This window comes from Mycobacterium sp. 852002-50816_SCH5313054-b, from assembly GCF_001667185.1.
GTDB lineage: Bacteria > Actinomycetota > Actinomycetes > Mycobacteriales > Mycobacteriaceae > Mycobacterium.
On record NZ_LZIC01000102.1, the window covers coordinates 1 to 57,671 of the forward strand.

Below are 57,671 nucleotides of genomic sequence, written 5' to 3' on the forward strand. Positions count from 1 at the left end.
TGTCGTCCCCAACTTTTCACGACTCGAAAGGACGTAAACATGACCATCAATTACCAGTTTGGCGACGTCGACGCCCATGGCGCGACGATTCGCGCGCAGGCGGCGTCGTTGGAGGCCGAGCACCAGGCCATCGTTCGCGATGTGCTGGCTGCTGGTGACTTCTGGGGTGGCGCCGGTTCGGTGGCCTGCCAGGAGTTCATCACCCAGTTGGGTCGCAACTTCCAGGTGATCTACGAGCAGGCCAACTCCCACGGCCAGAAGGTGCAAAGCGCCGGCAGCAACATGGCCAGCACCGACAGCGCCGTCGGGTCCAGCTGGGCCTAGCGGAAACCGGCTGACGGCGGCGCGCCGCCGTCACTGTTGAGTAGTGCAAAGCCGACCCCCGGGCACTAGGTGCCCGGGGGTCGGTTTGTCTTTAGGGATCAGAACCGGCCGCCGCCACCCATCAGGCCGCCGCCGGAGGAGCCCGACGAGCCGAACGACGTGGGGCTCCAGCCGCCGAACCCCCCGCGCATCGCTCCACTGAGCACGTTGCCGATGATGATCCCGCCGATCATGGCGCCGGTGTCGCCGCCGCCGCGGCCGGCGTAGGCGCGTTGCGCCTGCTGCACGTCGGCATTCGCCAGGGTCTGCGACTGGGCGGCCAGCGTCGACGCCGCGTTGGCGTGCGCGATCGCTTCGGTCACGTCGGTCGCCCTCTTGTCCTGCGCGGCCTGCAGATGACGTCCGGCTTCGGCGAGCCGGGTCCGGGCCTCGGCGCCGATGCTGCCCCGACGGGTGTCGATGTATTCGGAGACGCCGCGCACCCGCGCCTGGGCGGTAAACAGTGCCTGCTCCAAGGACCGGTTGAGCCGCTCGGTGTTCGCCTGCTCCTGGGCCACGGCGTCCAGGACCCGATCGAGGGCGGCGCCGGCCTTGGCGAGCCGGGCGAATGCGCCGAGGGGATCGGCGGAACCGCCGGTGCTGCGCGAATAGTCCAACGCCCCGGTCGCCGCGTCGCGGGCCGCGGTCAGCTCGGCGGTATGACCCGAAGTCGCGTTCGGCGCGTTCTGCAGCTGCTCGTCGACGCGTCGGACGGCCGCGTCGATGTCGTCGACGACCGACGGCAACGTCGCGATGGCGTGCCTGATGTCCGTGGCCGCGTTGTCGATCGCGTCCAGCAGCGCTCGGGCTTGCCCGAGCGCCGATTCTGCGGCGTGGTAGGCATCCACCAGTCCCGTCTGCTTCCCGATTTCGGCGTGGCCGGCCAGCTCACGGGCCGTGCTGATGTTGCGGTCGGCGAACGCCAGCCTCTCCTTGGCGCCCGCGACATTGCCGGACACCGAAGTCAATGCCGTACTGTCGAATTCGTTGCGCAACTCGGCCAGCCGCTGTTCCGCGGGGTCGACGCGGCTGGTGAGTTCGACGTATTGTTCGGTCAGCGCGCCCAGCCGCGACGGGGCGTTGAGCACCAGATCCCGCAGCTTTTCGAATGCCTCCGTCTGTGATTCGAGTTCGCGGTCGGCGCGCGCCGCCGAGACGATCACCCGGGTCAGCAGTTCGCGGCGTTGCTCCGGCGTCTCGGGCGTGCTGTCGTCAAGCTGGTGACGGACGGTAAAGGCCTGCGACAGAGCCGCTTTGGCGTTATTGACCGCCTCGGTAAACGGTTGGGTCCGCTCGTCGCCGAATTCATCGATCGCCAGGGCCAGCTCGTTGGCGCTGGTGCGTACCGCGTTGTCGACGTCGACCACCATCGAGCGCGACAGGTCGTCGAGGGCCTCCAACCCCAGGGCGGCCAGCGCGGTGGCGTCGGTGGGGTCGACGCGCCGCGCCGCGGTCAACGCGGCGGCGCGCCGCCGGCGCCGGCGATAGCGCATCACCACCAGCAAGGCCGCGACGGCAAGGGCGATGGCAAGCAATGCAACCAGCAGAAAGAGGCGGCCCGACGAAGGCGGCGAGGTGTTGAGCCCGTTGGCCGCCGCGATCGCGGCGCCGCTCCAGTCGCCGTTGTGCAGTGCGGGTTCAATCCTGGTGCGGCGCAACTGATCAACCTGGCCGGCCTTGACGCTCTTGATCGCGGACGGGACGAAGAACGCGTATGCCCGGCCCGTGGTGGCCACGGCCAGCAGCGCGTCGTAGTCGCCGAGCTCGCTGGCGTCCCTGGTGCGCCGTGCCCAGTCCTCCGCGTTCTGCCCGGAGAAGTTGTCGACGTAGACCACCCACAGCCGGATATGGCGGTCGGCGTACAGCTTGTCGGTCGCCGACGTCACCGCGGCGCGGCCGGAATCCGACAGCACCTTCGCGCTGTCGGTGACCTGATCCGGCAGCGGAAACGGCGGTTGCGCGCCGCCCGGCGGCGCCAGCAGCAGCGCCCCGCACAGACCCGCGAGGACGGCCAGCATCACGCCGATCGGTCGAGCAGTGCGCATAGGTCAATGTATCCCGCCGTCCCTGGCAGACTGTGCTTCGGTGATTAACAGGTGACCACGCAACAGCAGGACCCATACGACGACTTCGACCGCCAGCGGCGGGTGCGCGAAGCGCCGAAAACTGCGGGTCTGCCGGGCACGGAAGGCCAGCACCGCACCGACTTCGCCCGGGACCGGGCCCGCGTCCTGCACAGCGCCGCGCTGCGCCGGCTGGCGGACAAGACGCAGGTGGTCGGGCCGCGGGAAGGCGACACCCCGCGCACCCGGTTGACGCACTCCCTGGAGGTGGCGCAGATCGGGCGGGGAATGGCGGTGGGGCTGGGTTGCGACCTCGACCTCGTCGAGCTCGCCGGCCTGGCCCACGACATCGGGCATCCGCCCTACGGGCACAACGGCGAGCGCGCGCTCGACGAGTTCGCGGCCGCCCACGGCGGCTTCGAGGGCAACGCGCAGAATTTTCGGATCCTCACCAGCCTCGAGCCCAAAGTGCTTGACGAGCAAGGAAATAGCGCGGGGCTGAACCTCACTCGGGCGGCCCTGGACGCGGTCACCAAGTACCCGTGGACCCGCGACGAGGGCCGTGGCGACGGTAGGCGCAAGTTCGGCTTCTACGCCGAGGATCGCGAGCCGGCGGCGTGGGTTCGCACCGGCGCACCGGCGCACCGGACGTGCCTGGAAGCCCAGGTCATGGACTGGGCCGACGACGTCGCCTATTCCGTCCACGACGTCGAGGACGGCGTCGTTTCCCAACGCATCGACCTGCGCGTGCTCGCCGACGATGACGAGGCGGCCGCGCTGGCCAAGCTGGGGGAGAGCGAATTCTCCCGGGTCAGCGCCGAGGACTTCATGGCGGCGGCGCGACGGCTGTCGGGCCTGCCCGTGGTCGCCGCGGTCGGCAAATACGACGCCACCCTGGCGGCGTCGGTCGCGCTCAAGCGACTGACCAGTGAATTGGTCGGCAGGTTCGCTTCGGCCGCGATCGCGACCACGCGCGCCGTCGCCGGCCCCGGGCCGTTGGTGCGCTACCGCGCCGACCTGCAGGTGCCCGATCTGGTGCGCGCCGAGGTCGCGTTGCTGAAAATACTGGCGCTGCAGTTCATCATGTCCGACCCCCGGCACCTGGAAACCCAAGCCCGGCAGCGCGAACGCGTGCACCGGGTGGCGCACTGGCTGTACGCCGGGGCGCCCGGCACCCTTGACCCCGTCTACGCTGCGGCGTTCACCACCGCGGCCGACGACCGGGCCCGGCTGCGCGTCGTCGTCGACCAGATCGCCTCCTACACCGAGGGCCGACTGGAGCGCATCGATACCAGCCCGCCGAATGCGTAGCGTTAGGCTCCCGGCATGACCAAACTCGCCGCCGCCGCCGTCTGGCTGTCGCTTCCCGTCGTGGCCGTGACCGCCTGCAGCTCGCCCCAGCACGCGACCAGCCAGACCGGCACCACGCCCCCGGTCCAGAGCGCTTCCCCGGGGACTTCGGCGACGTCGAGTCCGGCGCCCGCCGCGGGATCGCTCACCGCGAACTTGAAGACGGCCGACGGGAAGGAAGTCGCCACGGCCACCTTCGATTTCAGCAACGGTTATGCCACCGTCACGGTCAAGACGGTCGCGGGCGGCGTGCTGGCGCCCGGCTTCCACGACATGCACATCCACTCGGTCGGCAAATGCGAGCCCAACTCGGTCGCTCCGAGCGGGGGTCCGCCCGGAAACTTCCTGTCCGCCGGCGGGCACTTCCAGGCGCCCGGGCACACCGGGATGCCCGAGAGCGGCGACCTGACGATGCTCGAAGTGCGCCAGGACGGCTCGGCGTATCTGGTGACCACCACCGACGCGTTCACCAGGGACCAGCTGCTCGCGGGCGACAAGACCGCCCTGATGATCCACGGCGCGCAGAACACCGACAACGCGATGGATCGGATCGCGTGTGGGGTCATCGGGACGAGCTGACGCAGCCGGCGTCCTAGACTGGGCCGATGGCCGGCCGGATCTCTGATCGCGATATCGCCGCCATCCGCGAACGGGCCCGCATCGAAGACGTCGTCGGCGATTACGTGCAGTTGCGCCGGGCCGGCGCCGATTCCCTGAAGGGCCTGTGCCCGTTCCACAACGAGAAGTCGCCGTCTTTCCACGTCCGGCCCAACCACGGCCACTTCCACTGCTTCGGCTGCGGCGAGGGCGGCGACGTGTACGCGTTCGTCCAGAAGATCGAGCACGTCACCTTTGTCGAGGCGGTCGAACTGCTCGCCGACCGGGTCGGCCACACCATCAGCTACACCGGTCCGGCCACCAGCGTGCAGCGCGACCGCGGCAGCCGCAGCCGGCTCGTCGCGGCCAACGCGGCGGCGGCCGAGTTCTACGCGGCGGCGCTGGAGTCCGACGAGGCGGCGCCGGGCCGCCGATACCTGGAAGAGCGGAACTTCGACGCCGCGGCGGCCCACCACTTCGGCTGCGGATTCGCCCCCTCCGGCTGGGACTCGCTGACAAAACACCTGCAGCGCAAGGGTTTCGAGTTCAAGGAGCTGGAGGCGGCCGGCCTGTCCCGGGAGGGGCGCCGCGGCCCGATGGACCGCTTCCACCGGCGACTGTTGTGGCCCATCCGCACGGCGGCGGGCGAGGTGATCGGGTTCGGGGCCCGCCGGCTGTTCGACGACGACCCGATGGAAGCCAAGTACATCAACACGCCCGAGACCGTGCTGTACAAGAAGTCGGCGGTGATGTTCGGCATCGACCTGGCCAAGCGCGACATCGCCAAGGGCCACCAGGCCGTCGTCGTCGAGGGCTACACCGACGTGATGGCGATGCACCTGGCCGGGGTCACCACCGCCGTCGCGTCCTGCGGCACCGCGTTCGGCGACGAGCACCTGGCCATGCTGCGCAGGCTGATGATGGACGACAGCTTCTTTCGCGGCGAGCTGATCTACGTCTTCGACGGCGACGCGGCCGGTCGGGCCGCCGCGATCAAGGCGTTCGGCGGCGAGCAGAACCTGGCCGGACAGTCCTTCGTCGCCGTCGCACCCGACGGCATGGACCCCTGCGACCTGCGCCTGAAGGCCGGTGACGCCGCCCTGCGCGACCTCGTCGCGCGGCGAACGCCGTTGTTCGAGTTCGCCATTCGCACCACACTCGGCGAAATTGACCTGGACAACGCCGAGGGCAGGGTCGACGCGCTGCGCCGGTGCGTGCCCATGGTGAGCCAGATCAAGGACCCCACGCTGCGCGACGAGTACGCCCGCCAGCTCGCCGGCTGGGTCGGCTGGGACGACGTCCCGCAGGTCATCGATCGGGTGCGCACCGAAGCCAAGAAGTCCAGGTCCCCGGCTCGGGGCGGGCCGGGATCCGAGCCGCCCCGCCGGGCCGAACGGCAGCCCGCCCCCACGACGCGGGCCGAGCCCGCCGCGGCCCGTCCCGACCCCCGCGACCCGATCCTGTGGGCCCAGCGGGAGGCGCTCAAGTCGGCGTTGCAATACCCGGCGCTGGCCGGCCCGGTGTTCGACACCCTGACCGTCGAGAGCTTCACCCACCCCGGATACACGGCCGTCCGCGCGGCCATCGAGGCCGCCGGCGGTACCTCGACCGGGGTCACCGGGGCGGAGTGGATCGACGCGGTGCGTCAGCGGACCACCTCGGCGCTGACGGCGGGGCTGATCAGCGAGCTGGGGGTCGAGGCCATCGCGGTCGACGACGAGAAGCTACCGCGCTACATCGCCGGGGTGCTGGCCCGCCTGCAGGAGGTCTGGATGGGCCGGCAGATCGCCGAGGTCAAGTCCAAGCTGCAGCGCATGTCGCCGATCGAGCAGGGCGACGAGTACCACGCGCTGTTCGGCGATCTGGTCGCCATGGAGGCCTACCGGCGCAGCCTGTTGGAGCAGGCTAGCGGGGACGATCTGACGGTGTGAGGGCCGGCTCGGCCGGCCGCTCGACGACGGCCGTCTGCTCGTCGATCTCGGCCAGCGTCACGAAGCCGGTGTCGGGGGAGATTCGGTTGGCGACCTTGCGGCGCCCCCCTTCGATCACCGACTTGGCCATGGGACTGCTGGTCAGCGCGCGATAGGTGCCGACAATCTGCTCGTATCGGCGACGTCCGGCCTTCGAGCCCAACACGTAACCCAGTCCCAGCACCACGACATACCGGATCAAAGCGTTCCTCCCGACGATCGATGGCTCCATCCTGCCTCACTCGGCCGGGTGCGTGCGCCGTCGATCCCCGTATCCTGCTAGTTGGGCGCGGTCAAACCAGTACGCTAGAGTCGTCCCGCGGTCGTGTTGATCCCCTGTAGCTCAATTGGCAGAGCGTTCGGCTGTTAACCGATAGGTTCCTGGTTCGAGTCCAGGCGGGGGAGCCAAGCCAGGCTGTTGTGTGACTTCTGGGCTTTGCGCATGTAGTCAGGGCGGGAAAATCGCCCGAATCCAGCCACCAGCTCACACTCGAAGTCCGGGATTCACATTCGAAGCCCGCACTGCCTCCGTCGCGACCGCTCGGCGTCCCCTGGCGCCCGGGACACCGTGAATTTACTGTGAGCACAACTCAATGGAGGGTTCATGGAATTCCTCGTCACCATGACCACGCAAGTGCCGGAGGGAACGCCGGCGGAGGTCGTCGACGACGTCCGGACCCGCGAGGCCGCCTGCTCCCGCGAGCTGGCTGCGCAGGGCTCCCTGTCGCGCCTGTGGCGACCGCCGCTGCAGCCCGGTGAGTGGCGCACTCTCGGCCTGTTCGCGGCCGACCACGAGGACCAACTCGAGGAGGTGCTGGCCTCGATGCCGCTGCGCATCTGGCGCACCGACCAGGTAACGGTGCTGACCGCTCACCCCAACGATCCGGCCGGGCGCGCGGAGCAAGGCCCGCGCGGGGCCGCGGAGTTCCTGACCACGATCACCATCGGCGTCCCGCGCGGCGTCCCGCCGGAAGTTGTCAGCGACGCCGTGTCCCGGGAGGCCGAGCGCGCCCGCGAGCTCGCCGACCATGGGCACCTGGAGCGGCTGTGGATGCTGCTGCCCGAGCCGGGGGAGCCCCGCGCGCTGGGGCTGTGGCGCGCGCCGGACGCCGAGGGAATGGAGGCGATCCTGGAATCGCTGCCGCTGCGCCCGTGGATGGGCGTGGAAACCACGCCGCTGACCGCGCATCCCAACGACCCGGCCGGCACCGGACGGGACTAGTCGTAGACGGGCCGCCACATGGTGTCGAGGACCGCCTGCCGGACGTCAGGATGCCTCCTGGCGGCCACTCCGTCGTCGACGGCGGCGTGATAGACCGCCTCGGCGACCGCGGCGGAAATGTCGCGCAGATTCTGCACATCGGGCAACAGCGAGTCTCCGGCGTTGGTTGGATTAGCTTGGCGCACAATGGCTCTCGCCGCCGCCTGCAGCATGCCCGGGGTGACCAGCCTGGCGCGGGCGACGATGATGCCCAGCCCGATCCCGGGGAACACCAGCACGTTGTTCGCCTGGCCGATGGTGTAGGTGGTGCCGTCGTATTCGACCGGGGCCACCGGAGTGCCGGTGGTGATCAGCGCCCTGCCCTCCGACCACCGCAGCACGTCGGCCGGCATGGCCTCCATGCGCGAGGTGGGGTTGGACAGCGGGAAGATCATCGGCCGTTCGCAGGAGGCGGTCATCGCCTCGATCACCTTCTGGTCGAACGCGCCGAACACGGTCGACGAGCCCAACAGGATGGTGGGTGAGGCCAGCTTGATCGCGTCCACCAGGCCGACCCGGTCCCCGGCGCCCACGCCCAGCCGTTGGCGGTTCTTGGCGTAGGGCACCTGAAAGCCGCGCAGGTCGTCCATGTCGTCGAAGAGCAGGCCCTGCTTGTCAATCGGCCAGATCTGAGACGCGGCCTGCTCGGCGGTGGCGCCGTCGGCAACCATCGCGTCACGGATCTGATCGGCCACCCCGATTCCCGCAGTCCCCGCGCCGAAGACGATCACCTTCTGGTCGTGCAGCGGGATCCCGGTGACATGGCACCCGCCGTACACCGCCGCCACGACCACCGCGCCGGTGCCCTGGACGTCGTCGTTGAACACGCAGTAGTGGTCGCCGTAGGTCTGCAGGATCCTGCGCGCGTTGAGCGGCCCGAAGTCCTCGAAATGCAGGATCGCGTGCGGGAACATCTGGTGCGCGGTCTCGATGTAGCGCCGGATGAATTCGTCGTACTCCTCGCCGCGGCGCCGGGCGTGGCGATTGCCGAGATAGAACGGGTCGGCCAGGAGCTGTTCGTTGTCGGTGCCGACATCGAGCGACACCGCAAGGCAGCGGCGGGGGTCGATGCCGCCGCCGGCGGTGTAGAGCGCCAGTTTGCCCACGGCGATTTGGATTCCGCCGACGCCCCAGTCGCCGATGCCCAAAATCGCTTCGGCGTCGGTGCATACGATCAGGTCGACATCCTCGGGGCCCAAACCGAAGGTGCGGAAGGCCTCGGCGATCTCTTCCGGCTCATCGATGCTCAGGAAAAGCCCGCGCTGCCCACGGTATTCGTCGGAGAAGCGTTGAATGGCCTCACCGACGGTGGGCGTGTAGACGACCGGCATCAGCTCAGTCAGGTGGTCCTCGAGCACCTTGTAGTACAGCAGCTCGTGCCGGTAGTGCAGCTGCTCGAGGAGCAGATTGCGACCCAGATCCGTTGCCAGGCTTTGTAATTGATGCCACACCCGGTCGGCTTGTTCATCGAGCGTGAGCACCGCCGACGGCAGCCTGCCGGTGAGCCCCAACCGTCGCCGCTGCTCGTGCGTGAAGCCCACCCCGCGATTCAGGCTCGGCGCCGCCAGCGCCGTCGGGATCCGCGGAGTGCAGGGATCGCTCATTACGCAACCGTAGCGCCGATCGCGGTTAACGCACCTTGAAGAACATCCGAAGGCCGGTGCAGTCAGATGGAGAAGTCCTCGCCGTGCCACACCCCGGCCTCGGGGGGCCGGATCACGCGGCCGTTCTGTGGTCCGTCGTTCTGCGCCTCCAGCTTGGCCACTCTGGTGAGCAGGGACTGCAGGCTGACGCCGACGAGGTCGGGCATCATCGAGTCGTCCGGGGCGCCCCGCCCGGCGCGGCTGATGACCTGCCCGGGGACCCCGACCACCACCGAGCCCGACGGCACCGGCTTGACCACCACGGCGTTGGCGCCGATCCGGCTGTCGTCGCCGATCTTGATCGCGCCGAGGACCTTGGCTCCGGCGCCGATGGTGACCCGGTCGCCGACGGTCGGGTGGCGTTTTCCGGTGTCGGCGCCGCTGCCGCCGAGGGTGACGCCGTGATACATGTGGACGTCCTCGCCCACCTCGGCGGTTTCCCCGATCACCACGCCGGTCGCATGGTCGATGAACAGGCCCGCGCCCAGGATGGCGCCGGGGTGGATGTCGACGCCGGTCAGGATGCGGGTGAGTTCGGCCAACGTCCGCGCGGACACCCGCGCGCCGCGCTGCCACAGCCAGTGGCTGATCCGGTGGGCCCAGACCGCGTGCACGCCCGGGTAGGCGAAAATGACCTCCAGCGACGTGGGCCTGGCGGGATCCCGTTCCCGGGCCGCCCGGATGTCCCGACGCACGGCTGCGAGCATGCTCAGTCCTTCACGTCGGCGAACAGCGGCGTGCTCAGGTACCGCTCACCGAAGTCGGGGAGGACGACGACGACGAGCTTGCCGGCGTTCTCGGGCCGGCGCGCCACCTGCAGGGCCGCCACCGCGGCCGCGCCCGAGGAGATGCCCACCAGCAGGCCCTCCTCCGCGGCCAGCCGCCGCGCCAGGTTGAGCGAGTCGTCGTTGCCGACGGTGATGACCTCGTCGACCAGGTCCATGTCGAGGATCGGCGGGACGAACCCGGCGCCGAGGCCCTGGATCGGGTGGGGCCCCTTCTGCCCGCCGGACAGCACCGGGGACGCGGCCGGTTCCACGGCGACGAACTGCGCCGACGGCTTGCGCTCCTTGATGACCTGGGCGACGCCAGTGATGGTGCCGCCGGTGCCGACGCCGGCCACGAAGATGTCGACCTTGCCGTCGGTGTCGCGCCAGACCTCCTCGGCCGTCGTCGCGCGGTGGATCGCCGGGTTGGCCTGGTTCTCGAACTGCTGGGGCACGAAATACCGTTGGTCAGTCTTGGCCAGTTCCTCGGCCTTGGCGATCGCGCCCGGCATCCCGTCCGCGCCAGGGGTCAGGATCAGTTCGGCGCCGTAGGCTCGCAGCAGCATCCGCCGCTCGATGCTCATGGTGTCCGGCATGATCAGCACGCAGCGATACCCGCGCGCCGCGCACACCATCGCCAGCGCGATGCCGGTGTTGCCGCTCGTCGGCTCCAGGATGATCGTGTCGGGCTTGATCAGGCCGGCCTGTTCGGCAGCGTCCAGCATGGCGACCCCGATGCGGTCCTTGACGCTGTTGGCAGGGTTGAAGAACTCCAGCTTGGCGACGACATCGGCGACGGCGCCTTCGGTGACCCGGTGCAGCCGGACCAGCGGCGTATTGCCGATCAGCTGGGTGACGTCCTCGGCGATGCTCATCAAAACTTCCTTAGGCGGTGTCGGTTCGGGTTGGTGCGGGGCTCGTCGGCTACCCGGAGATACGAATTCGATGGCCTTTTTCTTCCTGGGCAAACGCGCAGGGCCTGTTTCGGCGTCAGAAGCCGTCAGGAATCAACGACAACAACGACAACAAGAATCCACGGCGGGGCGGCGCGTAAGGACGAGGCGCGGCTGTGTGGCCTGTTGCATAGCCCCACTATAGGACATCCGCACGTCGCGCCCGGTCTGGCTCGTTGCCACTCAACGGCGCTCACGCTTTACGGTTTGACGTAGTCCTTCGCCGGGTCGGCGCTCGGGGCCCCATCCGTGGCCGCGGTTTCGCAGACGCAGACCTGGGTGTCGCCGTGTACCCACCGCCACAGCTGGCTGCCCTGCCTGCGCATCACGTGTTGGACGTAAACCTTGTCGCGCTGCGCCCTCGAGAACGCCATGTCGAGGTTGACGGGCAGCCCGGCCCAGGCGACCTGGCCGGCGCCCGACGCCCGGCCCTCGGGATGCAGCCGGCACCGCAGCGGGCAGACGCTTTTCATGACCCGATCGGGCCCATCGCATTCCCGAGCCACGCCCACGGTTCCTCCTCGACGCAACCAGTCGAGGCAATCGTGCGACGGGGATGTTTCGGCGGCGGGTGTGCGATGTTTCCGCCGTATTAAAGGGTCGCGGGTGGGCCTTTAGTAGACGTCGCGGTGGTAGCGCTTGTCGGTGCTCAGGGATTGGACGTAGGCCCTCGCCGCGTCCGGCTCGAGGTTGCCGTGCTCGGCGGCGATGTCGCAGAGCGCCCGGTCGACGTCCTTGGCCATCGGGTCGGCGTTGCCGCAGACGTACACCTGTGCGCCGTCCTGCAGCCAGCGCCACAGCTGGGCCCCGCGATTGCGCATCAGGTGCTGCACGTAGACCTTTTCGCGCTGGTCCCTCGAGAACGCCAGGTCCAGTTCGGTCAGCAACCCGTCGGCATGCATCTGCTCGATCTCGTCGCGGTAGTAGTAGTCCGTGGCGGCGTGCTGTTCGCCGAAGAACAGCCAATTGGGGCCGGTGTGCCCGAGGGCGCGGCGCTCCTGCAGGAAGCCGCGGAAGGGCGCGATCCCGGTGCCCGGACCGATCATGATCATCGGGGTGTCCGGGGCGCTGGGGGGCCGGAAGTTGCTCGACTGCTGCAGAAAGACGGCGACGCGATCACCCGGGGAGCGGGCGGCAAGGTAGGTCGAACACACCCCGCGGCGCGGGACGCCCTGGAAGTTGTAGCGCACCGGCGAGACCGTCAGGTGGACTTCGGCGGGGCACTCCTTGGGGCTCGACGAGATCGAATACAGGCGCGGCTGAAGGCGTTTGAGGACCCTCAGCCACTCGTGGGCCGATGCGTAGACCGGCAGCTGCGCCAGCAGGTCGATGGACTGGCGCCCCCATGCCCAATTGCTCAGGTCTGCCCTGTTTTCGGGCTTCAGCAGCTCGGCGAGTTTCGGGTCGCCGGTGCGCTCCTGCACGAACCGCACCAGGTCCCGGCTGATGTGGGCGATCTCGATGCGTTCGGTCAGCGCGGAGCGCAGCGACATCAAACCGTGCTCGCCGACCTCGACCGGGGTCTGCCCGTCCAGTCCGGTGACCGACAGCCATTCGTCGACCAGCCGGTCGCTGTTGCGCGGCCACACCCCGAGCGCGTCACCGGCCTCGTAGCTGATCGTGTCTTCGGGCACACGAAACACCAGCTGCCGCACATCCTTTGCCGATTGCGGCTGGCCCAGCTTGATGTTGCGGGCCATGTCGGTGATCAGGGGATGCTTCTTGGTGTATCCGACCGTTTCGGAGCCGTTGGCCGGCCGGGTCGGCGCCGGCGCGGCCGCCGTCGCGCCACCGTTGCGCCCCGCCGGCGCCGGGGTGCGGGCCAGCGCGCGCATGACCCCGCTCAGCCAGGTGGCCGCCGCGTCGTCGTAGTCGGGTTCGCAGTCGACCCGGTCGAGGATGCGGGTGGCACCCAGCTCGGCCAGGCGCTCGTCGAGCTTGCGTCCGTGGCCGCAGTAATCGTCGTAGTTCGAATCGCCCAGCGCGAGGACGGCGTACCGGGTGTCGGTGAATCGTGGCGCGCGGTCGGACGTCAGCGCCCGCCACAGGGCGGCGCCGTTGTCCGGCGGGTCGCCGTCACCGGTGGTGCTGGTGATCAGCAGCAGCTCCCGCGTCGCCGGGAGCTCGGCGGTGGGAACGTCGTCCATACCGTGCAACGCGGCGGGCACGCCGGCCTCGCCCAATCGCGCGGCGACGTCGGCGGCGAGCTCCTCCGCGTTCCCGGTCTGCGAGGCCCACAACACCACGACCGGCGCCCGCTTGGGGGTCGAATCCGCTTGGGGTGCAGAGCCGTTCGGCGCCGCGGTGGGGAGCTCCGGCATCGGGCCGGGCCCCTCGCTGCGGGCGAACATCCCGGCCAGCACACCGTCCACCCAGAACCGGGTCCGGCTGTCGAAGGGCGCGCTGACGGGCAGGGTGGGCACGCCGCCGGCCCGACGGCCGGCTTCGGAACGCAACCCGGCCAGCATGCCGGCGAGGTAGGAGCGGCCCCGCTCGTCGAAGGTCGGGGCGGGTTCGTCTGCTACGCCGAACAATTCGGCGAGGGCGTCGACGTGCGGCACGCTGGTTTCCTGTCCGGGTTCTCGTGCGTCGGCGGCTATCGCGGGTTCGGGTTCGGGCGCCAATTCGGGTTCGGCGGCGGCAACCTTGGTCAGGGTGACCGCGCAGGCCTTGAACTCCGGCTGGTGCGACAGGGGGTCGACCGCATCGTTGGTGACGGCGTTGATCGACAGGTACTCGCCGAAGGCGTCGTTCCAATGGAAGGGGGCGAAGCAGTTGCCCGGCCGCACCCGGTCGGTGACCACGGCGGGCAGCACGGCGCGACCGCGGCGCGACGAGACTTCGACCCGGTCGCTTTCCGCGATCTGCAATCGCGCGGCGTCGTCGGGGTGGATCTCGACGAACGGCCCCGGGTTGAGCTTGTTGAGTTTGGCGACCTTGCCGGTCTTGGTCATGGTGTGCCACTGGTGCGGCAGGCGTCCGGTGTTCAGCAGGAAGGGGTAGTCGCCGTCGGGCATCTCCTCGGGCAGCAGGTGGGGGCGGGCGAAGAACACCGCGCGACCGCTCGGCGTGGGGAAGGCCAAGGAAGGCGCACTGCCGTCCTCGCGGACCAATCGGGTCTGGCTGATTCCGTCATTGAGGTAGCGGATCGGGTTGCGGTCGGCGCTGCCCTCCGGTGGACACGGCCACTGCAGCGGTGTCCGCCGCAACCGGTCGTAGCTGGCGCCGCGCAGGTCGTAGCCCGTCGCGGGGTTCCAGAACCGCTTGATCTCCTCGAAGACCTCCTCGGCCGAGGCGTAGCTGAACGAATCCGAAAAGCCCATCTCGCAAGCGATCCGGGCGATGATCTGCCAGTCCGGCAGGGCCTGACCCGCCGCCTGGACGGCCGGCTGGAACAGGGTCAGGTTGCGCTCGGAATTGATCATCACGCCCTCGGACTCCGTCCACAGCGTGGCGGGCAGCACGATGTCGGCGTACTCGTTGGTCTCGGTCTCCAGGAACGCGTCCTGGGTGATCACCAGCTCGGCGCGCTCCAGGCCGGCCAGCACCGTTCTGCGATTGGCAACGCTGGCAACGGGATTGGTGCAGATGATCCAGCACGCCTTGATGTCGCCGTCGGCCATGCGGGAGAACATGTCGATGGTGCCGGTGCCGACCTCGGTGCGCAGCGAGCCGCGCGGAATGCTCCAGACGTCCTCGACGAACTCGCGATCGGCGGCGGACAGCACCGAGCGCTGGCCCGGCAGACCCGGCCCCATGTAACCCATTTCGCGGCCACCCATGGCGTTGGGCTGCCCGGTGAGCGAGAAGGGGCCGCTGCCCGGTTTGCAGATCGTCCCGGTGGCCAGGTGCAGGTTGCAGATCGCGTTGGTGTTCCAGGTGCCGTGGGTGCTCTGGTTGAGGCCCATCGTCCAGCAGCTCAGGAAGTTATCGGCGTCGCCGATCCAGCGCGCGGCGGTGCGGATGTCTTCGGTTGGGATGCCGGTGATTTCGCTGACCGTGTCGGGGGTGTACTGCTCGAGGAAGCTCGGCATCACCTCCCAGCCCTCGGTGAACTGGGCGATGAAGCCCGGGTCCGTCTGGCCGTTCTCGACGATCAGGTGCAGCAGCCCGTTGAGCAGCGCGAGGTCGGAGCCGGGAGCGATCTGAAGAAACAGGTCCGCCTTCTCCGCGGTCGCGGTGCGGCGCGGGTCCACCACGATCAGCTTCGCGCCGGCCTTGACGCGGTCCATCATGCGCAGGAACAGGATCGGGTGGCAGTCGGCCATATTGGAGCCGATGACCAAGAAGACGTCCGCGCGTTCGAAGTCCTGGTAGGAGCCCGGCGGCCCGTCCGCCCCGAGGGACAGTTTGTAGCCGGAACCCGCGCTGGCCATGCACAGTCGCGAATTCGACTCGATCTGGTTGGTGCGGATGAAGCCCTTGGTCAGCTTGTTCGCCAAGTACTGAGCCTCGATGGACATCTGGCCCGACACGTACATCGCGAAGGCGTCGGGGCCGTGCTGGTCGATGATCGCCCGCAGCCACTGCGCGCTCCGTGTGATCGCCTCATCGGTGTCGAGCGGTTCGAGGGTTTCGCCGCGGTCGGCACGCGCGTGTGCGGTGTCCAGCCGCCCCGGCGCGGCGAGCATGTCCGAGGTGGTCGCGCCCTTGGTGCACAACCGGCCGAAGTTGGCCGGGTGGCTGGCGCTTCCAACGGATTTCGTAACGTGACGACGGCCGCTCTCCGGATCCGTTGTGACCTGCAACACCATGCCGCAGCCGACGCCGCAGTAGGCACACATGCTGTTCACGGCGTCCGCGCGGGCGCCGCGAGGCTCGGTAGCCACGCCTACTTCCCTCCTCGAGCGCGCAAGGGCCTAATGCGCTAATGGTCCGGCAAGGATGTTTCGGCATCGGGCGCCCGATGTTTCCGCCGCTTTACGGCTTCCTCTCACCGGATCCGGGGCGATGTGTGAAGTGTCCGGAAAACCCGCCGCCGACGGGGTAATCGCAGGTCAACGCCGATCTGCTACGTCGCCCAGATTACCCACGGCCACCACGAATTGCGCCTCGGAATAGGGGTTCGGACGAAACAGATGGGACATTCACAGTTTTCGTTAAGCTCACAATGTGCGTCGCCAGTTTGTGATTCTGCTGCTTTTGTTGGCCACGGCTTGCGGCGGAAAACCCTCGGCACCGCCGGCGCCGCGCGCCGACACGTGCAAGGACTCCGACGGGCCGACGGCCGACACGGTGCGCCGGGCCATCGCGTCGGTTCCGGTCGAGGTTCCGGGCTCGAGCTGGGTCGAAATCGCAAGGGGGCACACCAAGAAGTGCGGCTTGTACTGGGTGCAGATCATCCCGACCATCGCCAGCGAGTCGACACCGCAGCAACTGTTGTTCTTCGACCACAACACCCCGCTGGGCCCGCCCACCCCGAACCCGAAGCCATACATCACCGTGCTGCCGCCGGCTGATGACACCGTCACCGTCCAATACCAATGGCAGGTAGGCAAAGATCAGCCCTGCTGTCCCACGGGGATCGGCACCGTGAAGTTTCACATCGGACCGGACGGCAAGCTGCAGGCGCTCGGCGCGATCCCGCACCAGTAAGGTTGGCGCACAAGCGCTTCCGGAGGTTCAGTCCGGCAGGTTCTCCGGGTGCAGCATCTCGGCGTAACGCAGCGGCTCCGGGATGCCGAACCCGTCGACCAGCGTCTCGGCGTACGGGCGCAGCTTGCGGCAGCGATCGTTGATGCCGCGGGTGACCGCCTTGGCCCGTCCCGTCGACAGGTACCCATGCTCGATGTACCAGGCCTTGTCGCCCTCGATCACCGACAGCGCATACAAGTCGCAGAGCATTTCGAGCAACTCGCGGGCCTTCTCGTCCTCGCACGCGTCGATCCCGGCGACGAACGCCTCCAACACGATTCGGTCGATGTGTGCGTTGGCCGCGTGCAGCACGTGATCTTGCACGGCATTGAACGCGTCGAATTCCGACATCTCCTTGGACTTGCCCTGTAGCCGGCGCGCGACCGACGACACCAGGTAGTCCTCGCGTTCCTCGAACATGTTCACCTGGGTGCCGCGGTTGAAGAGGCTGCCCTCCTCCTCGCTGTCCTGGCGGGCGTCGACGAGCGTCTGCATGATGGCTTCGGCCGCAGTGCGTTTCCGGACCCGCTCGCCGACGGTGTTGGCGGCGAAGCGCACCCATTCGACCGGGCTCATGCTGCGGATGTCATCGGCGTAGGCCGTCAGCAACTCCTTGGCCACCAATTGGGTCAGCACGTGGTTGTCACCCTCGAACGTGGTGAAGACGTCGGTGTCGCCGCGCAGCCCGATCAGCCGGTTCTCGGCCATGTAGCCCGCGCCGCCGCAGGCCTCGCGCGCCTCCTGAATGGCGCGGGACGCATGCCAGGTGTTGGCCGCCTTCAGCCCGGCGGCGCGCGCTTCGAGCTCGCGCTGCTCGTCGGCGTCGGGCGCGTCCGCGGTCTGCACGTCGTGGCATCGGCCGACCAACTCGTTCTGGGCGAACTGCAGCGCGTAGGACCTGGCGATCAACGGGAACAGGCGGCGCTGATGCACCAGGTAATCCATGATCAGCACCTCGTTCTCGTCGCCGGGAGCGCGGAATTGCCTGCGCTGCAACGCATACCGGGTGGCGATGTCCAGCGCGACGCGACCGGCGGCCCCCGCGCTGCCGCCCACCGTGATGCGGCCGCGCACCAGCGTGCCCAGCATGGTGAAGAAGCGGCGGTTGGGGTTGTCGATCGGCGAGTTGTATGTGCCGTCCGCGGCGACGTCGCCGTATTTGTTCAGCAGGTTCACCCGCGGGACGCGGACGTGGTCGAACACGATCCGGCCGTTGTCCACGCCGGGCAGGCCGCCCTTGTATTCGCAGTCGGACGTCGTCACCCCGGGCATGTCGTTGCCGTCGGCGTCGCGGATCGGGACCAACAGGCAGTGCACGCCGTGGTTGACCGGCTTGCCGTCCTCGCTGGTGATCAACTGCGCGAAAACCGCTGCCATGGTGGCGGTTTGGGCGGCGCCGCCGATGTAGTCCTTACGGGCGGTCGGGGTGGGGGAGTCGATGACGAACTCGTCGGTCTCGGGGTCGTACGTCGCGGTGGTCTCCAGCGACTGGACGTCGCTGCCATGCCCGGTCTCGGTCATCGCGAAGCAGCCACGCAACTCGAGGCTGATGATCTGCTTCACGTAGGCCTCGTGGTGGCGCTCGGTGCCCAGGTTCTCGACGGCGCCGCCGAACAGCCCCCACTGAACCCCGGCCTTCACCATCAGCGACAGGTCCGACATCGCCAGCATCTCGATCATCGTGATCGCCGCGCCGACGTCGCCGGTCCCTCCGTGCTCCTTGCGGAAATTGTCGGCCGCGGCACCGAACGCGGCCATGATCCTCATCTGCTCGGCCACCTTGGTGCGGGCGATCACCGTGTTCGGGGTGTAATGCGGCCGGAACAGGTCCTCGGTCATCGTGGCCCGCATCCGGTTCTTCACGTCGCGCCACCGCCCGTCGAGGGCGTTGCGCAGGTGCTCGGCAGTGCTTTTCGTGTCTGGCGCCATAAAGGCACGGTAACCCGCTGATGGGGCCCCGCAAACAAGCTCGGCGCAGCCATGTCGGTGCCATGATCAAGCGATGCCGCAATATCTGGCCGCCCTGGCGGTTGTGCTGCTGATCGGCACCGTCGTGGCGAGGGTCGTGCAGCTGCGCCGGACCGGCACCCGAGCCGTGCATTTCGGGAAGCTGGACAAGACGGACTATCTGATCCCGCCGGTTGCGCTGTTCTACTTCTATACGGTGTTCGCCGCCGCCTTCGGGTGGCCCCTGCCCAGCCACCAGCTGTTTTTCCACTCCGCGATCCTGGCGTGGCTGGGCGTGGCGCTCTGCGCGGCCGCGATCGGAATCCTGGTGCTGAGCCTGGTGTCGTTCGGCACCAGCTTCCGGGTCGGCATCGACGTCGACGAGCCCGGACGTCTGGTGACGAGGGGGATATTCGCGAGGAGCCGCAACCCGATCTACGTCGGCTTCTTCGTGTTCCTGGTCGGCCAGCTGCTGGTGTTTCCCCATTGGGTCCCGCTCATCTACCTGGTCGCCGCCACCGCGCTGTTCCACCGGCAGGTGTTGCGCGAGGAGGAGTTCATGCGGCAGCACTACGGCCACGTCTACGCCGACTACTGCCGCCACGTCAGGCGCTATGTCTAGTGCCGTGGGGGCCCGCGGTCTTGCGGGCAGCCTGTGCGTGTCCCTGTCGCTGGCCGGCTGCACCCCGGCGCCGGCGAGCCCGCCGACGCTGACCTACCTCGGCCAGGCGCAGGTCGCCTTCGGCGCCACTTTCGACGGCACGGTCATCGGCGGCCTGTCGGGGATCAGCTACGACGCGGGTCGCCAGCAGTACTACGTGATCAGCGACGACCGTTCCGAGAAGAACCCGGCCCGCTTTTACACCGTACGGCTGTCCTTGTCCGACAGAGGAATTGACGACGTCGCCTTCGCCGCCACCCACCCGCTGCTCGACGAGGCCGGCCGGCCGTTTGCGCCGCTGGCCGTGAACGTCACGCCGCCGGTGGTTCCTCCTGACCCGGAGGGCATCGCCTTCGACCCAGGGCGGCAGCGGCTGTATTGGTGCTCGGAGGGCGAGCGGCTCACCGAGGGGCCGGTATTGCTGGACCCGTGGGTGAGGACCGCCGGGCTGGACGGCGCCTACCAGGGTCAGTTCACCCTGCCGCCCAACCTGGCCATGTCCGCGCAGCGCACCGGGCCGCGGCGCAACAAGGCGCTGGAGGGCGTGGCGCTGACACCCGACGGCCAATGGCTGTTCGCCGCGATGGAAGACCCCGGCTATAACGACGGCCCGAAAAGCGACGGCGCCCGCCCCGTGCTGACCCGGATCACCGAGTTCGATGTCACCACCGGGGCGCCGACGGCGCAGTACGCCTACCCGATGGAACCGCGCGCGCCGCCCGCCGACCTCAACGGCGTCTCGGACCTCGTCGCCCTGTCCGACACAACGTTCCTGGTGCTGGAACGGTCGTCGGCGGTGCCCCCGACCATCCGGATCTACCGCGCCGACGTCGGTGCCGCGACGGACGTGCTGCCGCTGCCGTCGATGCAGGGCGCGGCGCTGACCCCGATGACCAAGACGCTGGCGGTCGATCTGTCGGCGACGCCGGGGTTGTCGCCCCTGGACAACGTCGAGGGCATCACGCTGGGGCCCAAGCTGCCCGACGGTCGCCAATCGGTGGTGCTGGTCAGCGACAACAACTTTTCACCCAGCCAGGTCACCCAGTTCCTGCTGTTCGCGATGTAGCGGGCGGGCCGCCCGCTACGGCGCCCGCAGCCGGTACAGGGCGAAGCCGGCGGCGCCCGCGCCGAACGCCATCACCATGGCCATGTCGAACACCCACCAGCCCGAATAGTGGGTCCACATTTGGGCGTTCGCGGCCAGCGCGTCAACCCTGCGCAGGTCGACCGTCGACGCCGACGCCGCGAAGCCCCACTGGGCCGGTACGAACCAGGAAACCTGCTGAAAGCCCCACTTGCCCACCAGCTGCACCAGGCTGCCGTTGAACAGCAGCGAGGCCAGGATCACCGGCACCAGCAGCGGCAGCACCTCGCGCATCCGGTTACCCGTCGCCGACAGCGCCAGCCCCACGACCGCTGAGACCACGGCGGTGACGGCCACGCTCACATAGAGCTCGACCGTGGCGTTACCCAGCAGCACGGCGCCGTGCACCGGGCCGCCCTTCACGACGATCACGATCGCGAAGAAGACGGCCGTCAGGATGAGCGCGGCCAGGCCGAAGACGACGAGCTTGGCGGCCAGGTAGGCCGGCGTCGACAGCCCGACGGCCTGCTCACGCCGGAAGACGCGGCGCTCCTCGACCACGGCGCGGATGGTCAGCGCGCTGCCCACAATCACCGCGGCGATGTTGAGCGCGGCCAGGATCTCGATGGCTTCGTGCGCGTTGGGACTGGTCGAGGCGGGCCGTTCCAACCCGGAATCGCCGGGGATCAGCAGCGTCAGCGCCGCCAACACGAAGGGCAGTACCGCCAAGAACAAGAAATAGACGTGGTCGGCCACGATCAGGCGGAGCTGGCGACGGGCCAGCAGCCGGATCTGCCGCTTCGCGGGGAGCCCGGCGGGCGGCGGCCAGGGCGCGGCGACCTCGGGCGGCGTGGTCGGGGCCGGCGCCGGTCGGCGGGCCCGGAACGCGCGGTCCGCGCCGTCGGGGTCGGCCGCGACCTGCTCGAGGACTTTCGTCCAGTCGGTGGTCCCCATCGCGGACTCGACCTGCAGCGGCGGCCCGACGAAAGCCATCGCGCCCCGGCCGGTGAGCACCAGCACCTGATCGCACATGCTGAGGCCGCTCAGCGACGACGCCGCCGAGATCGCCGCCAGCACGACGCAGCCGATGTCGGCCTGGCGGCGCAGGATCGCCATCACGTGGTCTTGTTGCGCCGCATCCAACCCGGCGCCGGGCTCGTCGACCACGAGCAGCGTCGGTCGGGTGATCAGCTCGACCGCCAGGGAGACGCACCGGCGCACCTCGGGTGGGAGCTTGCTGATCCGGGTCGCCCGGTGGGGCGTCAGCTCGAGTTCCTCCAGCACCTGGTCCACCACCCGGTCACGGTGTTCGCGGGTGGTGTCCGGCGGCAGGCGCAGCTCGGCCTCGTATCGCATGGCTTGTTCGACGCTGAGCCGCGGGTGCAGGCGCTCCTCGCGCTGCACGATGCCGATCCGGGTGCGCATGGACTCGGGCTCGGCGTGCACGTCGTGGCCGTCCACGGTGATGTGGCCGGAGCCGGGTTCCCGCAGGCCGGCCAGCAGTTCGAGCAGCGCCGAGTTGCGTGCCGCGGACGGCCCCGCGACGGCGGTCAGCGTGCCCAGCCCCGCCGTGAACGAAATGTCGCTGAGCACCTGGCGCCCGTCGACCGCGAGTCCCACCCGGTGCGCGAGGACCCCGCTGGTGCGCGCCCCGGCTTGCAGCGGCAACCGATACGTCGAATTGGGCTCTTGGGTGCGGAAGGAGGTGCCCGGGGCCCTCAGCTTTCGCGTGTTCATCTGCTCGATCAGCCCCCCGCCCTTGTCGCCCTCGTCGTGCACGACGGGCGGCGGCGTGGGTGGTGGTGGCGGTGCCGGCGGTTGCGGCGGACCGGGTGGTGACGCGGCTGGTGGCGCTGGCGGTTGCGGCGACGGGATCCGCATCCGCTGGGTGGGCCGCTCCGTCGGTGGTTGCAGGCTGGGATCGTTCGGGCGTGGCGGCGGGCCAGGCGGCGCAGCGGCGGGACCGATCTGGAAAACCAGCCGCGGGCCCCGCTGCGGGTCACCGATCGTGATCGCCTGACCGGAGTGCAGGTCGACCGTCGCGACCCGCGCCCCGTTGACGTACATGCCGTAGGGGCTGCTGTCGATGGCTACCCAGTGACTCCCGGTGAACCGCAGCACCACGTCGGGCTGCGGCGTCGGCGGGGCGGCGCTGCCGGAACGATCCAGCGGGATGTCGATGCCCCGGCCGCGGCCCACCAGCACGTCACGGCCGGGCGGGAAGACGTACCTCGTCGGTCCGACCCATACGGTCAACGGGGCGGCCGGAGTGGCGGACGCCTCCATGCGAATCACCGCCCCCTTCCGCCGCGGCCGGACCGAACAGACATCGATTCCAGTGTCTACCCGCTCTCACAGGGTATGGCGGCGCGGGACCGTCGCGGAGTGCTCGAGCAGCCGCCGCAGCACCCCGACCGCCTCGGTCAGCACCTCGCGGTCGGCGGGCTCGAGCAGGGCCAATTGCGGTTCGATGGCGGCGGCGCGGTCGGCCCGCACGGCGTTGAGGGTGCGGATCCCGTCGGCCGTGATGCGGATCCGCACCGCACGGGCATCCCCGGGATCGACGGTTCGCGTGACCAGGCCGGCGTCCTCGAGCCGGCGCACCTGAGTGGTCATCGTCGGTTGCGAACAGTGATCGACGGACGCCAGGTCGCCGATCCGGGCTTCGCCGTGGGCCTCGATGGTGGCCAGCAGCCTGGCCTGCGCCGCGGGCAGGGGCATCTGGATGCGCTGGGTGGCCAGCCGGTTGAGCCGGGCGACGACGGCGAGCAGGTCGGCCCCCAGGCCGGATTGGCTCTCGGTGTTTGCGGCGTCAACGACATCGCTGTGGTTGGCGGCGGATGCATTCATGCTTCCATGTTTGCATAGCTTTGCTAAGCGAGACGAGTGCCACACCCCGGGCGCGAAAGCCCGGGTGCGTGGTGTGGCGCGGCGAGTTGCTGCCGCGGCCTGGCAGAATCGGTGAAGTGACCGCCCCTCAACCCACCCCTTCGCGCCACCGGGGCGGACCGCTGCGGCCGGTCGAATTGGCGCAGGCCTCCGTCATGGGGGCGCTGTGCGCGGTGATCGCGATCATCTCCGTGGCGGTTCCGTTCGCGGCGGGGCTGGCCTTGCTGGGCACCGTGCCCACCGGGCTACTGGCCTACCGGTACCGGCTCCGCGTCCTGGTGGCCGCGACGGTCGCCGCCGGGGTGATCGCCTTCCTGATCGCCGGGCTGGGCGGTTTCATGACCGTCGTTCACTGCGTCTACATCGGCGGCCTGACCGGCATCATCAAGCGCCAGCGCAGGGGCATGCCGACGGTGATCGTCTCGTCGCTGATCGCGGGGCTGGCGTTCGGCGCCGCGAACGTCGGCGCGCTGATGGCGATGACCCGGCTGCGGCACCTGATCTTCGAGGTGATGACCGCGGACGTGAACGGTGTCGCCGCCTTCCTGACCCGCGTGCACATGCAGGGCACCGCCGACGACCTGAAGCGGTATTTCGGTGTCGCGGTGCACTACTGGCAGGTCCTGGTGCTGATCTATTACGGCGTCGGCATCATGTTCGTGTCCCTGATCGGCTGGTGGGCGTTGTCGCGGCTGCTGGAGCGGATGCGCGGCATCCCCGATGTGCACAAGTTGGACGCCTGGGAGGGGAGCAATAGCGAGCAGGGCGCCGTCGACCCGGTTCCGGTGCGTTTCGACAAGGTGCGTTTCCGTTACCCCGGTGCCCGCCAGGACGCGCTGCGCGAGGTCAGCCTGGACCTGCACGCGGGCGAGCACGTCGCGGTGACCGGGCCCAACGGCTCCGGGAAGACCACGCTGATGCTGATCTTGGCCGGCCGGGAACCGACGTCGGGCACCGTGCAGCGCCCCGGTGCCGTCGGACTGGGCAAGCTGGGCGGCACGGCCGTCGTCCTGCAGCACCCCGAAAGCCAGGTGCTGGGCACGCGGGTCGCCGACGACGTGGTCTGGGGTCTGCCACCCGGCACCAAGATCGACGTGGAACGGTTGCTGAGCGAGGTCGGCCTCGACGGGCTCGCCGAACGCGAAACCGGAAGCCTGTCCGGCGGTGAACTGCAGCGCCTGGCGCTCGCCGCGGCGATGGCCCGGGAACCGGCGTTGCTCATCGCCGACGAGGTGACCACCATGGTCGACCAGCAGGGCCGGGAAGCCTTGCTCGGCGTGCTGTCCGGCCTCACCAAACGGCACCGGACTGCCCTGGTGCACATCACGCACTACAACAACGAGGCCGAATCCGCCGAGCGCACAATCGATCTCAGCGATTCGCCGGACAACGCGGGCATGGTCGAGACCGCGGTCGCGCCCGCGAGAAACGGGACCGTCGGTCACGGTTCGCACGCGCCCGTCATCGAACTTGTCGGCGTCGGCCACGAATACGGCATCGGCACCCCGTGGGCCAAGACCGCGCTGCGCGACGTCAGCTTCGCCGTGGAGCAGGGCGACGGCGTACTGATCCACGGCGGCAACGGATCCGGCAAGTCGACCCTGGCGTGGATCATGGCGGGGCTGACCGTTCCGACGAGCGGCGCCTGTCTCATGGACGGCCAGCCCACGCACGAGCAGGTCGGCGCGGTCGCGTTGTCGTTCCAGGCGGCCAGGCTGCAGCTGATGCGGCCCCGCGTCGACCTGGAAGTGGCCTCGGCGGCGGGCTTTTCGCCCCGCGACCACGATCGCGTCGCCGCGGCGCTGGGCGTCGTGGGCCTGGATCCCACTCTGGTCAAGCGGCGGATCGACCAACTCAGCGGCGGGCAGATGCGCCGCGTCGTGCTGGCCGGACTGCTGGCCCGGTCGCCGCGCGCCCTGATTCTTGACGAGCCGCTCGCCGGGTTGGACGCCGCCAGCCAGCGGGGTCTGCTGCGACTGCTCGAGGACCTGCGCCGGGAACGGGGCCTGACGGTGGTGGTCATCTCGCACGACTTCGTCGGGCTGGAGGACCTCTGCCCGCGCACCCTGCACCTGCGCAACGGCACGCTGGAACCGGTACCGGCCGCGGCGGGGGGCATGGCATGACCACAACCTCCGCCGCGTCGCGCGGCTCGACCCGGCGCAACCCTCGCCCGGTCGTGCTGCTGGTCCCGGTGCCCGGGACCTCGACCATCCACGATCTGTGGGCCGGCACGAAACTGCTGGTCGTCTTCGGTGCATCGGTGCTGCTGACGTTCTACCCCGGCTGGATCACCATCGGGTTGGTGACGGCGCTGGTGCTCGCGGCGGCCGGCATCGCGCGCATCCCGCGCGGTGCGCTGCCGTCGGTGCCGCGGTGGCTGTGGATCGTCGTCGCGCTGGGCGGCATCACGGCCGCGCTGGCCGGCGGCAGCCCGAAGGTCTCGCTGGCCGGGCTGGAGATCGGACTCGGGGGAGCCCTGAACTTCCTGCGTATCACCGCGCTGACGGTCGTGCTGCTCGCGCTCGGGGCGATGGTGTCGTGGACCACCAACGTCGCCGAAATAGGGCCCGCGCTGGCCACTTTGGGCCGACCGCTGAAGCTGCTACGGATCCCGATCGACGAATGGGCCGTCGCGCTGGCGCTGGCCCTGCGCGCCTTCCCGATGTTGATCGACGAATTCCAGGTGCTCTACGCCGCCCGCCGGCTACGGCCCAAACGCGTACCGCGAAGCCGCAAGGCCCGCCGCCGACGGCACGCCCTGGAGCTGATCGACCTGCTGGCCGCCGCCATCACCGTGACCCTACGGCGCGCCGACGAGATGGGCGACGCGATCACCGCCCGCGGCGGCACCGGTCAGCTGTCGGCCAATCCGGCGCGGCCGAAGCTGGCGGACGGGGTCGCGATCGCGCTCGCCGTCGCGACCGGCGCGCTCGCGGTGGTGCTCGAGACGATCTTCCACACGATGCCCTAGCGTGGCCGACATTCGCCGCAGCCGCAGCATCGCGGCCCGCCCCGAACAGATCTGGGACGTCCTCGCGGACTTCGGCTCCATCAGTTCGTGGGCGACCAACGTCGACCACTCGTGCATCCTGTTCTCCGGGCCCAACGGGGGAGCCGTCGGCACCGCGCGACGGGTTCAGGTCAAACGCGACGCGCTCGCCGAACGCATCACCGAGTTCGACCCCCCGTGCGCCCTCGCCTACGACGTCGAAGGCTTGCCGCGCCGCGTGCGCCGGATGGCCAACCGCTGGACGCTGGCCGCGGAGCCGGGCGGTCTGAAGACCATCGTGACGCTGAGCAGCACGGTGGAAATCGGTTCTCGCCCAGCCCAAACGCTGGCCGAACGGGTGCTGTGCCGCTTTTTGGCGCGGCAGTCCGACGTGATGCTTGCCGGGCTCGCGACCCGATTGGAGGCTGCCCGTGCCTGATCGCCCCGATGTCGTCATCATCATGACCGACGAGGAACGCGCGGTTCCGCCGTACGAGGCTCCCGACGTCCTCGCGTGGCGCGACCGAACGTTGGCCGGGCGCAAGTGGTTCGACGATCACGGCGTCAGCTTCGCCCGGCACTACACCGGCTCGCTGGCCTGCGTGCCCAGCCGCCCAACGATTTTCACCGGGCACTATCCCGACCTGCACGGGGTCACCCAGACCGACGGCATCGGGAAGACCGCCGACGATTCCCGCATGCGCTGGCTCCGCCGGGGCGAGGTGCCCACGCTGGGCAACTGGTTCCGCGCGGCCGGATACGACACGCACTACGACGGCAAGTGGCACATCTCGCACGCCGACCTCGTCGATCCGGCGACCGGCCGTTCGCTGGCCACCAACGACGACGACGGCGTCGTCGACGCCGCGGCGGTGCGGCGCTATCTGGACGCCGATCCTCTTGCGCCGTTTGGCTTTTCGCGATGGGTGGGCCCCGAGCCGCACGGAGCGCTGCTGGCCAACGCGGGCGTTCGCCGCGACCCGCTGATCGCCGACCGCGTCGTCGCCTGGCTCACCGACCGCTACGCCCGCCGTCGCGGCGGCGACCCCGCCGCGCTGCGTCCGTTCCTGTTGGTGGCCAGCTTCGTGAACCCGCACGACATCGTGCTTTTTCCCACCTGGTCGCGGCGGGGCCCGGTGCAGCCCTCGCCCTTGGATCCGCCGCCGGTGCCCCCGGCGCCCACGGCCGGCGAGGACCTGTCGACCAAGCCGGCCGCGCAAATCGCGTTCCGCGAGGCCTACTACTCCGGCTACGGGCCGGCGCCCGCGGTCAACCGGATCTACGAGCGCAGCGCGCAGCGCTACCGCGACCTCTATTACCGGCTGCACGCCGAGGTGGACGGGCCGATCGACCGGGTCAGGCGGGCGGTCACCGAGGGCGGCTCGGCCGACGCGGTGCTGGTGCGCACCGCCGACCACGGCGACCTGCTGGGCGCACACGGTGGGCTGCACCAGAAATGGTTCAACCTGTACGACGAGGCCACCCGGGTTCCGTTCGTGATCGCCCGCACCGGTTCGGCTGCCACGCGGCCCCGCGTCGTCACCGCGCCCACGTCGCACGTCGACCTGGTGCCGACGCTGCTTTCGGCCGCCGGCATCGACGTGACGGCCGTCGCGTCCACGCTCGCCGAGTCGTTCTCGGAAGTCCACGACCTGCCGGGTCGCGACCTCATGCCCGTCGTGGACGGGGAGCGGGCCGATGACGCCCGTGCCGTCTACCTGATGACCCGCGACAACATGCTCGAGGGTGATACCGGCGCCTCGGGCCTGGCGCGGCGCCTGAAGCGGATCGTCAATCCGCCCGCGCCGCTGCGGATCCGGGTGCCCGCCTACGTCGGATCGAACTTCGAGGGATTGGTCGTCCGCGTCGACGAGGCCGCCGGGGGAGCCGGGCACCTGTGGAAGCTGGTCCGCACCTTCGACGACCCGGGTACCTGGACCGAGCCCGGGGTTCGGCACCTCACCGCCAGCGGGCTCGGCGGCGAGACCTACCGGGCGTCGCCGCTGGATGACCAATGGGAGCTGTACGACCTGACCAACGACCCGATCGAAGCCGACAACCGGTGGACCGATCCGGACCTGCAGGAGCTGCGCGGGCACCTGAGGACGCAGCTCAAGCAGGCCCGGGCCGGCTCGGTCCCGGAGCGAAACCGCCCGTGGCCCTACGCATCTCGCCGGACGCCGCAGCCGCGGCCGTCGCGCCTTGGACGCCTGGTGCGGCTTTTCGGCCGCTGAATCACACTGGCCCCGTGGGCACCATCAGCTGGGTGTTGCCCGATCCTGGAATCCGGTATCGCATGTGATACCGCATTTCAAAGTCGCCGCATGGTCTGGAGAGACTCCACACCGCCTCAGGTGCGCATCCGGTCGATGAGGTTCGAGAGGACGACGATGCTTTCGCTGCGTTCGATATCGGCGCTCGAGCGGATGCGTTCCAGTGCCGCCTCCAGGTGGCGCATATCGCGGGCCAGCACATGCAGAATCGCATCCGACGTGCCGGTGACGGTCGCCGCGCTGGCCACCTCGGGCATGTCCACCCACGCCGCCCGCAGCCGATCGGGCGCGATCGTCCCGTGGCAGAACACCTGCACGTAGGCCTCCGTCTGCCAGCCAAGGGCATTGGGGTCGACGACCGTCGTGAAGCCCTTGATCACACCGTCGTCGAGCATCCGGTCGACGCGGCGCTTGACCGCGGGCGCCGAGAGGTTCACCGTCTGGCCGATTTCCGCGAAGGTGGCCCGCGCGTTCTGGGTCAGCTCGGCGAGGATGCGCTGATCGGTCTCGTCCAGGCGGTCCATGCGTCGTCCCCTTAACAAATCGCCGTAACAGTGATCCTAGCGCAATAAATCGACCCTAGACACGCAAGAAACGTCGTTTGATTGTTTCAAGCTGCACAAATACCGTTGATCTATGACGGATTCGTTCGTTGCGGCACCCGCGCCCGCCCAGCCCGTCCGCAGGGCCCGCGCGCGCCGGTATGCGATGACGCCGCCGACGCATTTTGCCGTCGAGTACGCGATCAACCCCTGGATGGACGTCGACAGGCCCGTCGACGCCCGCGTCGCGCAGGCGCAGTGGGAGGCGTTGCGCCGGACCTATTTGCGGCTCGGTCACCGCGTGGAGGTGATTGAGCCCCGGCCCGGGCTCCCCGACATGGTCTACGCCGCCAACGGCGGGTTCATCGCGCGCGACATCGCCCTCGTCGCCCGGTTCCGATTCGCCGAGCGGGCCGGCGAGTCGGCGGCCTACGCCGCATGGATGGCATCGCTGGGCTACCGGCCCTTGTCGACCCGTCACGTCAACGAGGGGCAGGGCGATCTGCTGCTGGTCGGCGACACCGTGTTGGCCGGCTACGGCTTTCGCACCGACCGGCGCGCCCACTCGGAAATCTCCGCGGCGCTGGGCATGCCCGTCGTCTCGCTGGAGTTGGTCGATCCGCGCTTCTATCACCTCGACACCGCGCTGGCCGTCCTCGACGACCGCACGATCGCGTTCTACCCGCCGGCGTTCAGCGTGTCGGCGCGGGATCGGCTGCGTGCGATGTTTCCCGACGCGATCGCGGTCGGCAGCGCCGACGCGTACGTGCTGGGGCTCAACGTCGTGTCCGACGGCCTGCATGTCGTGCTGCCCTCGGCCGCAACGGGTTTCGCCACGCAGCTGCGCGCGGCCAGGTTCGAGCCGGTGGGGGTGGATCTGTCCGAGTTGCTCAAGGGCGGCGGTTCTGTCAAGTGCTGCACACTGGAGGTGTTCCCATGACGATCCTCGACACCGAAGCCGACCCGGTGATCGCACTGGTGGAAAGGCATGCGGCGCACAACTATTCGCCGCTCCCCGTGGTTGCGGCCAGCGCCGAGGGCGCGTGGATCACCGACGTCGACGGCCGCCGCTACCTGGATTGCCTGGCCGCCTACTCGGCGGTCAACTTCGGCCATCGCCACCCCGAGATCACCGCGACCGCCCACGCGCAGCTCGACACCCTCACGCTGGTCAGCCGCGCGTTCCATTCCGACAACCTCGGGCCGTTCTGCGCGGCGCTCGCCGGGTTGTGCGGCAAAGACATGGTGCTGCCGATGAACTCGGGCGCCGAGGCCGTGGAGAGCGCCCTCAAGGTGGCCCGCAAATGGGGCGCCGACGTCAAGGGGGTGCCGTCGGGCCGGGCGAACATCATCGTGGCCGACAACAACTTTCACGGCCGCACGATCAGCATCGTCAGCTTCTCGTCGGACCCGACGGCGCGGGACGGGTTCGGGCCCTTCACCCCCGGCTTCCGCGCGGTGCCGTTCGGCCATGCCGCGGCGCTGGCCCGGGCGATCGACGAGAACACGGTGGCGGTGCTGCTGGAGCCGATCCAGGGCGAGGCCGGCATCGTCGTCCCGCCCGACAACTACCTGCCCACCGTCCGCGCGCTGTGCAGCGAGCACAACGTGCTGCTGATCGCCGACGAGATCCAGTCGGGGCTGGCCCGCACCGGCTACACGTTCGCCTGCGACCGGTGGGGCGTGGTGCCGGACGTCTACCTGCTCGGCAAGGCGCTGGGCGGTGGCGTGGTCCCGCTGTCGGCGGTGGTCGCGGACCGCGAGATCCTGGGCGTGCTGCATCCCGGCGAACACGGCTCCACCTTCGGCGGCAACCCGCTGGCGGCCGCGATCGGCACTACCGTCGTCGCCATGCTGGAGCGCGGCGAATTCCAGGCCCGGTCGGCGGAATTGGGGGCGCACCTGCACCGCCGGCTGGGGGGCCTGATCGGCGAGGGCGTGGTGGCGGTGCGCGGCCTCGGCCTGTGGGCCGGGGTCGACGTCGATCCGGCGCTGGGCACCGGCAAGGACATCAGCCTGCGGTTGGCCCGCCGCGGCGTGCTGGTCAAGGACACCCACGGGTCGACGCTGCGGTTCGCACCGCCGCTGGTGGTCACCGAGCAGGAGATCGACTGGGCGATTGACCAGTTCGCTGCGGCATTGCGGGAGGCATGCGCATAATCAGCTGATCCAAGCAACAGGGGGGCGCACGTGCCATCCAGCTCGATCGGCCTGACGGAGCAGCTGCTGCGGCGTCGTCCCGTCGTCGGCGCGCGGGCCGCGCGCGGGGCCGCCGATCACCTCAAGCGCAGCATCGGCACGTTCCAGCTGACCATGTTCGGCGTCGGCTCGACGATCGGCACCGGGATCTTCTTCGTCATGTCTCAGGCGGTGCCCGAGGCCGGGCCCGGAGTGATCGTCTCGTTCTTGATCGCCGGCATCGCCGCCGGGCTGGCGGCCATCTGCTACGCCGAACTGGCCGCGGCGGTGCCGGTTTCGGGGTCTGCCTATTCCTACGCGTACACCACGCTGGGGGAGGTGGTCGCGATGGGCGTGGCCGCGTGCCTGCTGCTGGAGTACGGGGTGTCGACGGCCGCGGTCTCGGTCACCTGGAGCGGATACCTGAACAAGCTGCTGCACAACGCGTTCGGATTTCAGCTGCCGCACGTCCTGTCGGCGGCGCCCTGGGACTCGGAACCGGGCATCGTGAACCTGCCGGCGATCGTCCTGATCGTGATGTGCGCGCTGCTGCTGGTCCGCGGTGCCAGCGAGTCGGCCAAGGTCAACACCATCATGGTGCTCACCAAGCTCGGGGTGCTGATCATGTTCGTCATCCTCGCGTTCACGGCCTTCGACGCCGAACGGTTCAGGGACTTCGCCCCGTTCGGCGTCGCCGGCATCGGCTCGGCCGCCGGCACCATCTTCTTTTCCTACATCGGCCTGGACGCGGTGTCGACGGCGGGCGACGAGGTCAAGGATCCGCAGAAGACCATGCCGCGCGCCATCCTCGCGGCGCTGGTCACCGTCACCACCGTGTACGTCCTCGTCGCGCTGGCCGCGCTCGGCACGCAGCCGTGGCGGGACTTCGCCGCGCAGCAAGAGGCGGGGCTGGCCACGATCCTCGACAACGTCACCCACGGCAGCTGGGCCAGCACGATTCTGGCCGCCGGCGCCGTCATCTCGATCTTCTCGGTCACGCTGGTCACCATGTACGGCATGACGCGGATCCTGTTCGCCATGGGCCGCGACGGGCTGCTGCCGTCGCGATTCGCCACGGTGAATGTGCGCACCATGACCCCGGTGAGCAACACGGTGATCGTCGCGGTGGCCGCGGGGAGCCTGGCCGCCTTCGTCCCGCTCGACAAGCTGACGGACATGGTGTCCATCGGCACCCTGACGGCGTTCATCGTCGTCTCCCTCGGAGTCATCATCCTGCGCGTGCGCGAACCCGACCTGCCTCGGGCGTTCAAGGTGCCGGGTTACCCTGTCACGCCGGCCCTTTCGGTGCTCGCGTGCGGCTACATCCTGCTCAGCCTGCACTGGTATACCTGGATCGCATTCGGCGCATGGATCTGCGTGGCGTTGATCTTCTACTTCGCCTGGGGCCGCCACCACAGCGCGCTCAATGCCCCGCAGGAAACGCCGTGAGCGTGGTCGTCGGGTACCGGGCCGGCGAGGTCGGCCTGTCGGGGCTGCACCTGGGCGTGCGCGCCGCGCGGTCGCTGCGCGCGTCGCTCGTCGTGGCGACCATCGTGCCCAAGCCCTGGCTGACACCGTCGTTCGCCCGCGTGGACGCCGAGTTCGAGCAGTGGGCGGACAACCTGGCCGCGGACTCGGCGAACGAGGCCGCGCGTTTTCTCGGCGACGTGTCCGACGGCATCGACGTCGCCTACCTTCATCGCGCGCACCGATCGGTGTCGGGCGGACTGATCGAGGTCGTCGAGGAAGTCGGCGGGGAGGTGGTGGTGCTGGGCTCGTTGCCCAGCGGCGGGCCCGGTCCGGTGGTGATCGGCACCACCGCCGACTGGCTGTTGCATGCCTCGCCCGTGCCGGTCGCCATCAGCCCGCGCGAATACCGTGAGCACACAGGCGGATTGACGCGGCTCACCTGCGCCTACGCGGCCACGCCGGACTCGATCGAGGTGGTGCGCCGATGCTCCGAGGCCGCGCAGCGATTCGGGGTGCCGCTGCGGGTGATCACCTTCGCCGTGCGGGGCAAGACGATGTACCCGCCCGAGGTCGGGCTGGACGCCGAGGACCAGATCCTCGAGGCGTGGGCGTCGCAGGCGCGAGACCTGTTGGCGGGCTTGAAGACCGACGGGGTGGTCGGCGACGACGTGGCGCTGGATGTGGTGACCGGCCGCGACTGGGAAGGCGCGCTGCGCAAGGTCGACTGGCGGGACGGCGAGATCCTGGCGATGGGCACCCGGCCGCGCGACGAGATCCGCCATGTGTTCCTGGGTTCGCGGAGCGCCAAGATCATTCGCGAGAGCCCGGTGCCGGTGCTGGTGCTGCCCGGCTAGCGGCGGGCGGCGGGGTTGTCGTTGGCCAGTCCCCGCTGCGCCGAACGTGCACTGGTGGCGAAGAATCGCCGAAAATATCGCCCTGAGTGCACGTTGGGCGACGCCGCCCGAGCCGCCTGAACCCGAAGCGACGACTCAGGCCACTAGCCGATGTTTCAGCGCCGTGCAGCGGCGTTCGCCACCTCCTGCGCCTTCCTCAGGATCGCGCCGACATCGCCGCGGCCCAGGAACATTTCGTCGAAATAGCTTTTCATCGCCGTATACCCCGCCGGGAAGCCGGCGCCGGTGGGCGCGGGGATGCGGGGGCCGTTCAGCACGGCGAAGAAGGGGGTGACGTCGATGCCCTCGGCGGCCCAGTGGTCGAAGTAAACTCGCTGGGCCGACAGCACCGCGGGGATGGCCGCGCCATTGCGGCCCAGGTATTCGTTGCCTTCGCGGCTACCCATCCAGGCCAGCACCTGGCGCACCGCGTCCGGGTGCTTGGTCGCCGAATTGCCGGCCGCGGCAATGCCATTGGTGACGCTCACCCGGCCGACGGGTCCGGCCGGCATCATCGCCACGCCCCAGCGGAACCGGGCGTCGCGCGCCACCGGCTCGAGGTTGTAGGTGCCGGACTGGAACAGCGCCATCCGGCCGGCCAGAAACTGATTGCGGGAGAAGTCGCCGTTGTCGTTGGTGTCGGCGGCCGGCGGCGCGACGTGGTTGGCGTTGATCAGGCCGACCAGATAGCGGAAGGCCGCCACCGCGGCGGGGTTGTCGAAGGCGAACTCGTCGCCGCGCTGGAACACCCCGCCCGCCGAGCCGATGTAGTTCAGATAGATGCCCTGCGGGTCTTTGGCCGCGTTGTACCCCCACTGGCGCACCCGCCCGGGATCGAAACGCGGTGTGCCCGCCGCGTTTCCGTCGGCGTCGACGGTCAGCCGGGCCAGCATCGGACGCAGCGTGTCGCCCTCGCCACCAGGGCTCCACCGCAGGTCGTTGAGCTGCGCGGGATCGATCCCGGCCGCCCCGAGCAGGTCGGCGTTGTAGAACAGCGCGATCCCGGCGTCGGTCAGCTGCGGCACACCCCACAACACCCCGCGGCGGGTGAACTGGTCCACCACCGCCGGATCCCAGTCGGCGACGGCACCCGGGCCCAGCGTCTTGCCGATGTCCAGCAACCGGCCGCTGTCGGCATAGGCGGCGAGGTATGCGTTGGACACCCAGAAGATGTCGTCGACGCTGCCGCCGGCGACGTCGGTGCGCAGCGTGTCGAAATATGTGGAATACGCGACGATGTTGGGGCGCACCTCGATGTCGGGATGCGCGCGGTTGAAGGCCTCGAACGAGCGCTGGTAGGCCGCGGCGATCTGGTCGCCCCACAGCCGCACCTTGATGACGATCTTGCCGCCGTGCGGCTCGCCGGAGTAGTCCAGCAGCACCGCCATGGCGGCCAACAGCACCGCGACGAGCACCAGCGCCCCGGCGACCAGGGTGGACGAGCGAGGCCGGGTCACTTCAGCCCCGAGACCACGATCGAGGCGACGATGTGGCGCTGGAACCCGACGAACAGCGTGATCAGCGGAACGATCGCGAGCGTCGTCGCCGCCATCACCAGCGTCCACTGGGAGTTGAACCGCGACTGCAGGTCCGCGGTCGCCACGGTGAGCACCCGCCACTTGTGGCCGCTGGTGATCACCAGCGGCCACATGAAGTTGTTCCACTGCGACACCACGGTGATCAGCGCCAAGGCGGCCAGGACCGGCCGGCTGGACGGGATCACGACGTGCACGATCACGTCCAGGGTGTTGGCGCCGTCCAGGCGCGCGGCGTTGATCAGGTCGTTGGGGATGAGGCGAAAGTGCTCGCGGAGCAAGAAGATCGCGTATGGGGAGCCGAACATGAACGGCAACACCAACGCCCAGAACGTGTTGCGCAGACCCAGCTGGGCCATCATCAGATACATCGGCACCACCGTGACCGTCGCCGGCACCATCAGCGTCGCGATGTAGACCCAGAACAGCGCGTCGCGCCCCGGAAAATGCAGGCGCGCGAACGCGAATGCGGCCAGCACCGAAAAGGTGAGCTGACCCACCAGGATCACCGCGGTCATCAGCGCGGTCACCGCCGCCGCACGGCCGAACCCGGCGCCGCCCAGGTCGGCGTAGTTGGCCAGCGTGGGTGGCCGCGGCCACTGCAGCGGCGTGCCGGTGACGAACTGGTGCGCCGAGGTGAACGACGTGAGCAGGCCAAGGGCGAACGGCGCCAACGTGATCAGCGCGCCCAGCGCCAGCCCGGCATAGATGATCGAATTGGCGAGACGGCTAGATGAGGTCATAGCTGATCCGCCGCCGGAAGTACAGATGCTGCATGATGGTGACTCCGATCAGGATCACGAACAGCACCACCGCCATGACCGAGGCCCGCCCGATGGCCGCCGACCCGAAGGCCTCCGCGTAGATGCGGTGGGCCACCAGGTCGGTACGGCCGGCCGGACCGCCGCCGGTCAGGGCGTAGACCATGTCGAAAACCTGTGCGGTGCTGACGATCCCGGTCATCAGGACGAAGAACATCGTCGGGCGCAGCAGGGGCAGGGTGATGCGCCAGAACCGTTGCCACGCGGTGGCGCCATCGGTACGTGCGGCCGCGTGGATGTCGTCGGGGATGGCCAGCAGGCCGGCCAGGAACGACAGCGAGACGTAGCCGACGTTGGTCCACACCACGACGGCCGACACCAGCGGCAGCGCGAAGCTGGGGTCGGAGAGCCACCCGATGCTGTGCCCGAGCACGGCGCTGACGGCGCCGTCGGTGGGGGCCAGGATCCAGCGCCACAGCACCGCGATCGCCAGCGGGGCGCAGATCCACGGCAGCACGTACACCGTGCGGAACAGGCCGGTGCCGGGGAGGCTGCGGGCCAGCATCGACGCGGCGAGCAGCCCCAGGACCGTCTGCGCGGGAACGACGATCGCCACGAAGACGGCGGTGACCACGAGCGAGTTGCCGAAGCCGCCGTCGGCCAGCACCGAGCGCCAGTTGGCCAGGCCCACGTAGTGCAGCGGGCCCAGCAAGTCCCAGCGGTACAGGCTGAGCCAGATCACGACGAGGATGGGCAGCAGCAGAAAGGCGAGCACACCGAACAGGCTGGGGGCCAACAGGGCGTAACCCAGCGCGGTGGATCGCGGCTGCTTTTTCCGCACGGCGCTGGCCATGGAGCTAATTTAAGCGGGCGCCGCCGCGTGCGGGGGGAAGCGGTCGTTACCGTGGAGCCGTGACACCGAACCGGGGGATCGATGCCGACTTCATCGACCTGCCCCGCCACGAGCTCGCCGAAGCCGCGTTGGCGGCGGCCAAGGCGGCCGGGGCCAGCTACGCCGACCTGCGGCTTCACCGCCTCAGCACCGAGATCATCCAGCTGCGCGACGGCGAGCTGGAGACCGCCGTCGTCAGCCGCGAGGTCGGCCTGGCGGTGCGGGTGATCGTCAACGGCACGTGGGGATTCGCCTCGCACGCGGAGCTGGCGCCGCCCGTCGCGGCCGAGACCGCGCGCCGCGCCGTGCACGTGGCGACCACGCTGGCGATGCTCAACACCGAACGCGTCGAGCTCGCCGACGAGCCCGTCTACGCCGACGCCACCTGGGTGTCGAACTACCGGATCGACCCGTTCGAGGTCCCCGCGCCGGACAAGATCGCGGTGCTGGAGGAGTACTCGGGGCGCCTGCTGGGCGCCGACGGCATCGACCACGTGTCGGCGGGCCTGACCGCCGTCAAGGAGCAAACGTTCTATGCCGACACCTTCGGGTCGTCGATCACCCAGCAGCGGGTGCGGGTGTTACCGACGCTGGAGGCGGTGACGGTGGACGCCGCCGCGGGCAGCTTCGACTCGATGCGCACGCTGGCCCCGCCGATGGGACGGGGCTGGGAGGCGCTGGCCGGCGACGAGGTGTTCAACTGGACCGACGAGCTCGCGCAGCTGCCGGCGCTGCTGGCCGAGAAGGTCAAGGCGCCCAGCGTGGTGGCCGGGCCCACGGATCTGGTGATCGACCCCACCAACCTGTGGCTGACGATCCACGAATCCATCGGGCACGCAACCGAATACGACCGCGCGATCGGCTACGAGGCCGCTTACGCCGGGACGTCGTTCGCCACCCCCGACAGGCTCGGCACCATGCGCTACGGGTCGCCGGTGATGAACGTGACCGCCGACCGCACCGTCGAACACGGCTTGGCCAGCGTCGGTTACGACGACGAGGGAGTGGCCGCGCAGAGCTGGGATCTGGTGCGCGACGGGATCTTCGTCGGCTACCAGCTCGACCGGGTGTTCGCACCACGGCTGGGGCGGGCACGCTCCAACGGGTGTTCGTATGCCGACTCGCCGCATCACGTGCCGATCCAGCGGATGGCCAACGTGTCGCTGCAGCCCGGGCCCGAGGACGTCAGCACCGGCGAGCTGATTGGCCGCGTCGAGGACGGCATCTACATCGTCGGCGACAAATCCTGGTCAATCGACATGCAGCGCTACAACTTTCAGTTCACCGGCCAGCGGTTCTTCCGCATCCGCGACGGCCGGCTGGACGGCCAGCTGCGCGACGTCGCCTACCAGGCCACCACCACCGATTTCTGGAATGCGATGGAGGCCGTGGGTGGTCCGTCGACCTGGCGGCTGGGCGGGGCGTTCAACTGCGGCAAGGCCCAGCCCGGGCAGGTCGCCCCGGTCAGCCACGGCTGCCCCTCGGCGTTGTTCCGCGGCGTCAACGTGCTCAACACGGTCAGCGAGGGCGGCCGATGATCACCCCACAGCACGTCGTCAACCTCGTCCTGGAAGAGGCGGCCAAGCTCGGCGGCGCGAGCGAGACCATGGTGCTGGTCACCGACAGGGTCGAGGCGACGTTGCGCTGGGCGGGCAATTCGATGACCACCAACGGGGTTTCGGTCAATCGCAGCATCACCGTGATTTCGGTGGTGCGCCAGGGGGATAGCGCCCACATCGGGACGGTGGTGTCCGCCGAGGTGGATCCGCGGGTGATACCCGGTTTGGTGGCCGCGTCCCAGCAGGCGGCCCGCTCGGCGCCGGAGGCCGGTGACGCCGCGCCGCTGCTCTCCGGCAGCGGGGAACCCGCCGAGTGGAAGGCGCCGGTGCCCGGCACGGGGCCCCTGGTGTTCGCCGACGTCGCCGACTCGCTGAGCCGGGGCTTCCGCGGCGCCGATCGGCTGTACGGCTTTGCGCACCACAGCGTTTCGACGACGTTCCTGGCGTCGTCGACCGGGCTGCGGCGACGCTTCACTCAGCCCACCGGCGCGGTGGAGATCAACGCCAAGCGCGGCGACGCCAGCGCCTGGGCCGGCATTGGCACCGCCGATTTCGTTGACGTGCCGACCGATTCGCTGCTCGAGCAGTTGTCGATGCGGCTCGGCTGGGCCAAGCGCAACGTCGCGCTGCCCGCGGGTCGCTACGAGACGATCATGCCGCCGTCGACGGTGGCCGACATGATGATCTACCTGGCCTGGTCGATGGCGGGCCGCGGCGCGGAGGAGGGCCGCACCGCGCTGTCGGCGCCCGGCGGCGGGACGCGGGTGGGGGAGCGGCTCACCGATTTGCCGCTGACGATGTTTTCCGATCCGATGGCGCCGGGGCTGGCGTGCACGCCGTTCGTCGCGGTGAGCAACTCCTCGGAGACGGTGTCGGTGTTCGACAACGGCATGGAGCTCGCGCAGGTGGACTGGATCCGCAACGGTGTGATCAACGCGCTGGCCTACCCGCGGGCCACGGCCCACAAATTTGGCGCCGACGTCGCGGTCGCCGCCGACAACCTGGTGATGACCGGCGGGTCGGCCGAGCTCGCCGACATGATCGCGGGCACCGAGCGCGGCCTGCTGCTGACCACGCTGTGGTACATCCGCGAGGTCGACCCCACCACGCTGCTGCTCACCGGGTTGACCCGCGACGGCGTCTACCTCATCGAGGACGGCGAGGTGACCGCGGCGGTCAACAACTTCCGGTTCAACGAGAGCCCGCTGGACCTGTTGCGGCGGGCCACCGAGGCCGGGGCGAGCGAGAAGACGCTGCCGCGGGAGTGGGGGGACTGGGCCACCCGCGCGGCCATGCCGTCGCTGCGGATCCCGGACTTCTATATGTCGTCGGTGAGCCAGGCGCAATAGCCGATTGCCTTGCCGGTGGGCGCGCCCTAGCGTGTGGGGAATGCTGACCCAGTTGGTGGCCCTGTCCCCGGGCGACGGGCGTCTTGCGGGTTTGGTCCGGCGCGTGTGCGCGCAGACGTTGTCGCTGCCGCCTTTGCCATCGTTTGTCGAGGTTGCCGAGCCCGCGTCGGAGGCCGAGGCCGCCGTCGCCGAGTTCGCCGAGCAGTTCAGCGTCGACGTGTCGGCGATCACCGGCGAACAGCGAAAGCAATTGTGGAAGACATTGGGCGACAGCACCTTTAACGTCGTCATGCAGATCTACATCGCCGATTTCGTGCCGCGCGTGCGGGCCGGGCTGGAGGCGCTCGGCGTCGGTTCCGAGCACCTCGACTGGGTAACCGGCCCGGTCGCCTGGGACCACACCACCGAGCCCTCGGACGTGGTGTTCAACGACTTTTTGCCCGCCGTGGCCCGGATGCGGGCGCTGGACCCCGTCACCGCCGAGCTGGTCCGGCTGCGCGGCGCCGCCCAGCACAACTGCCGGCTGTGCAAATCGCTGCGTGAAAGCACCGCGCTGGACGCCGGTGGGTCCGAGTCGCTGTACGGCGACATCGAGGGGTACGAGGACTCAAGTCGGTTGACCCGCCGCGCTAAAGCAGCGCTGCGCTACACCGATGGGTTAATTTGGACCCCTGCGCACCTCGTCGCCGACGTTGTCGCCGAGGTGCGCTCTGGGTTTTCCGAGGCCGAGGCCGTCGAGCTCACCTTCGATGTCATGCGCAACGCCAGCAACAAGGTCGCCGTGTCGCTGGGCGCCGACGCCCCGCGCGTCGAGCAGGGCACCGAGCGGTACCTGCTCGGCGCCGACGGCCAGACGGTGTTCGATTGAGCAGCCGATGTCTTGCCTACCATTGAGACGTGTCGTTACGACGGTATAGCCCTCAACGGGGCCGGCGGTTGCGGTGGAATGAGGTGCTGTTCGAGCGCTTCGCCATGAGTCGCGTCGGCTACGTCCTCGGATCGCGCCTGGGGCCGCCCATCGATAAGTTTCTGATACCCCGGACCAATGGGCGGCTGGGCACGATGGGGATCGACAAGGTAGGTCTGGTCACGACGGCCGGCGCCAAGTCCGGGCAGCGGCGCACCCACCCGCTGGCGCTGATCGATGACGGCGAAGGATTGCTCGCGATCGGATCCAACTACGGGCGGGAGAATCATCCTGCGTGGAGCGCCAACCTCATCGCGCATCCCGAGTGCACCCTCGAGTTCAAAGGTCCGCCCGGGCCGTACCGTGCAGAGTTGCTCACCGGTGACGAGCGCGAGCGGGCGTGGGCCGCGGCCGTCGACGCCTACGCGGGCTACGAGAATTACCGAGAGCAGTGCGCGCCGCGGGAGATCCGCATCTTTCGGTTCCGGCCGGCAGCGGCCTGAGCGGCGGAGGCTAAGGTCGACGTCGGAATGCGCAAGGGGCGGTAGCTCAGTTGGTTAGAGCCGCGGACTCATAATCCGTTGGTCGCGGGTTCGAGCCCCGCCCGCCCCACAGGTTTTCGCTGGTAGAAGGCAATTGTGTCCTGTCGGATCGCTGCCGGATGCCTTCGCTCACCCGATCTGAATTATGCTGCGCCACAACATATTTAATTCCGACACCCCATAGTGTTCGCGCGCCTGTTGGGCCAACGGGTGACGGAAGTAATCAACGGCGGCTCCCCGGCGATCCGCGGTACCTACACCGAAGATGAACTGCCCTTCTACGCCAACAAATAGGGAAATCGACGTGTTGCCGATCACCGATGATGCCGGCGAAATCGCCCGCCTCGCACGGCTGTCGAACAGCAGAGCGAAATGTCGGCCGAAACGCGAGAAATCCGTCGGGGAGCGCCTAACCTTGGCTTGCACCTCGTCAGGCGGGATGCAGCGGTTGCACGTCACCGGCTAGCCACTAGAGGTGGAATTCAAATGTCGTTCGTGATCACAGTGCCGGAGATGGTGACGGCGGCGGCAGCAGACTTGGCGAATATCGGCTCGACGGTCAGCTCGGCCAGCGCGGCGGCAGCAGCGCCCATGACGGGGATGTTGGCGGCCGGTGCTGATGACGTGTCGTTCGCTATCGCATCCTTGTTCTCCGGCTACGGGGCGGAATATCAGGCGGTGAGCAAGGCGGCCGCGGCGTTTCATAGCCAGTTTGTGCAAAGCCTCACTTCGGGTGCGTTCGCTTATGCCAGCGCCGAGGCCGCGAATGTCCAGCACGTCCTGGCTGGCGCGCTCGACCCGGCGTCTGCGGCGGCGGTCGATCCCATCCAGATGCTCACAGGGCGCCCGCTGATCGGCAACGGCGTCAACGCGGCGCCCGGGAGCGGGGCAAACGGAGGGAACGGTGGCTGGCTGATCGGTAACGGCGGTGCCGGCGGGTCAGGAGCGAACGCCGCGGCCGGTGCCGGCCACAACGGGGGCAACGGTGGGGCCGCCGGGCTGATCGGCACGGGCGGCGCGGGCGGCGCCGGCGGCAGCGGCGCCACCAACGGCGGCGGCGGCGGCACGGGCGGCGCCGGCGGGCTATTCGGTGCCGGTGGCGCCGGTGGCGCCGGCGGACAGGGCACCGGCGGGACCGGCGGGGCCGGCGGGGTCGGCGGCGCCGGGCTGTTCAATGCCGGCGGGGCCGGCGGGGCCGGCGGCCAAGGCAGCACCACCGGCGGAATCGGCGGGGCCGGCGGCGTCGGGCTGTTCGCAAGCGGTGGCGCCGGCGGCGCCGGTGGGGTCGCCGGGCTCGGCGGCACGGGCGGGACCGGCGGGGCCGGCGGTGCCGCCATGTTCTTCGGGGACGGCGGTGCCGGCGGCGCTGGGGGGGAGTCGAACCTCACCAGCCACGGCGGGGACGGCGGGGCCGGCGGTGCCGGCGGCCTGCTTGGCGGTGCCGGCGGGCACGGCGGCTCCGGCGGGTTCGGCCCGACTACCGGCGGGAACGGTGGGCCCGGCGGTGCCGCCGCGTTCTTCGGTGCCGGCGGGGCCGGCGGTTCCGGCGGGCTGGCCACCGCTGGCACTGGCGGTGCCGGCGGGTCCGGCGGCAACGCCGGCATGATCTTTGGTACCGGAGGGGCCGGCGGCGCCGGCATGAACGGCGCGCTCGCCGGCGGGATCGGCGGTGCCGGCGGCAAGAGTGGGCTGATCGGCAACGGCGGTGAAGGCGGCGCCGGCGGGTTCTCCGGCGGTGGTACCGGCGGTAACGGCGGTACCGGCGGCACCGCGACGATTGGCGTCGGTGGTAATGGCGGCAACCCCGGGCTTGGGCTTGGGGGTTCGGGGGCGGGCACAGGCGGCGCCGCCGGCACCGGGCTGATCCCCGGCTCGTATGCGGGCGGGCTGCAACCAGGGCCTGGGGCGCCGGCCGGGCCCGTCCAGATGCTCACAGGGCGCCCGCTGGTCGGCAACGGCGTCCCCGGGGCCCCGGGGACCGGGGCAAACGGCGGGAACGCTGGGTGGCTGATCGGCAGCGGCGGGGCCGGCGGGTCGGGAGCGATCTCGAGCGGGGTCGGCCAAAATGGCGGCGACGGCGGGGCCGCTGGGCTGTTCGGCACCGGCGGCGCCGGCGGAACCGGCGGACGGGGCTCCACCAGCGGCGGGATCGGCGGGAACGGCGGCGCCGGTGGGTTGTTTGGTACTGGCGGCACCGGTGGCGTCGGTGGGCTCGGCTCGGGTGGTAGCGGCGGGTCCGGCGGGTCCGGCGGTGCTGGGATGTTCAACGGCGGCGCCGGAGGCTCCGGCGGGGTGGGCTCGGTCACCGGCGGGAACGGCGGCGCCGGCGGCGCTGCGCTGTTCGATGCCGGCGGGTCCGGCGGGTCCGGCGGGATGGGCAACAACGGCGCCGGCGGGTCCGGCGGGTCGGGCGGGGCCACGACGTACTTCGGCGCCGGCGGCGGCGGCGGCTCAGGAGGTTCGGGCGGAACCATCGGCGGGAACGGCGGGGCCGGTGGCGCCGGCGGCTCGCTTGGCGGTGCCGGCGGGGACGGCGGCTCAGGCGGCTTCGGCGGTACCACCGGCGGGAGCGGCGGGACCGGCGCAGCCGCGATGCTTTTCGGTGTCGGCGGAGACGGCGGCGCCGGCGGGAGCGGCGGGTCCGGCGGGTCCGGCGGGGCCGGTGGCGACGCTGGCACGGTCTTCGGTACCGGCGGTGGCGGCGGCGCTGGCGGGCAAGGCAACGGCAACATCGGTGGCAACGGCGCTAACGGCGGCAAGAGTGGGCTGATCGGTAACGGCGGTGATGGCGGGAGCGGCGGCACCGGCGCGACCACCGGTGGTAACGGCGGTGACGGCGGCACCGCGCTGACTGGCGTCGGTGGTGACGGCGGCAATGCGGGGCTTGGCATTAGTGTCGCGCCGGGTAATCCCGGCACCGGCGGCGACGGGTTGGTCCCAGGGAATGACGGGTTGACGTAGCCGGTGGCGCCGGTCACCGAGGTCGAGATGCCCGCGGGCAGTTTGGGCCGATCGTCCGGGTCGGGCCGTGAGTTCAGGACCGGCGTGTCGTAGTGCTCAGCAAATCGCGGCTCACCACCGATATGGTCGCCACCGCCCCCGGACTGCCGAGAACCTCGAACAGGACCTGCTTGGGGTTTTACTTGCTGTTCTCGATGGAGTCGGCGCGCGGCCACGACACCACGTCATTGGAGCCGAAGATGCCGTGCAGCCGGTACACGCCGAAGCCCGCGACCGCCACGACGAGCACCGCCACGATCACCGTCCATCGTCGCCTGATCACGCTACCGATCGAAAACCTCTTCACCCCTGCGCCTTTCGATTGCGGGTGACGCGGTTTTCAGCCGATGCCCACCCACAGCTGAGCCGACCACGACCACATGGGCGTCCGACGAGGCAGAGCCGGGGGAGGGTGGATCGCCTGCGCCGCGACGTTGAGGCCGACGCGGTGACGTATTCGGCGCCGGCCCCGGGACCGGTCATGGGAAGGAATCCGATGACCTCGGTCCCGATGGCCGGATCTTCGACGCCGGGGCCGTGGTCGACGACTGTTCCGGCCAGGTCGAGGCCCAACGTGTGAGGGAAGCGCACGGGCAAGATCTCGTCCATCGCTCCTGCCCGTAACGACCTGTCGAACGGGTTGAACGCCGTCGCCGCGACGGCAACGAGCACTTCCCGGGGTCGGGCCGCGGCGTCGGGGCCTCTTCGTAGCGCAAGACGTCGACGCCGCCGTACTCGTGAAAACCGATGGCCTTCATAGCATTTTCTCCTCGTGCTGGAAGGGTCGGGGCTTCAGCTGGCGAGGCGGCCACCCACGACCACCGTGGCTCCGCGTGCTCGCTGGCCGGCGATCGAGTCGTGGGATGCCGTTGCCCGACGCCTTTCGGCACTCGCCGGGCCACAGGTAGGAAGACGTCGGATTGCCGTGGATCTACGATCAATCAGCGCCGCGGGTCCTGGCCGTTACCGGGACTCGACGCCATCCGCCGCGATGCTGCGGGGAGGCGGTGGTTGCTGTGAGCGTGGCTTCTTCAGGAAGCGATGGATGGCTTCGTAGGCATGCTGTTGTATTGCGGCGTCCTTGAAGTCACCGACGATCTCCGACTGATCCACGAGGGGCCCGGTGACGGCGCCCGATCGGCTGGCGTAGAACACCCCGCTGCGCAACTGTTCGTCGGTCACTCCATCGACCAGCCGCTGGGCGCCCGTCTCCAACCGGTGTCCGCGCCCCAGCGCGGGAAGAACGTAGGGCAGCAGAAGATGATTCATCACGGCCCGAGTGAGCGGGCCCATGTCGCGCAAGGCGTCCGTTCCCGCGGTGTTGCCCGGGCTCACGGTGAGCAGCCGCAGGCCGGGATGCATTCGCGCCAGTGCCGACATCCACAACGCACCAAGGTATTTCACCTGCCCGTAAGCGAGGAACGTGTTGAACTTCCGCTGTTCGAAGAACGAACCGTCGATGACGCTGGCGAACTCCTCCACCGAGTGGCTCGTGAACGTGGGCCGCGGCATCCCCATCGAGGGAACACCACGCGCGGCTTCGCTACCCACCAGGACCGCGGTGTTGGTCAACGCCCCAGCAGCGAGGAGATTCTCGAGCAGTACAACGTGACCCAGTACGTTGGAACCGAAGACATGCGTGACGCCATCAGCGGTGAGCGCCAGCGGTGTTGGGCCGCCGGTGCCGCCGGCGTTCATGACGACCGAATGCAGTTCGCCATCCAACGTGCTCAGCGCTGACCTCACCGAGTCCAAATCGGTCAGGTCCATTCGAAGAACCGTGAAGATGGACCTGCCCGTGAGGCGCTCCAGATCGGCGGCCGCGGACCGGCCGCTGTCCGTGTTGCGACACGCCAGATAGATCCCGTCGAAATCGCCGGCAAGAGCGAGTTGGCGCGCCACCTCCTTACCGAGCCCAACGTTGGCACCAGTGATCAGAACCGCCTTGGAAGATGTCGCAGCCATGCTGTCATTTCCTTTCGATAAAGACTTCGCGCCGGCATGAGATGGTCAGGCGGCTTCGTCATCTTTGTAGGGGAAGCTTCATCATCGTACCTCTATTTTGTATCCTGCACTACATAATCATGCTGAACACCTTATTGTCAACCGCTAGATCATCCGACTTAGATGTCTGTTGCTAGAGTTTAACGTGCTGTAGCGAAGGGCATTTCGACGATCGCTCAGAAGGACTAGACGCACCGCGGCGAAGCAACGCCACGCCGTAGCAGCGGCAGCGGCAGCGGTTATTACATCGCGTTCTGTAGTATGTGCTTCACAATTGTGTCACGTTGGAGTTAACCTGACTTCAGGGTTGCCACGAGCAGGTCTGCGCAGGGCGCCGGGTAAGGCTCCGGTCGGGTTTCGCGCGCCGCGAGCACCACGCAGGAGAACGACGGACAGCATGAGACGAATCGGAAGGGGGATCAGGGCAGCGGGGCCCGCAGCGACGGACCTCGCCAGACCTGGCGAAAGTGTGATGGCAGCAAACGAATCGGTCACCGAGCCGCGACGGCTCACCCCCAAGGGACGGGCCACGCGGGAGCGGATCGTTGCGACAGCAGCGCAACTGATGTACGACCACGGTGTTGCCGGCACCAGTCTCGGGGACGTCCAGAAGGCGGCGGGCGTTGGCGTTTCGCAGGTATATCACTACTTCGGGGACAAGGATTCACTGATCAGGGCTGTCATCGCGCACCGCATCCACGCACTCCTGGCAACGCTCGGCGGGCTGGACAGCATGGAGGGGTTGCGCGCCTGGCGAGACTTCCTCGTTGACACGCTCGGCCAGCGGAACTGTGAGGGCGGCTGCCCGGTCGGGTCGCTGGCCGGTGAGCTGGCCGAGCCCTTCCCGCAGTGTCGAGCTGACCTCGCCGGTGGATTCGACCAGTGGGAAGCGGCGATCCGCGAGGGCCTACAGGCCATGTGCGACCGGGGCGATCTGCGCCGCAAGGCCAACCCCGACCGCCTGGCGACTGCGCTGTTGGCCGCGGTCGAAGGCGGCATGCTGCTCGCGCAGGTTCGCCGCGACACCGCTCCTCTCGAAACGGCACTCGATGAGGTCCTCGATCGCATCGAGGAGCTCAGGCCCCGACGCGCGCCGGCCCGTCGGTAAGCCAGGCAACGTTGCCTCTCGTTCGTCGGCTGCCGCGGTGACTCCTAGGCGCCACAAAGGAATGGGTTACCGCGAACGTCTGCGGTTGCCGGCGCGAACGCTGTGCACGTCGATACGGATCGATGAACCATCCCGCGTTTGATGCGGACCTCGTTAAACCTTGCTGTCGAACTTGCGCTTTTATCGCCGGGCATCACCGTGCCCGGGATTGTGCCCAGACCCCGCAAGGCACTTCGTATGGCTTCGGCGATGGATGCAGTCACCCGGTCTTCGAGCCGCCGAGAGCCACGGCATCCCTGCGCTTGATCTCGTCCAAGCCGTCTGATGTGTTCAACGGTCAAGGCCCCGACGTCCACCGATAACCGCAGACAGCGCGACCTTCTGTGCCGCCCACAAACCACGCGCTGTGCGTTATACAAATCACACAACGTGCGTTATGCTCGGCCGGTGGCGCAACTAACATTCCAGCGCGCTCGTACCGAGGAAGAGAAGCGCCAACGTGCGGAGGCCTTGGTGGAAGCCGCACGCTCGCTGGCAATGGAAACGGGCGTCGCGTCGGTCACCCTGACCGCGGTCGCCAACCGCGCCGGAATTCACTATTCGGCCGTACGCCGCTACTTCACCTCGTACAAGGAAGTCCTGCTGCATCTGTCCGCCGAGGGCTGGGTGCGGTGGTCCAACGTCGTGTCGGAGAAGCTGGCCGAGCCCGGCGCGAAGTCGCCCTCGCGCATCGCCGAGACATTGGCTGAAGCCCTGGCCGAGGACCCGTTGTTCTGCGACCTGCTTGCCAACCTGCACCTGCACCTGGAACACGAGGTGAACGCTGAGCGGGTCATCGAGGTCAGGCGGATCAGTACCGCGGCCACACTCTCGCTGGCCGATTCGATCGGGAGCGCGCTGCCCGAACTCGGGCGATCGGGCTCACTCGACATCCTGTTGGCGGCGTACTCGCTCGCGGCCACGCTGTGGCAGGTCGCGAACCCGCCGGCGCATCTGACCGTTGTGTACGCCGAAGAGCCGGAAGTGGTTCCGCCCGAATGGAATCTGGACTTCGCATCCGCGCTTACCCGCCTGTTGACGGCCACGTGCGTCGGCCTCATCGCGGAATCCTCATGAACTCAGATAGGAGGCCGGATCGCTTGGCTTGGCGAACTGCAACCGGTGAAGACGGTCCCGAGCTCTCCGAACGTCCGGGTCCGGAACCGACCGCGCAACCCCCCACCGCGACCAGCGTGCCGCCGGATACCAAGCGCCGCAGCGACGCCCGGGTCAAGGAAGGCAGCCGAAGGGGGACTGCGGTGACTGAGCCAAGGACTGAACCGCTACAGACGCAGGGCTCCGCCGGCAGCGAGGGCAATAAGGTCGCCCCGCAGCGCGCTGGGAAAAAGGGGTTTTTGGGGCGTTTCTGGTTGGTGCTTACGATCGCAGCGGTCGTCGCGGTGTCGGGGTTCGTCGTATACCGATTGCACGGCGTCTTCGGCGTTCACAGCGGTTCATTCGGTGGCGGCACCTCGGGCGAGGTCCTCGACCAATTCAACGCCAAGACGATCACGCTCGAGGTCTGGGGCTCACCGGGCAGCACGGCAACCATCAACTACCTCGACGAAAACACCCATCCGCAGCAGGCACTGAACGTGCCCTTGCCCTGGAGCAAAGTATTGAGTTCAACGAAGCCCGGCATCCCGGCAAACATGGTGGCGCAAGGAGACGGCAGTTGGATCGCCTGTCGATTCGTCGTGAATAACCACGACGGCCGCGGTGACGTCATCAAGGCGCCGAATCGCTCAGATTCCAACGAAAACGTGAACCCCTTCGTCTACTGCCTGGACAAGTCCGCATGAGCGAGCGAAGCGAGGCTCCGCCGCGCGTCGATCAGCCGCTGATCCCGCCGTTCCTGCCGCGGATGATCCATCGGCTTGCCCTACCGATCGTCCTGGTGTGGTTGGGCATTGTCTTCGTCACCAACACCGTCTCGCCGCAGCTGGAGGCCGTCTCCAAAAAACACTCGGTGTCGATGAGTCCGACTGACGCGGCATCCTTTCAGTCGATGATGAAGGTCGGGTCGACGTTCAAAGAGTTCAACTCCGACAACTCGGCCATGATCTTGCTGGAGGGGGACAAGCCGCTCGGGGAGGAGGCGCACCGCTACTACGACGAGATCGTCAGACGCGTCGAGCAAGACACGAAACACGTTCAGCACGTTCAAGATTTTTGGAGTGACCCGCTGACCGCGGCGGGTTCCCAGAGCCACGATCAAAAGGCCGCGTACGTCCAGGTTTACCTCGCCGGCAACATGGGCGGCGGGCAGGCGAGCGAGTCTGCCCTGGCCCTCCGCAAGATCGTGGACTCGGTGCCAGCGCCGCCGGGGATCAAGGCGTACGTCACCGGCGCGGGTCCGCTGTTCGCCGATCAGTCCCATGCGGGCGAGAAGGGCGTCGCGGTCGTCACACTTATCACTTTCTTGGTGATCGTGGTGATGCTGCTGTTCGTCTACCGCTCGGTCACGACCATGCTGATCATGCTGGCGATGGTGTTCGTCGAGCTGGCCGCGGCTCGAGGCGTCGTCGCGACGCTCGCCAACTACGAGATCATCGGACTCTCCACGTTCGCCAACAATTTGTTGGTGTTGATGGCGATCGCTGCCGGAACGGACTACGCGATTTTTGTGGTCGGCCGCTACCACGAGGCCCGCGGTCTGGGGGAGACTCGCGAAGAAGCCTTCTACACCATGTTCCATAGCACCGCGCATGTCGTGCTCGGGTCGGGCCTGACTATCGCCGGCGCGATGTACTGCCTGAGCTTCTGCCGATTGCCGTATTTCCAGTCATTGGGCGCACCGTGCGCCATTGGCATGTTGGTAGCGGTGATCGCGGCGTTGACCCTGGGGCCTGCGGTGCTGACCGTGGCGTCGTTCTTCAAGCTCATGGATCCGAAGCGCAAGCTGGCGACCCGGGGCTGGCGTCGCATCGGCACCGCGGTCGTCCGCTGGCCCGCACCGGTTCTCGCGGTGACCATCGGGGTCGCGTTGGTTGGTCTGCTCGCCCTGCCCGGTTACAAGACGGACTACGACAACCGCCACTTCCTGCCGGCGGACACCCCGGCCAATGTCGGTTATGCCGCCGCGGACCGGCACTTCGACCAGGCTCGGCTCAATCCTGAGCTGTTGATGATCGAGACCGATCACGACCTGCGCAACCCGGCCGACTTCCTGATCCTGGACAAGGTCGCCAAGGCGGTGTTCCACATCCCCGGCATCGGCCGGGTGCAGACCATCACGCGACCGTTGGGCACGCCGCTCGACCACAGCACCCTCGGTTTTCAGATGAGTGCACAAGCCGCAGGGCGGATCCAGACCCAGCACTATCAAGACGAACAGGCGCAGAACCTGCTCAAGCAGGCGGACGAGCTGCGCAAGACGATGGCAACGCTGCATGAGCAGATGCAGGTGACCCAGGACCTCAGTAACACGACGCACGAAACCACCAGGCTCACAAAAGAAACCGTGAAGATCACCGAGGCATTGCGCGACGACATCGCCAACTTCGACGACTTCTTCCGGCCGATCCGCAGCTTCTTCTACTGGGAGAGGCACTGCTATGACATTCCGGTCTGCTGGGCGCTACGGTCGGTCTTCAACGCGCTCGACGGCATCGACCAGGTGGCTCAGAACATCGTGGAGCTCAGCGCGAATCTGGACAAGTTGGATCGGATCCAGCCGAAGCTGGTGGCGTTGATACCGCCGCAGATCGAGAGTCAGCAGCACAACCTCGACACCATCATGTCGAACTATGCGACCACGATGGGTCTTAACGAACAGACGAGAGCGCAGTCCGACAACGCCACCGCACAAGGCGATGCCTTCGATAAAGCAAAAAATGACGACACGTTCTACCTTCCGCCGGAGGCGTTCAAGAGCCCGGATTTCGCACGGGGTCTCAAACAGTTCATCTCGCCGGATGGGCACGCCGTCCGGTTGATCATCTCCCATGAAGGCGACCCGGCGACTCCTGAAGGCATCAGCCACATCGAACCGATCAAGCAGGCCGTGCACGAGGCGATGAAGGGCACGCCCTGGGAGGGCGCCAAGGTCTACCTCGGCGGTACCGCCGCGACGTACAAGGACATGCACGACGGCTCCAACATCGACCTGATGATCGCCGGAATTGCCGCAGCCACACTGATTTTCATCATCATGCTGGTGATCACTCGAAGCGCTGTGGCGGCCTTTGTGATCGTCGGTACGGTTTTGCTGTCACTAGGCGCCTCATTCGGACTCTCCGTGCTCCTATGGCAGTACATCTTGGGCATGAAGTTGCACTGGATGGTGCTGGCGATGGCGATCATCCTGCTGCTGGCGGTCGGCTCGGACTACAACCTGCTGTTGATATCGCGGTTCAAGGAGGAAATCCACGCCGGGCTCAAAACCGGGACGATCCGCGCGATGGCCGGTTCGGGCTCGGTGGTGACCTCCGCCGGTCTGGTGTTCGCCGCGACCATGGCCACGTTCATGTTCAGCCCGTTGCTGGTGATGGCCCAGGTGGGTACGACGATCGCGCTCGGTCTCTTGTTCGACACCTTGATCGTGCGGTCGTTCATGACGCCGTCGCTGGCCACGTTGCTCGGCCGCTGGTTCTGGTGGCCGCAGCACGTGCGTCCACGGCCTGCGAGCACCATGCTGCGACCGTACGGACCGCGTCCCGCCGTGCGCGATTTGCTCCTCAAGGACGTCGAGGAGCGCCCGGCGGGCGGAGTGGTTCAGCCGCGCTGATCTTACGTGGCGCGCGAGTGTCGAGATTAGCGACTTGATCTGTCCCGATCAGTTGTATCGGAACAAGACCCGGGGTAGTTCAGCGGCCATCTCGGCTAGTTCAGCGGAGGCACGGTGATGCTCGTTGGATTCGCCGCGCTAGTACTGTCAAGGGCCTTTGCGCAGCGCTTCTATTGCGGTGTCGAGGTCTCGGAGCGCTTGCTGGACAAGCTTGGTCATGGATTTCCGATTTCCGGGTTGCAGCCAACTTTGGAAGGCATCGGCGAAGGCGAGTGCGCCGAAGTTGGCGGCCAGGTTCGCGACAGGCGGTTTTACCCCGCGCGCGACCAGCGCATCAGCTATCGCCGTTGTCAGGGCGGCGGCTTTGAGCAGGTCTCGCTCTTTGAGTTCGGGATTGGCGTCGATGACGGCTTGACGTTTTGCCACAAGTTCGCGGCGATGGTCTGTGAAGCCAGCGGCGAACGCGGTCAGTGCGGCCGCGATCGCTTCCATGGGGCCGGCTTCGTCGGGCGCACCGGCGATGGCGTCGGCGAACATGCCGCGGTAGGCATCCTGGCCGCGGAATAGAATCTCGCGTTTGTCGGCGAAGTGACGAAAGAACGTCCGTTTGGTCAATCCCGCGCGCTCAGCGATCTCGACGACCGTGACGTCCTCATATCCGCGCTCGGCGAACAATTCCACGGCCGCGGCTCCCAATCGCTCGGCCGCGTTGGGTTCCCACCGACTCATATCCGCATTCTAAAGCGGGAAGACGTAGTGATGACACCAAGTGCCGTATTGATGTAGTGTGATGACACCTGGTGCCGTGCTGTCGGCGCCGGAATATGACCCCCTGCGCAGACAGGAATCGGAATGAAGGATCTTCGCGCAGCCTACGAACAGTACGCACTCGTGACAGGGGCGTCCTCAGGCAGTCCTGGTCCTCTCGCCTGGGATGGCTGCTCGGCCGCGCTCTCATCGAGACCGCGCCGCATGGGCCATGAGGCGGAAATAGCCTCTACTGCAGCGTATTTCGAGAGGAGTCATCCCTTGCGCATTCCAGGCATGCCAGTCGATATCCCTGACGAAATGCTCTCGGCAGTGCTCCGGCCCGAATTCGACACTCTGGCACCGGTCGAAGTCTTCCCCGGGGTAGCGAGTCATCTGGATCGACCGTACGCCACTCGCATCGGATTTCGGCAACTCACCATGGATCTGCACATCCCGCACCATCCTGCGGCCACACCGGTTCCCGTGATCGTGTACGCACATCCGGGAGGCTTTTTCACCGGCATCAAGCAAATGGGCCCATGGCGATTTCTGCTCGAGGCTGGGTTGGCGGTGGTGTCGGTCCAGTACCGGCTCAGTGGCGAGGCCGTCTTTCCTGCGGCCATCCAAGATGTCGCTACGGCCGTGCGCTGGGTGCGGACCAACGCCGATCGCTACAGCTTGGATTCTGAGCGCATCGTGGGCTTCGGTTCCAGCGCAGGCGCCTACCTCATCAGCGCCGTTGCGCTCGCCGAAGACGACAGCGACCTGGTGAGCAGCACCGAACCCTCTTCGGAGGTGTCCTGCGGTCTGACCGCGGTCGTGGAGCACTACGGACCCACCGATTTCCTCAAACACGATGAGGACGCACACCCCGACGCCATCGAACGAATGCACGGTCCGGACACCACACTGGCGCGCTTCTTCGGATTCGTGCCATCCAGCCAACCGCAGGTGGTGGAGCGGGGAAACCTGTGTCGCCTGGCACATCCCGGCGCGCCACCCTTCCTGATCGCTCACGGGGACAGGGATCGTCGCGTCGGCATCGAGCAGAGCCGGCGCCTGCATCGCGCACTCACAGCCGTGGGGGTCCGGGCGGACCTGGTGGAGATCGTCGGCGGCGACCACGGGTCTGCTCACTTCAACGCGGCTCCGCTGCATCACAGAACGTTGGCATTCCTCGAATCTGTTCTGGCAATGCCCCTATCCCGTTGACACACGACACCACTAATCGGAGAACTCACATGCCCACGATGAAGCGAATTCAGTACCACCGTTACGGTGGACCGGACGTCATGCGGCTCGAAGGCTTCGAGCCCAGGAGACTCGGCGCCGACGATGTTCTCGTCCGGGTGCGCGCGGCCGCTGCTAACCCGATGGACTTCGGGATCCGAAACGGCGCGATGAGGATGGTGACCGGCCGAACCTTCCCACGTGGGATGGGCTACGACTTCGCCGGCATCGTCGAGGCTGTCGGCGACGACGTGACCCGGCTGCGTGTGGGTGACGAAGTGCTCGGGGGACCGCCGATGAAGTGGTCAGGCGCGTTCGCCGACGTGGTCGTCGCCGAAGAGAAGGGTGTCGTCACGAAGCCCGCTGCCTTGACATTCGAGGCGGCGGCCGCCGTTCCCACTGTCGGTCTTACCGCGTACCAAGCCCTGTTCAATGAAGGGAAGATGCAGCGTGGCGAGTCGGTGTTCGTGCACGGATGCCTTGGGGGAGTGGGTCGCTCGGCGGTACAACTCGCGTTGGCGCACGGGGCGGCCGTGGCGGGAAGCTGCCGGGCCGGCTCGGCGGACGAGGCGCGCGAGCTCGGTATCGATCCGATCGTCGACTTCGACTTCGATCCCACCGCCCTCACACGCCGATTCGATGTCGTCCTGGACACCGCCGGCACGTTACCGGTCAGAGATGCCCGAAAGATGTTGACGACCAACGGTCGTATCGTCAGCGTCAAGCCGAGTCCAGCGAACATCGTCAGGAGCGTCCTGCCTGGCCCATTCCACGTCGTGATCGCCAAGGCGGTGACAACCGATATCGAGGCGGTCGCGAGGGCCGCCGGCGAAGGGGTGCTGCGGCTACCCATCGCCAAAACGGTGCCACTATCGCAAGCAATCTCAGCCCTTACGCAACTCGAACAAAACGGATTCGCCAAGCGGGGCAAGCTCATTATTGTGCCTGGCTGAGCCGGCCGGCCAGCAACACCAGGCGCCCCGCATCCGACGTCTGCGACCTAACAGCAACAGCATGGATGACCGTGAGGAGGTGAGCCCGCCGTAGTGGTCCAGTCGTTGTTCGACTCTGTTGCCCGGTGTTCGGGCAAGGAAGAATCGACAACGACATGGCATCGAACAAGCGCCGGCGGCATACGCCGGATCAGATCATCCGCAAGCTCACCGAGGGCAACAAGCTCCTTGCGTCGGGTCAGGAACTGCCCGCGGTGTGCCGGCACCTGGAGATCGCTGAGTCGACGTGGCATCGCTGGATGCCCAGTACGGCGGCATGAAGGCCAATGAGGCCAAGCGGCTCAAGGAACTCGAAGCCGAAAACGCCCGCCTGAAGAAGTTGGTCGCCAACCAGGCCCTCGACATCGACATGCTCAAGGAGATTTCGGGGTGTCGCAACGCCGCGCCTGCACCGTGGTCGGCATCCACCGCTCCACCATGCGCCTGACGCCACCGCCGATCACCACAGAGGAAGCTGAGCTGCGTGCGTGGCTGCTCCGGTTCTCCACCGACCGGCCCCTGCTGGGGGTGGCGCGGCCAAATGGCCCGCCGGGACGGCTGGCAGGTCAACGACAAGCGCATCCGCCGACTGTGGCGCGAGGAGGGCCTGCGGGTCGCTCAGCGTCGCGGGAAGAAGCGGTTGACCGGCATCGGTGTCGCCGTGGGCGCGATGTCACCGACTCGTCCGAACGTGATCTGGGCGATGGACTTTCAATTCGACACGACCGCCGATGGCCGCACGCTGAAGATGCTCAACGTCATCGACGAATTCACCCGCGAAGCCCTCGCGATCGAGGTTGATCGCTGCATCAACGCCGATGGTGTCGTCGAGGTGTTGGATCGGCTGGCCCTCACCCACGGAGCGCCGCACTATGTGCGCTTCGACAACGGTCCCGAATTCGTGGCGCACGCCGTCAGCGATTGGTGTCGATTCCACAGTGCCGCCGCTTTTCATCGATCCTGGCTCGCCGTGGCAGAACGCCTGGATCGAATCGTTCAACGGCAGGCTCCGTGATGAACTGCTCAACGCGTGGCGCTTTGACTCGCTGCTGGAGGCCCGCGTGATCATCGAAGACTGGTGCTGCGATTACAACGCCAACAGACCCACTCCGCCCACGACGACCTCACCCCGGCCGAGTTCGCTCTACAGTGACCACGACCCACCGACCCCAAAGCCGCATAGCGACTGGACCACCAAACGGGTCCCCCTCAAGCGGAATCGTCCGGATCTGCGGTTCTCTAATCCGTAGGTCGCGGGTTCAAGCCCCGGCCGCCCCACTCAGCCGCCGTTCGGCTGCTCGTGGGGAAAGCCGGAATCAGTTGCCGGCGACGGCCTGCACCAGCATGGTCGCGGAAGGACTCGACAACACCCAGTTACCGTTTTTGTTGACAAACATGAGGGGCTTCGTGACCGGTGCCGACAGCTTTGGCCCCGACACGGCCACATCGGACATGACCGTAGTCGGACCGTTCTGTTGGATGTTGGAGACGACAAACGACAACGGGAGCTGCCCGTTCCGGTAGGCCACTCTCAGCTCGTGGTCCATCTGATGGCCCTCGCCCGACCCGATGCCGCCTTCGACGAGACCATCTTTGGTCCTATATGACACGCCCGGATTGGAAAGGTCGTTGAGGATGCCAGTCAACTGGTCAGCGGTCGGCAGGTTCATAGTCGACGCGGGCTGCGGCGGATCCTGTGGTAGCGGCGCGCCGACTGAGGCCAGTTGAACCCGAGGCAGGCCCGCAGGCGCAACACCCGATGCGCTGGACGCCAGTGCGGCGGCGCCGCCGCCAACGACTGCCAGTGCAGCAGCGCTGACGGCAATGGATTTCATGGATTTCATGGTTCTCCCTGTTTTGCGCATGGACGTGCGGGACTGTTCCCCGCCTCTTATGCCGACAATGTGTACTGGGCACATAGTGCATCAATATGTGGGCCCAAAACTGCTCTGTATCAATCGGTATCAACCTGTTAGGAAACTGTAGTGCCGCTCCTCATCCCCGGCTCATGACGAAACCTCGCCGCGATAATGGGCTAGCTGGGCAGAGTGTTCGTCGAGCAGTCGCGGTGACCCGCCGCACCGTCGGGTGGGCAAGACACCGCCGGCCCTCGGTGGCGCCAGTAGTCGGTCGAGCTTGTGCGGCGCGTCCGGACATTGGCGGTGGGACGTCATGGCCGGCGGCGCTGCGCAACATGCCGGCTAAAACGCGTCCGTACCAAGTGAGCATGACGACGGGTTGGTCACAGCGCAAAGCGGCCGGTGCGGTGTCCGGAAGCCACTTGGCTGAGAAACGACCCCGGATGATTTGCGGCGCCGTGCGGGCGCGTCGATTCCGCGCTGAATGTTTGCGCCGGCCAGGAAAGCGGGTATTTTCCGCATCGTCATGAAAGGACAGCGATGACCCTGCGCCCCAAGGATGACGCGCCTGATCACGGCGCCGACGACTACGACTCCAAACCCGAGGGCAACGATGCGCCCGTTGTGCCCGAGGAGGGTGAGGGGCCGATTCCCCCGGTGGCCGGCGAACCCCGACCGCCCATCGGGAATTGACAGCTGAGCCGGCCTATTCCATCGCACCGGCGATGTGCAATCGCAAGGTGAGTACGAATTCTACTGGGACAGAGCCACATCCGCCTCAGTGGCCGCCGCAACTTCCGAAGTCATCCGGCCGCGTTCGGAAGGAGCGCCGGGCAGTTCCCCGCCGCGTCCGTCGCCAGTTCGAAGTGCCACAGCTCGTTGGCA

The 57,671-nt window shown here is 68.2% G+C and carries 49 protein-coding genes, 2 tRNA genes and 1 pseudogene (1 of these 52 running past the window's edge); 31 read left to right on the forward strand and 21 right to left on the reverse strand.

The features are described from left to right. The first annotated feature begins 39 nt into the window (after nt 1-39). Nucleotides 40-324 (forward strand): WXG100 family type VII secretion target, encoded by a 285-nt coding sequence (locus tag A5787_RS19450; RefSeq protein ID WP_066960736.1) that lies wholly within the window; start codon nt 40-42, stop codon nt 322-324. A gap of 98 nt (nt 325-422) precedes the next feature. Here the strand turns inward: A5787_RS19450 and A5787_RS19455 are convergent, their stop codons facing one another. Continuing rightward, nucleotides 423-2,408 carry a TPM domain-containing protein gene (locus tag A5787_RS19455; protein WP_066969940.1) on the reverse strand — a complete coding sequence of 662 codons (1,986 nt, stop codon included), beginning with the start codon at nt 2,406-2,408 and terminating at the stop codon, nt 423-425. Nucleotides 2,409-2,459: 51 nt separating this feature from the next. Between A5787_RS19455 and A5787_RS19460 the strand changes: the two genes are divergently transcribed. From A5787_RS19460 to dnaG, 3 genes are read left to right on the forward strand one after another with little or no spacing between them, the layout of a single operon-like run. After that, nucleotides 2,460-3,737, forward strand: coding sequence for a deoxyguanosinetriphosphate triphosphohydrolase (locus A5787_RS19460; protein ID WP_066969942.1), 1,278 nt, complete (start codon nt 2,460-2,462; stop codon nt 3,735-3,737). A 15-nt stretch (nt 3,738-3,752) separates the two neighbouring features. After that, nucleotides 3,753-4,355 carry a superoxide dismutase family protein gene (locus tag A5787_RS19470; RefSeq protein ID WP_082977326.1) on the forward strand — a complete coding sequence of 201 codons (603 nt, stop codon included), beginning with the start codon at nt 3,753-3,755 and terminating at the stop codon, nt 4,353-4,355. 26 nt (nt 4,356-4,381) lie between these two features. Continuing rightward, nucleotides 4,382-6,304 (forward strand): DNA primase, encoded by a 1,923-nt coding sequence (dnaG, locus tag A5787_RS19475; protein ID WP_066969949.1) that lies wholly within the window; start codon nt 4,382-4,384, stop codon nt 6,302-6,304. Here the strand turns inward: dnaG and A5787_RS19480 are convergent. After that, nucleotides 6,279-6,545, reverse strand: coding sequence for a hypothetical protein (locus A5787_RS19480; protein ID WP_066970020.1), 267 nt, complete (start codon nt 6,543-6,545; stop codon nt 6,279-6,281). The two genes, dnaG and A5787_RS19480, sit on opposite strands and share 26 nt — an antisense overlap. Before the next feature lie 130 nt (nt 6,546-6,675). Between A5787_RS19480 and A5787_RS19485 the strand changes: the two genes are divergently transcribed. Together A5787_RS19485 and A5787_RS19490 are read left to right on the forward strand one after the other, a co-directional pair. Continuing rightward, nucleotides 6,676-6,751: transfer RNA gene (locus A5787_RS19485), tRNA-Asn, on the forward strand. Between the two features lie 196 nt (nt 6,752-6,947). Then, complete coding sequence (locus tag A5787_RS19490; RefSeq protein ID WP_066969953.1) at nt 6,948-7,565, forward strand: muconolactone Delta-isomerase family protein; 618 nt, start codon at nt 6,948-6,950, stop codon at nt 7,563-7,565. On the opposite strand, the gene A5787_RS19495 is transcribed toward A5787_RS19490, so the two are convergent. From A5787_RS19495 to A5787_RS19515, 5 genes are all read right to left on the reverse strand, one after another. After that, the gene (locus A5787_RS19495) at nt 7,562-9,208 is read right to left on the reverse strand and encodes an NAD-dependent malic enzyme (RefSeq protein WP_066969954.1); all 1,647 of its coding nucleotides are present in this window, start codon (nt 9,206-9,208) and stop codon (nt 7,562-7,564) included. The genes A5787_RS19490 and A5787_RS19495 overlap by 4 nt on opposite strands. A 62-nt stretch (nt 9,209-9,270) precedes the next feature. Then, entirely contained in the window at nt 9,271-9,954 is a 684-nt protein-coding gene (gene cysE, locus A5787_RS19500; RefSeq protein WP_066969956.1) for a serine O-acetyltransferase, read from the reverse strand. Nucleotides 9,955-9,956: 2 nt separating this feature from the next. Beyond that, entirely contained in the window at nt 9,957-10,889 is a 933-nt protein-coding gene (gene cysK, locus A5787_RS19505; RefSeq protein ID WP_066969958.1) for a cysteine synthase A, read from the reverse strand. 278 nt (nt 10,890-11,167) lie between these two features. Then, nucleotides 11,168-11,440, reverse strand: a complete 273-nt coding sequence (locus A5787_RS19510) for a hypothetical protein (protein ID WP_066969959.1) — start codon at nt 11,438-11,440, stop codon at nt 11,168-11,170. Between the two features lie 141 nt (nt 11,441-11,581). Next, nucleotides 11,582-15,751: a bifunctional nitrate reductase/sulfite reductase flavoprotein subunit alpha gene (locus A5787_RS19515; RefSeq protein ID WP_066970021.1), complete on the reverse strand. Its 4,170-nt coding sequence runs from the start codon at nt 15,749-15,751 to the stop codon at nt 11,582-11,584. A gap of 352 nt (nt 15,752-16,103) precedes the next feature. Between A5787_RS19515 and A5787_RS19520 the strand changes: the two genes are divergently transcribed. Next, a complete protein-coding gene (locus tag A5787_RS19520; RefSeq protein WP_231994076.1) occupies nt 16,104-16,562 on the forward strand; it encodes an LppP/LprE family lipoprotein in 459 nt (152 codons plus the stop codon). Nucleotides 16,563-16,589: 27 nt separating this feature from the next. Here the strand turns inward: A5787_RS19520 and A5787_RS19525 are convergent, their stop codons facing one another. Next, nucleotides 16,590-18,530 carry an acyl-CoA dehydrogenase gene (locus tag A5787_RS19525; RefSeq protein WP_066969961.1) on the reverse strand — a complete coding sequence of 647 codons (1,941 nt, stop codon included), beginning with the start codon at nt 18,528-18,530 and terminating at the stop codon, nt 16,590-16,592. 73 nt (nt 18,531-18,603) lie between these two features. Between A5787_RS19525 and A5787_RS19530 the strand changes: the two genes are divergently transcribed. After that, on the forward strand, nt 18,604-19,170 hold the full coding sequence (locus A5787_RS19530) for an isoprenylcysteine carboxylmethyltransferase family protein (protein ID WP_066969962.1): 567 nt from the start codon (nt 18,604-18,606) through the stop codon (nt 19,168-19,170). Next, the gene (locus A5787_RS19535; protein WP_066969963.1) at nt 19,163-20,275 is read left to right on the forward strand and encodes an esterase-like activity of phytase family protein; all 1,113 of its coding nucleotides are present in this window, start codon (nt 19,163-19,165) and stop codon (nt 20,273-20,275) included. Before A5787_RS19530 ends, A5787_RS19535 begins: the two co-directional genes overlap by 8 nt. 15 nt (nt 20,276-20,290) lie before the next feature. Here the strand turns inward: A5787_RS19535 and A5787_RS19540 are convergent, their stop codons facing one another. Together A5787_RS19540 and A5787_RS19545 are read right to left on the reverse strand one after the other, a co-directional pair. Continuing rightward, a complete protein-coding gene (locus A5787_RS19540) occupies nt 20,291-22,585 on the reverse strand; it encodes an ATP-binding cassette domain-containing protein (protein ID WP_156764038.1) in 2,295 nt (764 codons plus the stop codon). A 60-nt stretch (nt 22,586-22,645) separates the two neighbouring features. Then, a complete protein-coding gene (locus A5787_RS19545) occupies nt 22,646-23,143 on the reverse strand; it encodes a MarR family winged helix-turn-helix transcriptional regulator (RefSeq protein ID WP_066970029.1) in 498 nt (165 codons plus the stop codon). A gap of 116 nt (nt 23,144-23,259) precedes the next feature. Here A5787_RS19545 and A5787_RS19550 point away from each other — a divergent pair, with 116 nt between their 5' ends. Genes A5787_RS19550 through A5787_RS19565 form a run of 4 tightly spaced genes read left to right on the forward strand, consistent with a single transcriptional unit; the run spans nt 23,260 to nt 28,408 of the window. After that, on the forward strand, nt 23,260-25,308 hold the full coding sequence (locus A5787_RS19550) for a DUF2232 domain-containing protein (protein ID WP_231994072.1): 2,049 nt from the start codon (nt 23,260-23,262) through the stop codon (nt 25,306-25,308). Then, entirely contained in the window at nt 25,305-26,156 is an 852-nt protein-coding gene (locus A5787_RS19555; RefSeq protein ID WP_066969970.1) for an energy-coupling factor transporter transmembrane protein EcfT, read from the forward strand. Before A5787_RS19550 ends, A5787_RS19555 begins: the two co-directional genes overlap by 4 nt. A 1-nt stretch (nt 26,157) precedes the next feature. After that, nucleotides 26,158-26,613: an SRPBCC family protein gene (locus A5787_RS19560; RefSeq protein WP_066969971.1), complete on the forward strand. Its 456-nt coding sequence runs from the start codon at nt 26,158-26,160 to the stop codon at nt 26,611-26,613. A 22-nt stretch (nt 26,614-26,635) separates the two neighbouring features. After that, nucleotides 26,636-28,408, forward strand: a complete 1,773-nt coding sequence (locus A5787_RS19565; RefSeq protein WP_066970034.1) for a sulfatase-like hydrolase/transferase — start codon at nt 26,636-26,638, stop codon at nt 28,406-28,408. 116 nt (nt 28,409-28,524) lie between these two features. Here the strand turns inward: A5787_RS19565 and A5787_RS19570 are convergent, their stop codons facing one another. Then, on the reverse strand, nt 28,525-28,971 hold the full coding sequence (locus tag A5787_RS19570; RefSeq protein WP_066969972.1) for an Lrp/AsnC family transcriptional regulator: 447 nt from the start codon (nt 28,969-28,971) through the stop codon (nt 28,525-28,527). 112 nt (nt 28,972-29,083) lie between these two features. On the opposite strand from A5787_RS19570, the gene ddaH reads away from it, so the two are divergent. Genes ddaH through A5787_RS19590 form a run of 4 tightly spaced genes read left to right on the forward strand, consistent with a single transcriptional unit; the run spans nt 29,084 to nt 33,491 of the window. Beyond that, nucleotides 29,084-29,929: a dimethylargininase gene (gene ddaH / locus A5787_RS19575; protein WP_066969973.1), complete on the forward strand. Its 846-nt coding sequence runs from the start codon at nt 29,084-29,086 to the stop codon at nt 29,927-29,929. Next, the gene (gene rocD, locus A5787_RS19580; RefSeq protein WP_066969974.1) at nt 29,926-31,149 is read left to right on the forward strand and encodes an ornithine--oxo-acid transaminase; all 1,224 of its coding nucleotides are present in this window, start codon (nt 29,926-29,928) and stop codon (nt 31,147-31,149) included. Before ddaH ends, rocD begins: the two co-directional genes overlap by 4 nt. 30 nt (nt 31,150-31,179) lie before the next feature. Continuing rightward, nucleotides 31,180-32,616: an amino acid permease gene (locus A5787_RS19585; RefSeq protein WP_066969975.1), complete on the forward strand. Its 1,437-nt coding sequence runs from the start codon at nt 31,180-31,182 to the stop codon at nt 32,614-32,616. After that, nucleotides 32,613-33,491: a universal stress protein gene (locus A5787_RS19590; protein ID WP_066969983.1), complete on the forward strand. Its 879-nt coding sequence runs from the start codon at nt 32,613-32,615 to the stop codon at nt 33,489-33,491. Before A5787_RS19585 ends, A5787_RS19590 begins: the two co-directional genes overlap by 4 nt. 155 nt (nt 33,492-33,646) lie before the next feature. Here the strand turns inward: A5787_RS19590 and A5787_RS19595 are convergent, their stop codons facing one another. From A5787_RS19595 to A5787_RS19605, 3 genes are read right to left on the reverse strand one after another with little or no spacing between them, the layout of a single operon-like run. After that, entirely contained in the window at nt 33,647-34,987 is a 1,341-nt protein-coding gene (locus tag A5787_RS19595) for a sugar ABC transporter substrate-binding protein (protein ID WP_066969986.1), read from the reverse strand. After that, nucleotides 34,984-35,808: a carbohydrate ABC transporter permease gene (locus tag A5787_RS19600; RefSeq protein ID WP_066969987.1), complete on the reverse strand. Its 825-nt coding sequence runs from the start codon at nt 35,806-35,808 to the stop codon at nt 34,984-34,986. Before A5787_RS19600 ends, A5787_RS19595 begins: the two co-directional genes overlap by 4 nt. Beyond that, a complete protein-coding gene (locus A5787_RS19605; RefSeq protein ID WP_066969988.1) occupies nt 35,795-36,679 on the reverse strand; it encodes a carbohydrate ABC transporter permease in 885 nt (294 codons plus the stop codon). The genes A5787_RS19600 and A5787_RS19605 overlap by 14 nt, the downstream gene beginning before the upstream one ends. Nucleotides 36,680-36,738: 59 nt before the next feature. Here A5787_RS19605 and A5787_RS19610 point away from each other — a divergent pair, with 59 nt between their 5' ends. From A5787_RS19610 to A5787_RS19630, 5 genes are all read left to right on the forward strand, one after another. Next, a complete protein-coding gene (locus A5787_RS19610) occupies nt 36,739-38,256 on the forward strand; it encodes a TldD/PmbA family protein (RefSeq protein WP_066969989.1) in 1,518 nt (505 codons plus the stop codon). Next, a complete protein-coding gene (locus A5787_RS19615) occupies nt 38,253-39,626 on the forward strand; it encodes a TldD/PmbA family protein (protein ID WP_066969990.1) in 1,374 nt (457 codons plus the stop codon). Before A5787_RS19610 ends, A5787_RS19615 begins: the two co-directional genes overlap by 4 nt. A 40-nt stretch (nt 39,627-39,666) precedes the next feature. Then, the gene (locus A5787_RS19620) at nt 39,667-40,494 is read left to right on the forward strand and encodes a carboxymuconolactone decarboxylase family protein (protein ID WP_066969991.1); all 828 of its coding nucleotides are present in this window, start codon (nt 39,667-39,669) and stop codon (nt 40,492-40,494) included. Nucleotides 40,495-40,523: 29 nt separating this feature from the next. After that, a complete protein-coding gene (locus A5787_RS19625; protein ID WP_231994073.1) occupies nt 40,524-41,036 on the forward strand; it encodes a nitroreductase family deazaflavin-dependent oxidoreductase in 513 nt (170 codons plus the stop codon). A gap of 35 nt (nt 41,037-41,071) precedes the next feature. Continuing rightward, nucleotides 41,072-41,145: transfer RNA gene (locus tag A5787_RS19630), tRNA-Ile, on the forward strand. 59 nt (nt 41,146-41,204) lie between these two features. On the opposite strand, the gene A5787_RS27435 is transcribed toward A5787_RS19630, so the two are convergent. After that, on the reverse strand, nt 41,205-41,501 hold the full coding sequence (locus tag A5787_RS27435) for a hypothetical protein (RefSeq protein WP_156764035.1): 297 nt from the start codon (nt 41,499-41,501) through the stop codon (nt 41,205-41,207). Nucleotides 41,502-41,621: 120 nt separating this feature from the next. Between A5787_RS27435 and A5787_RS19635 the strand changes: the two genes are divergently transcribed. Next, on the forward strand, nt 41,622-44,036 hold the full coding sequence (locus tag A5787_RS19635) for a PE family protein (RefSeq protein ID WP_231994078.1): 2,415 nt from the start codon (nt 41,622-41,624) through the stop codon (nt 44,034-44,036). Nucleotides 44,037-44,214: 178 nt separating this feature from the next. Here A5787_RS19635 and A5787_RS28320 read toward each other — a convergent pair whose 3' ends face one another. From A5787_RS28320 to A5787_RS19645, 3 genes are all read right to left on the reverse strand, one after another. Continuing rightward, entirely contained in the window at nt 44,215-44,382 is a 168-nt protein-coding gene (locus A5787_RS28320; RefSeq protein ID WP_231994074.1) for an MmpS family transport accessory protein, read from the reverse strand. Continuing rightward, nucleotides 44,379-44,747 (reverse strand): alcohol dehydrogenase catalytic domain-containing protein, encoded by a 369-nt coding sequence (locus tag A5787_RS28805; RefSeq protein WP_082977329.1) that lies wholly within the window; start codon nt 44,745-44,747, stop codon nt 44,379-44,381. The genes A5787_RS28320 and A5787_RS28805 overlap by 4 nt, the downstream gene beginning before the upstream one ends. Before the next feature lie 291 nt (nt 44,748-45,038). Next, the gene (locus A5787_RS19645) at nt 45,039-46,040 is read right to left on the reverse strand and encodes an SDR family NAD(P)-dependent oxidoreductase (RefSeq protein ID WP_066969999.1); all 1,002 of its coding nucleotides are present in this window, start codon (nt 46,038-46,040) and stop codon (nt 45,039-45,041) included. Nucleotides 46,041-46,551: 511 nt separating this feature from the next. Here A5787_RS19645 and A5787_RS19650 point away from each other — a divergent pair. The 4 genes from A5787_RS19650 (at nt 46,552) to A5787_RS19665 (ending at nt 51,955) form a co-directional block, all read left to right on the forward strand. Next, nucleotides 46,552-47,187 (forward strand): TetR/AcrR family transcriptional regulator, encoded by a 636-nt coding sequence (locus tag A5787_RS19650; RefSeq protein ID WP_066970000.1) that lies wholly within the window; start codon nt 46,552-46,554, stop codon nt 47,185-47,187. A gap of 429 nt (nt 47,188-47,616) precedes the next feature. Continuing rightward, nucleotides 47,617-48,303 (forward strand): TetR family transcriptional regulator, encoded by a 687-nt coding sequence (locus tag A5787_RS19655; protein ID WP_156764040.1) that lies wholly within the window; start codon nt 47,617-47,619, stop codon nt 48,301-48,303. 182 nt (nt 48,304-48,485) lie between these two features. Then, nucleotides 48,486-49,028, forward strand: coding sequence for an MmpS family transport accessory protein (locus A5787_RS19660; RefSeq protein ID WP_066970002.1), 543 nt, complete (start codon nt 48,486-48,488; stop codon nt 49,026-49,028). Continuing rightward, nucleotides 49,025-51,955 (forward strand): RND family transporter, encoded by a 2,931-nt coding sequence (locus A5787_RS19665; protein ID WP_066970004.1) that lies wholly within the window; start codon nt 49,025-49,027, stop codon nt 51,953-51,955. Before A5787_RS19660 ends, A5787_RS19665 begins: the two co-directional genes overlap by 4 nt. Before the next feature lie 147 nt (nt 51,956-52,102). Here the strand turns inward: A5787_RS19665 and A5787_RS19670 are convergent, their stop codons facing one another. Further along, nucleotides 52,103-52,636: a TetR/AcrR family transcriptional regulator gene (locus tag A5787_RS19670; protein WP_231994075.1), complete on the reverse strand. Its 534-nt coding sequence runs from the start codon at nt 52,634-52,636 to the stop codon at nt 52,103-52,105. A gap of 348 nt (nt 52,637-52,984) precedes the next feature. Between A5787_RS19670 and A5787_RS19675 the strand changes: the two genes are divergently transcribed. The 3 genes and pseudogenes from A5787_RS19675 to A5787_RS19690 all read left to right on the forward strand — a co-directional run. Next, nucleotides 52,985-53,917 carry an alpha/beta hydrolase gene (locus A5787_RS19675; protein ID WP_197507288.1) on the forward strand — a complete coding sequence of 311 codons (933 nt, stop codon included), beginning with the start codon at nt 52,985-52,987 and terminating at the stop codon, nt 53,915-53,917. A 29-nt stretch (nt 53,918-53,946) separates the two neighbouring features. Further along, complete coding sequence (locus A5787_RS19680) at nt 53,947-54,888, forward strand: NADP-dependent oxidoreductase (protein ID WP_066970008.1); 942 nt, start codon at nt 53,947-53,949, stop codon at nt 54,886-54,888. 155 nt (nt 54,889-55,043) lie between these two features. Continuing rightward, nucleotides 55,044-56,103: pseudogene (locus tag A5787_RS19690) on the forward strand (IS3 family transposase); the annotation flags it as partial. Between the two features lie 140 nt (nt 56,104-56,243). Here the strand turns inward: A5787_RS19690 and A5787_RS19695 are convergent. Next, a complete protein-coding gene (locus tag A5787_RS19695) occupies nt 56,244-56,771 on the reverse strand; it encodes a hypothetical protein (protein ID WP_066970035.1) in 528 nt (175 codons plus the stop codon). Between the two features lie 555 nt (nt 56,772-57,326). On the opposite strand from A5787_RS19695, the gene A5787_RS27440 reads away from it, so the two are divergent. Beyond that, the gene (locus A5787_RS27440) at nt 57,327-57,479 is read left to right on the forward strand and encodes a hypothetical protein (protein WP_156764036.1); all 153 of its coding nucleotides are present in this window, start codon (nt 57,327-57,329) and stop codon (nt 57,477-57,479) included. A 110-nt stretch (nt 57,480-57,589) separates the two neighbouring features. On the opposite strand, the gene A5787_RS19700 is transcribed toward A5787_RS27440, so the two are convergent. After that, nucleotides 57,590-57,671, reverse strand: partial view of a M15 family metallopeptidase gene (locus A5787_RS19700; protein WP_066970013.1) — the end only. 476 nt of this gene lie beyond the right edge of the window; 82 of the gene's 558 nt are visible here — the last part of the coding sequence; its start codon lies off the right edge, out of view; the stop codon is at nt 57,590-57,592.

Bases quoted from the DNA above. Each gene is read 5' to 3' on its own strand.
- A5787_RS19535 (WP_066969963.1), top strand. From the start codon at position 19,163: ATGTCTAGTGCCGTGGGGGCCCGCGGTCTTGCGGGCAGCCTGTGCGTG.
- A5787_RS19495 (WP_066969954.1), bottom strand. From the start codon at position 9,208: ATGAGCGATCCCTGCACTCCGCGGATCCCGACGGCGCTGGCGGCGCCG.
- cysK (WP_066969958.1), bottom strand. From the start codon at position 10,889: ATGAGCATCGCCGAGGACGTCACCCAGCTGATCGGCAATACGCCGCTG.
- A5787_RS19525 (WP_066969961.1), bottom strand. From the start codon at position 18,530: ATGGCGCCAGACACGAAAAGCACTGCCGAGCACCTGCGCAACGCCCTC.
- A5787_RS27440 (WP_156764036.1), top strand. From the start codon at position 57,327: ATGACCCTGCGCCCCAAGGATGACGCGCCTGATCACGGCGCCGACGAC.
- A5787_RS19555 (WP_066969970.1), top strand. From the start codon at position 25,305: ATGACCACAACCTCCGCCGCGTCGCGCGGCTCGACCCGGCGCAACCCT.
- A5787_RS19570 (WP_066969972.1), bottom strand. From the start codon at position 28,971: ATGGACCGCCTGGACGAGACCGATCAGCGCATCCTCGCCGAGCTGACC.
- cysE (WP_066969956.1), bottom strand. From the start codon at position 9,954: ATGCTCGCAGCCGTGCGTCGGGACATCCGGGCGGCCCGGGAACGGGAT.
- A5787_RS19600 (WP_066969987.1), bottom strand. From the start codon at position 35,808: ATGACCTCATCTAGCCGTCTCGCCAATTCGATCATCTATGCCGGGCTG.
- A5787_RS19605 (WP_066969988.1), bottom strand. From the start codon at position 36,679: ATGGCCAGCGCCGTGCGGAAAAAGCAGCCGCGATCCACCGCGCTGGGT.
- A5787_RS19470 (WP_082977326.1), top strand. From the start codon at position 3,753: ATGACCAAACTCGCCGCCGCCGCCGTCTGGCTGTCGCTTCCCGTCGTG.
- ddaH (WP_066969973.1), top strand. From the start codon at position 29,084: ATGACGGATTCGTTCGTTGCGGCACCCGCGCCCGCCCAGCCCGTCCGC.
- A5787_RS19510 (WP_066969959.1), bottom strand. From the start codon at position 11,440: ATGAAAAGCGTCTGCCCGCTGCGGTGCCGGCTGCATCCCGAGGGCCGG.
- A5787_RS19650 (WP_066970000.1), top strand. From the start codon at position 46,552: ATGGCAGCAAACGAATCGGTCACCGAGCCGCGACGGCTCACCCCCAAG.
- A5787_RS19515 (WP_066970021.1), bottom strand. From the start codon at position 15,751: ATGTGTGCCTACTGCGGCGTCGGCTGCGGCATGGTGTTGCAGGTCACA.
- A5787_RS19530 (WP_066969962.1), top strand. From the start codon at position 18,604: ATGCCGCAATATCTGGCCGCCCTGGCGGTTGTGCTGCTGATCGGCACC.
- A5787_RS19695 (WP_066970035.1), bottom strand. From the start codon at position 56,771: ATGAAATCCATGAAATCCATTGCCGTCAGCGCTGCTGCACTGGCAGTC.
- A5787_RS19545 (WP_066970029.1), bottom strand. From the start codon at position 23,143: ATGAATGCATCCGCCGCCAACCACAGCGATGTCGTTGACGCCGCAAAC.
- dnaG (WP_066969949.1), top strand. From the start codon at position 4,382: ATGGCCGGCCGGATCTCTGATCGCGATATCGCCGCCATCCGCGAACGG.
- A5787_RS19490 (WP_066969953.1), top strand. From the start codon at position 6,948: ATGGAATTCCTCGTCACCATGACCACGCAAGTGCCGGAGGGAACGCCG.
- rocD (WP_066969974.1), top strand. From the start codon at position 29,926: ATGACGATCCTCGACACCGAAGCCGACCCGGTGATCGCACTGGTGGAA.
- A5787_RS19455 (WP_066969940.1), bottom strand. From the start codon at position 2,408: ATGCGCACTGCTCGACCGATCGGCGTGATGCTGGCCGTCCTCGCGGGT.
- A5787_RS19680 (WP_066970008.1), top strand. From the start codon at position 53,947: ATGCCCACGATGAAGCGAATTCAGTACCACCGTTACGGTGGACCGGAC.
- A5787_RS19665 (WP_066970004.1), top strand. From the start codon at position 49,025: ATGAGCGAGCGAAGCGAGGCTCCGCCGCGCGTCGATCAGCCGCTGATC.
- A5787_RS19645 (WP_066969999.1), bottom strand. From the start codon at position 46,040: ATGGCTGCGACATCTTCCAAGGCGGTTCTGATCACTGGTGCCAACGTT.
- A5787_RS19615 (WP_066969990.1), top strand. From the start codon at position 38,253: ATGATCACCCCACAGCACGTCGTCAACCTCGTCCTGGAAGAGGCGGCC.
- A5787_RS19620 (WP_066969991.1), top strand. From the start codon at position 39,667: ATGCTGACCCAGTTGGTGGCCCTGTCCCCGGGCGACGGGCGTCTTGCG.
- A5787_RS19450 (WP_066960736.1), top strand. From the start codon at position 40: ATGACCATCAATTACCAGTTTGGCGACGTCGACGCCCATGGCGCGACG.
- A5787_RS19565 (WP_066970034.1), top strand. From the start codon at position 26,636: ATGACCGACGAGGAACGCGCGGTTCCGCCGTACGAGGCTCCCGACGTC.